This window comes from Chthoniobacterales bacterium, assembly GCA_035274845.1.
Taxonomy (GTDB): Bacteria; Verrucomicrobiota; Verrucomicrobiia; order Chthoniobacterales; family UBA10450; genus AV80.
This window is the reverse complement of sequence record DATENU010000011.1, coordinates 173,015-230,685: the sequence shown is the minus strand read 5'-3', so window position 1 is coordinate 230,685 and position 57,671 is coordinate 173,015. Positions and strand designations below refer to the sequence as shown.

Here is a 57,671-nt window from a genome sequence, read left to right as displayed (position 1 = left end):
CGCGACAAAGGCGAGCGCCAAGTTCGACTTGCTGTCGCGCGTGATCTTGGCGGCATTCATTGCTCAACTTGGTAGGGACGGCGCGCTGCGCCGTCCGCGCGGAAATATCACGCGTCTGTCTTCCGAAAACAACGGACGCCGCAGCGCGGCGTCCCTACCAGGACTTGTATTCATGCCACGCTAATACTGAATCTCCGCCTGAATCCAGGTCTCCTGGTTCGCCCGGCGGGTTTCGCATTGGCGGAACAGACAGACCCACGACGCCAGGAGCCATCCCGTCATCAATCCACGCAAGCAGACGTAGATAACCTTCCACCCGATTACTCCCACCACGCGATCGGCGATGGCCGTGCGCACAATGGCGTCGCACGTGATGAGGAAAAAATAATGGATTGCCGCGATAAGCAGGAACCAGGCGACCCGGAAAAGGTTCGTGCGAATGAATTCCTTGTGAGCGGCAAACGCGGCCTTGAGCGTCTCGTTGTGCAGAACGAGCGACACCTGCATCGAACAGAAAACGATGATGAGCGCGCACATGATGAAGCGTTCACCCGGCAAATAGTCGAGGACGTCGGGAATATTCCAAAAATAGGCGAGCAGCAGCGGCATGCGAACGATGAACGTGCCGACAATGGCGACGATCCCCGCCCATTCCAGGACGTAGCTGAACCGTCGCATGGCGAACCCGAACAATTCGATTTCGCCAAAGCTCAATCCCTTAATCCAGGCGAGGCAAACCGTGATGAGGTAAACCTGAATGTAAACGCCAAAGAGATATTCAAAAATGAAAGCCACGGCATCCACGGTCGCGGAGATTTGGAGGAGGTGGGCGGCGGGTTCCGCCTGCCCCCAGACGGGCAATCGCCAGAAAACGATCGGTTTTAAAAGCGCGGCGAAAGCGCTGACCAGCAAGATCAGGTAGATGACGTAGCCCCAAAATCCGTATCGCTTTCTCAGGGCCCGAACCAGCGCGCCGTGCAAGCCACGCCAGTTCACCACCAGGAGAATCGCGGCCAGGATGGAGAGCGGATAGGTCGTCGTCGCGTTATCGAAAATCCCCGCGACCCCTTCCAGGGCGGGCAGCGGCACCTCGCGCCAGACTTCGACAAAGGCCGGCCATTCCCAGGCACCCGGGGCCGTGACCTGACTGAAGTCCAGCTCGGCGGCAGCGTGGACGGGGGTAAAGGTGGCGAATTGGAAAACCGAATAGGCGAAGCCGAGGAGGACGAAGGTGACCCAGACGCGTTTGAACCGCAGAATGCAGCGCAGACCATCGCGAAGGGCGAGCCGGATCGGGTTGAAAAAGAGCACGATCCCGTAACCGGCAAGCAGCCCAAGCCAGGGATAAACGCGAGGGATATGCGCCCCCATGTCGTGTTACGGAGCGATGGAGTAGTGGAGTGCTGGAGTAATGGAGAAATGCATTTTCGGATTCCCCATTACTCCACTACTCCATCACTCCATTACTCCGCTTCCTCGCTACCTGATAAATCCCCAGTGCCAGTTAAAAGGCCAATAAACGAACAGTCCGCGCCCGACCAGGTTCTCCTCCGGAACCGGCCCCCACCAGCGGCTGTCGTAGCTATTGTAGCTGTTGTCGCCCATGGCGAAATAGCGGTGTTCCGGCACCGTGTAGGTCTTCGTGGGGTCCGACACATAATCACGGCCCGGCGCATAGCCGCGGTATGGAGGTTTGGCCGACATCACTCGCGCGAAGCCAAATCCTTCCGCCACCTTCCCATTCACAAAGAGAAGCGGCGGATCGATCCGGAGCGCATCGTTAGGAAGACCGGCTAGGCGCTTGATGTAGAACGAATGCTCGCCCGTTTCCGGGTCCGCTGGGATGCCAAAAATCTGGTCGGTTCGAAAAACGAACACATTCCCCCGGTGCGGTTTCATGAAATTGTAGCTGAATTTATCCACAAAAACCTGGTCGCCGGTATCGATCGCGCCGCGAGCGATGACGTCGCCCTTGTTGTAGTGGTTCCCCGGAGCCAATTTGAAATCCTGGCGCAAGGTATCGGGCGGCGCGTAAACGAGGAAATTCTGCCGCTCACACTTGATGCGCGAGAAGGTAAAGAAAAAGCCGAACTTTTGGGGGGTGATCTGCTCAATGCGATCCTCCTCGGCGGAAACGACGTTGATGTAGTTGCGGCCGAGGACAAAAAACTCCGCCACCTGGCGCAAAATGTTCGGAGCCGGCTCCGTCATGGGATGGCCGATGATGCCATTGAGCGTCGGCTGCATCGAGCCGGTCGGGATCTTGAACGGTTGCAGGAAATAGGACCGGATGCCGATGGCAACGACGATCGCCACCAGGATTACCTCCACGTTTTCGCGCCAGGCGGCATCTTTCGGCGTGGGGAGATGCTGGGTGTAAAGCGCGTGCAGGCGTTCGGATTCCTCCTTAACCAAAAGCTCGTTTTTCTTCTTCAGCGCCTGGCGGACCCGCTCGATCTGCGCCTTCATTTCGGCACTGGTGCTTTCGCTCAGCAGGTCCCTGCGATAGCGAAGCAATTTGTCCGCATGCCGAATGAGCAGCCGCCCGTGTTTGATGTAACTCTTGGTAAACACTCGCGGAAGGTAGCCGCTTCACCCGCTTTGCAAAACCGGATTGTCGGGAACTGGTGTGAGAAAATCGGCGCCAACGAGGTGTGTCAGGCGGGCGTGAGCGTCGGTCTGAAATGCCGAATCGTGCGAATTGATTCCACAACGGCCGGAGGCTGCTTCGCCTTCGCCAAACTAATCCGCACGAGAAGACTTAGGGCAGCCTCCAACAGACCAGCCGGCGCGCGCGGAGTCTCTTCTTCGACTAGCGCAATGTCCCGGGCCTTGACACGCAAACGCTTACCCAGCTCACCACGGGTGAGTCGCGCTTCTTCACGCAGAAGCGCAATTGCTTCTCCAAGCTCGAGAAGGTGACGGGCCGCCGCGTAATGCGGATCGGCACTCATATTCTGCTCATGGAATTTTTGGAGATCGTCGTTCACAGATATCCGTGGCGTTGAAAATACCGTCTCTGCCTTTGCTGAGCAATTTCCATATCCTGTCGTGGGGTCTTTTGCGATTTCTTTTGAAAGCCGTGCAACAAAATGACTTTGTTCCCCTTCGCGGTGGAGGCCAGCACTCGATAAATATTGCCACCATATTCCGCACGAATCTCCCACAGTTTTTGGTCGCTCAATTTTTGCCAGAATTTGGCCGGGACGACGGAGAGCGTTCGTAGCATTTCCAGACTGCGAACGACCTTCGCGCGCGCCGAAGGTTCCAGCTCAGTTAGAAATTCCTCGACCGGTTTTTCACCAAAGTCCGTTTCGTAGAAAATGATCTCTCGCATGGGGGGAGACACACCGTCACTGCGCCTTGAGTACCTGGATAAAGGCTTCCTGGGGGATGTTGATCTTGCCGATGCTTTTCATCCGCTTTTTGCCTTCTTTTTGTTTCTCCAGCAGCTTCCGCTTCCGGGTGATATCGCCGCCGTAGCATTTGGCCGTCACGTTTTTTCGCAACGCGGAAACGCTTTCGCGAGCAATGATTTTTCCACCGATCGCCGCCTGGATCGCAACCTGGTAGAGCTGCCGCGGGATCACTTCCTTCAACTTCGCCGCCAGCATCCGGCCGCGGCTGTCGGCCCGGTCCCGATGCACGATGGTGGAAAAAGCGTCGACCGGTTCACCGTTCACGAGCAGATCGAGCTTCACCAATTTCGCGGCGCGATAACCGGCGTGCTCGTAATCCATCGAGCCGTAGCCGCGGGTGATGCTCTTAATCTTGTCGTTGAAGTCCACCAGGATTTCGTTCAAGGGCAGCTCGCAATGGAGCATGACGCGCCGGGTGTCGAGCGATTCCGTGTGGTCCATCAGGCCGCGCTTCTCCAGAATGAGCTGAAGGATGTCGCCGATGTTTTCATTCGGGCAAAGGACGTACGCTTTGACAATCGGCTCGCGGATTTCATCGATCACGCTTGGGTCCGGCAGGTGCGCCGGGTTATCGACGAGCAACGTCTCGCCTCGAGTGGTGAGGATCTCGTAAATGACGCTCGGCGAGGTGGCGATGATGTCCATGTCGTATTCCCGCCGCAGCCGCTCCTGGATGATCTCCATGTGGAGCAGGCCGAGAAATCCACAGCGGAATCCGAACCCAAGCGCGACCGAACTCTCGGGTTGATAGACAAACGCGGAATCGTTCAGCCTCAATTTCCCGATAGCGGCCTTCAAATGCTCGAAATCGCCGGTGTTGATCGGGTAAAGGCCGCTGAATACCATCGGATGGATTTCCTGGAAGCCGGGCAGCGGCTCGCGGGCGGGGTTGCGCAAATCGGTCACGGTGTCCCCGATCTTGATGTCCGCGGTGCTCTTGATGTTCGCGATGAAATAACCGACGTCGCCCGCCTCGAGCCGCTTTTGCGGAAACATCTTCGGGGTGAAGACCCCGACTTCCTTCACTTCGTAGCGGGCGTCGTTATTGATTAACTTGATGCCCTGGTCCGCCTCGATCTTGCCGGAAAAGATGCGGACGTAGGCAACGACGCCGCGGTAAATGTCGAAGACGCAATCGAAGACGAGCCCGCGCAAAATTTCATCGGCTGGTTTCGGCGGCGGCGGGATGCGGTGGACGACGGCTTCGAGAATTTCCTCAATGCCGATCCCCATCTTCGCGCTGGCATCGATCGCTTCCTCGGCGGGAATGGCGAGGATTTCTTCGAGCTGTTTGTGGACGGCGGGGATGTCGGCGTTCGGCAAATCGATCTTGTTGATGACGGGAATGATGGTGAGCCCCTGCTTGTGGGCGAGATGCACGTTCGCCACCGTCTGGGCTTCAACCCCCTGGGCGGCATCGACGATGAGGAGCGCTCCTTCGCAGGCGGCGAGCGAGCGTGAGACTTCGTAGGCAAAATCGACGTGGCCCGGCGTGTCGAGCAGGTTGAGGCGATATTTCTGGCCTGATTTGGCCGCGTAACGCATCGCGACCGGGTGCGCCTTGATGGTGATGCCGCGTTCGCGTTCCAAATCCATCGAATCGAGCAACTGGTCCTGCTTGTCGCGCTCGTGGATCGTGCCCGTGCGATCGAGCAATCGATCGGAGAGCGTCGTCTTGCCATGATCGATATGCGCGATGATGCAGAAGTTTCGGGTCAGCTCGATCGACATAAAGCGCAGCACTATGCGGGCGCGCCCGGGGTGGGTCAATGAGCGCCGCCTCGGCGCTCACTCTTGCTCATGCTCTTACTCCGCCCCCATCTGAAATCGCCGTGCCTCCCCTCAACCCCCGCGCTTGGTTTCGCCTCGACACCCTCACCAAAACTCCTCATTCTCAGCAGGTCCGCGAAAAACGATTTGTCCCATGAAACCGACCTCTAAAATCCTGACCGTCTCGATAATCAGCATGTTGTTTCTCGTGCCCCTGCCGGTCGCCAGCGCTGCGTCCAAGGAAGCACGCGTCACCCAGATCATTCGCGACGTGAGACTTCTTCCCTCGGAAGCCGCCGCGCGTCCCGCCGCGGTAAACGACAAGGTGTCCGAAGACACCGGCGTGCGGACGGGCGGCGATTCGCGTTCCGAGCTCACCTTTCCGGATTTGACCATTACCCGCCTGGGCTCGAACACGATCTTTAGTTTCACCGGCTCCGGCCACACCGCCAAAATCGAGAGTGGCTCGATCCTCCTGCGCGTGCCGAAGGATTCAGGCGGCGGCTCCGTAAAAACGAGCGCGGTCACCGTGGCTGTCACTGGAACCACCCTCATCTTCGAATCGGCCGGCGGGACGAAGAGCAAATTGATCACCCTCGAAGGAAGCGCCCGGATGGCCCTGGTCGCGAAGCCGAAGGATTATCGGTACGTCCGAGCGGGACAAATGCTGGATGTCCCAGCCGGCGCCACCACCCTGCCAATGCCGGTGAATATCAACCTTAATGACGTGATGAAGAGTCATCCGCTCATTACCGACTTCAAGCCGTTGCCGAGCCAGCCGCTCATTATGGCCGCGGCGCAGCAACAACAGCCCGCGCCGCAGGCGCCGCCTCCGAACTATACCGGGCCGAATATCAACATCGACATTGGAGGAATTCTTGGAGGAGGAACCCATCATAATCCTCGCCCGCCATCCACGCGGCCGCCGACCCAGCCTCCGGGCACTCATCCTCCTACAACTAACACCGGTCCGACTCAACCACCCCCAACGACAGGCCGAACGCCGGGGCAAACCAAAAACCCTCCCACCACAACAACAACCAACCCGCCGACCAAATACCCCCCAAAGAGCACAACGACGACAGTCCCTCGCAATCCCAAAGGCCCCAGACCAAAGCCGTCACCAACGCCTCCGGTCGTGCGGTAGCGACCGGCTGCCGGTCGCCAGTAAAGAAATCAGGCTTACCGCGTTTCCGGTTCCGGTTTGACGGCAGACGGAGTTGAATTCGCGGCGGGACGGGACGGTGTGGGCGTCGGGACAACTCGCTTGTTCAATACCTTTTGGTATTGGGCCTTATTCTCCACCCACTGGTAAAAGGGATCTTCCACGATCGGCCCCCAGACGAGGCGTCCGCCGTAGCGCCAATTATCGAGCAGAATTCCCTGGGCAAAGGGCTGGCCCTTCGCGGTGACGACAATGACGTTGTGCTCGCTCGCCGTCTTATCGAACGATTCCGCCCAATGAAACTCGAGCGTTTCCCATTTCAGCTCGGTAAGGCGGAGGAGAAGCCGCTCCGCGAACTGGAAGCAAAGGCCTCCTTTCCTGGCCCCGGTATTGACGAGGAAGTTTTGCAGGCCCGGCGGCCAGACTACTCTCCACTCTTTTTTCAGTTCCCGGCCGGTTGTATAAGCCATCGCGGCAACTCGCTGGGCTTCCTCGGGATCGACATTCGGACCGAGAGCCGCGATGCGAGCGCGCAACACCGGATCATCGGCCGAGGTGGCGAAGGCCGGATCCTTCTTCCGCCCTTCCGCGGTGGAAACCAGGAGGGCGAGCGCCAGAAATCCGATCATTACTGGCAGACCACGGCGATTCCGGAACCGTCGGCAGGAAAACATAAGGTGCATAAGTTAGTGCGCAGCGGCAGACGTCAAGCCGCCTCGAACCTTTTCCCCCCGCTGCTCCGAGGGCGGAAATGATTTCCAAAATGCCCCGATCCCGTTACAACCTGGCCAAACATTCACCCAGGATGAAATCATTGCTCTCCCGCTGCTTCACAATCACTTCAATCATCTTGCTCGCCGCGCTGAGCGGTTGTGGCGGCCCCCGGCGCGACATCGTGGGGAAATGGCGAGTGGATGGCGAGGGCAATACCATGGTCTGGGAATTCGCCGAGGGCGGGTCGGTCCAGATGGGAAGTATTCGAGGCCGATACAGCTTCGGAGATCGCGACCGGGTAAAAATCGAAACACCGGGTGCTACCTCCGTGTATCAGCTCGAGCTATCCGGCGACCACATGACCTTGCAGGACCCGCGCGGTTCGAAGCTTCGCTTCACGCGAGCAAAGTAAGCAGCTGGCGGCCGACGCTAACTGTCGTCGCGGGGTTGTTCCCTGCTGGCGTGAACAATATGTAACCCGACGAGCCGCGCGACGAGCACCGCCAGATAGATCTGGCCCATTACCGCCTCGAGTGTGGCAAAGGTTCGGGCCGCATTCGACCGCGGTACGATGTCGCCGAAACCGACCGTGGTCAGCGTGACAAAACTGAAATAACGCATCCGAATCACGCGGGCGACGTACTCTGACACCGCCCCACTCTCCGCCGGACCGGAAAACGATCCGGGCTCGATCTGTTCCAGGATGGCGTAGCAGAAAGCCCATGCATATCCGATCAGGAAATAGACGCAAATGGCGCCGTAAATCTTGTCCGCGGTGACTGGACCACGCCGGAGAACGTCAGCGAGAATGCTGATGGAGAACAACGCCAGCAAGGTCAGGAGACAAAAGTTCGAGACCAGGATCAGCCGCTGGGCGTTCCAGACGATGATGAAACCATTGAGGGCGATGGTGGCGATGGCCAGAACCAGGGTAGAGGTGAAAAGCCGCTTTCGTTCGCTGATGACGTGCGTCCCCGCCAACAACACGGCGGCGCCCACGACATTCAAAAACAGGACGCCAAACCGGAGTGGGGCAACAAGGGGCGACACTATGAACAGCAGGAGAAGCAGGATGAGCAGACCTAAATGTCGCCACCGCTGCCGCGGAATCTTCGGGTCCATGTCAGCGGGCCTGAGAATTCTAAACTTTCGACGGAATGACAAGGATTAGCAGAGGCGGCCCGGCACGTTGACTCGTAGCCCGATCGCTTAATCTTGCCTCGTGGCGCGGGCGCAAACGAGCGCGGGACTGCTGATGTTCCGGATGCAAAATGGAGAGACGGAGGTGCTGCTCGTCCATCCGGGCGGCCCCTACTTTCGAAACAAGGATGAAGGCGCCTGGACGATTCCAAAAGGAGAGGTCGCGTCAGGCGAGGATTTGTTGGAGCGGGCGAAAATAGAGTTTGCCGAAGAGCTCGGTATTTCGGTTGAGAAAGCCGCTATCGCCACCGGCAATGGGTCTTGGATTGAGCTGGGCTATGTGAAACAGAAAGGCGGCAAAACAGTTCACGCCTGGGCGTTTGCGGGGGATTTGCCGCCCGATTTCAAACTGGCTTCGAACACCTTTGAGGTGGAATGGCCGCCGCGATCCAGCAAAACGCAGGCGTTCCCGGAAATTGACCAAGCCAGCTTTTTTTTCCTGGAGATGGCTCGAGCCAGGATCAATCCTGCCCAGACCGTTTTTCTTGATCGCTTGGTTGAGGCCCTACAATGACAAGGCCCCTGTTTCTTTTCGCACCCGGCGCTGGAGCGCCTTCCACTCACCCGTGGATGCAACGCTGGAAGGAACGGCTTTCAGTCGTCGGCGATGTCGAGACTTTCGATTACGCCTACATGCAACAAAGGCAACGGCGTCCCGATCGGCTGCCGGAATTGATCGCCACCCACCGGCAGGCTCTCGTTGCTGCCCGGCAAGGCGACACCCGGCCGGCATTCCTGATTGGCAAAAGCATGGGCGGACGGATCGGATGCCACGTCTCGCTGGAAGAGCCGGTCACGGGCCTGATTTGTTTTGGCTATCCGCTGTGCGGCGGCGGAGATCCATCCCGGTTGCGCGACAAAGTTCTGCGCCAATTACGGACGCCGATTCTTTTTGTCCAAGGCACCCGCGATCCGCTTTGTCCGTTGGAGCTTTTGGAAAACCTCAGGCTCGAAATGAAGGGCCCGAACTTTCTCCACGTCGTCGAAGGCGGAGATCATTCCCTGCTTGTATTGAAGCGCCAGCTCCAGGCGACAGACGAAACCCAGGAGGAGGTTGATCAGCGAATCCTGGCGGCGATTGCAACGTTTGTGGGGCGTTTCTGAATCCGTCTCGCATCGAGCGACGGAGCACTCGATCCACCGACTAGCTCAGCGGCAGCCAATTGCCCGGTTGCGGCACCGGTCTTCCTTCAGTCAGCGAGAGATAGGTGTATTCGTTGAGAAGGCGTTCGTAATCGGACAGGAGCTTCATGGCGTCATTCGGCTTCAACCGGTCCCCTTTGATCGCGCTGTCGACTTGCGTCTTGAGCAGGCGCATCAGCTCGACCTTGTCCCACTGGGTCATCGCGAGCACTTCGCCGATGGTGCTGCCTTCGATGACTTCCTCGATGTACCACCCCAGTTCCTCATCGGGGTCGAGAAAGACATGCGCCTCGGTCACGCGCCCAAACAGATTGTGCAGATCGCCCATGATGTCCTGGTAGGCGCCGACCATGAATACTCCGAGATAATAAATCTCGCCCGGCGCAATCCGGTGGAGCGGCAGGGTGTCTTTCACGTCCTGCAAATCGATGAACTTGGAGACCTTGCCGTCGGAATCGCAGGTGATGTCCACCAGCATGCCGTTGCGATCGGGCGGCGTGGTCAGCCGATGGATCGGCATGATCGGGAACAATTGGCCCAGCGCCCAATGATCGAGAAGGGATTGGAACACGGAAAAGTTGCAGATATATTGATCGCCGAGCGAGGTCTCGAGCTCCTTCACTTCCTCCGGCACGAAGCGCAGGCCGCGATGCATGTTGACGATCTGCTGGGCGAGCTGCCAGTAAACGCAATCGAGCTTCGCCTTCGATTCGAGGTCGAGCAGCCCAAGCGTAAACGTCTGCTGCGCTTCTTCCTTGATCTGTTGAATGTCGTGCAGGCTTTCCAGGCGATTGCCCCGTTTGAGGCGTTGCTTCACGTCGAGGATGTCCCGAACCAGTTTGTGATCCTTCTCGTTCGCCTCGACTTTGAGTTTCGGCGCGGTTTTCTCGATGGAACTGAAAGCCTCGACCACGAGGACCGAATGATGGGCCACGATCGCGCGTCCGCCTTCGCTGACGATCGCCGGATGCGGGACCTTCTCGGAATCGCACACGTCCATGACGTTCCAGATGACGTCGTTGGCGTATTCCTGGAGCGAATAATTCGCCGAGCTGTCGAAGTCGCTCCGAGACCCGTCGTAATCGACGCCGAGCCCGCCGCCGACATCGAGATAACCCAGCTCATGCCCGAGCTGGCAAAGCTTAGCGTAATACCGGGCCGCTTCGCGCACGGCGCGTTTTATCGTGGAAATATCCGGCACCTGCGAGCCGACGTGGAAATGAACGAGCTTGAAGCAATGTGCGAGGCCCGCAGCCTTCAACATTTCACTGGCCGCAACGAGACTGGTGGTATCGAGCCCAAACTTCGCGTTCTCGCCGCCGCTGGTCGTCCATTTGCCCGCGCCCTTGCTATAGAGTCGCACCCGGATGCCGATCATCGGCTCGAGGCCCACTTCCTTGGAAGCGCGAATGGTTTGCTCCAACTCCTCGAGCTTCTCGACCACGATGATGACCGACTTGCCCAGCTTGCGGCCGAGAAGGGCGATGCGAATGAAAGCGCGATCCTTGTAGCCATTGCAGATGATCAGGCTCTCATGGTCCTTGTGCATGGCGAGGGCCGCGACCAGCTCCGGCTTGCTCCCCGCTTCGAGCCCGAAGTGAAATTCCTGGCCGGCGTCGACGATCTCTTCGATCACCTCCCGCAGCTGGTTCACCTTGATCGGGAAAACGCCGCGATAATGATTCTTGTAGCCGAATTCTTCGATCGCTTTTTTAAAAGCACAGTTAACCGATTCCACCCGATGCCGGAGGAGGTCCTGGAACCGGATGACGAGGGGGAAGCCGAGTCCGCGATCACGCGCTTCGTTGACTACATCGAGAATATCGATGGAGCCGCCCTTTTCCTGGAGCGGGCGAACCTCGACGTTGCCCGCGCCGTTGACGGTGAAGTAACCGGTGCCCCAGCCGTCAACGTTATAGGTCGAAATGGCAGCGTCGACGTCCCACTCGTTCTTCATTCTTCAGTTGCGGCAGCCGCCGCAGAGCGATAATCAATCACAGCGGCGGACATGCAAGCCCGCATTCAAAAATCTCGTGGACATATTCGCTTCTGGTAGGGACGGCGCGCTGCGCCGTCCGCGGGGCCTTTCGCGAATCGTTCGGACGCCGCAGCGCGGCGTCCCTACCACGCGGGGGCCTGCTTGTGTTTCCCATCGCCGCTGTTACGGTTTGCGCGGATGAACAAAACGGTCATCGAGGTGCAAGTCCGGGCGGTTTTGCCCACGAGCGGCGGCTGCGCGGTTTTTCTCGGCAACAATGACAAGGTGTTCATCATTTACGTCGATCAAACGGTCGGCAGCGCCATCACCATGTTCATGCGCGACGTCTCCAAGGAGCGTCCCCTCACCCACGATTTGATGGGCCACCTCATGACGGCCCTGGGCGCGAAAGTGGAACGCGTCATCATCAACGACCTGAAAAACGCCACCTATTACGCGCGCATGATCATTCGCGCCGAAAACGAATTGCAGCAGAAAAAAATCATCGAGCTGGATGGCCGGCCGAGCGATTGCATCGCGATGGCGACACAGCAGAAGGCGCCGATGTATGTGAGCCAGGACGTCTGGGATGAGGTCGACGATATGAGCGACGTCCTCCGCAAGATGGAAGAGGACGGGCTCAAGCCGGACATCGAGTCGGAATCAGAATCCGAATCGAGCGAGGACGATTAGTGAGCTTTTGTAGCAGCGGCCCTGTGGGCCGCTCCAGATCGACGTCGCTTCCAAAAGCGGCCCACAGGGCCGCTGCTACAAGTTCACCCCAGCAGCTCACCGTAATGCCCCTGGGCTATTTCGAGAGAGCGGCTCAAAATCGCGGAGGGCGTATCCAGCTCCATGACTTGCTCGGCCAGCTTCTGGCACTCGGCGTAAGTTAAACTCTGCACAGCGCGTTTCACCCGCGGGACAAGCGAAGCCCCCACGCTCAACTCGTCCATGCCGAGGCCAAGAAGAAGCGGGATCAAAGCCAGGTCGCCGGCCATTTCGCCGCAAACGCCCACCCAAATATCATGCGCGTGCGCGGCGTCCGCCGTCATCTTGAGAAGCCGCAAAACAGCGGGATGGGTCGGCTCATAGAGGTGCGCCACCCGCTCGTTCACCCGATCCACCGCTAGGGCATATTGAATGAGGTCGTTTGTGCCGATGCTAAAAAAATCGATCTCGCGCGCGAGCCGGTCGGCACACATCGCCGCGCCCGGGATTTCGATCATGGCGCCCACTTCAATTTTCGGATCGAACTCCTGGCCTTCGCTTTTCAGCTCCGCCTTGCATTCTTCGAAGACGGCGAGGGCGCGGCCCAATTCTTCCAGTCCTGAAATCATGGGAAACATGATCTTCACGTTCCCCACTGCGCTCGCCCGGATGATGGCCCGCAGTTGCGCCTTGAAAATATCGACCCGTTCCAGGGAAAAGCGGATCGCGCGATGGCCCAGGAAAGGATTCATCTCGTCGCCGGAATCCAGCGCGCCGGCCACCTTGTCGCCGCCCAGATCGAACGTCCGGATGATAAGCGGATGCGGCTGCACCTGCTCGGCCACTTTCCGGTAGGTGGCGTATTGTTCCGCTTCGCTGGGAAGGGTCGTGCGGTTGAGATAGAGAAATTCCGTGCGGTAAAGGCCGATTCCTTCGGCGCCGTTGCGCGGGGCCGCTTCCACTTCGTCCGGCAGCTCAATGTTAGCCGAGAGAACAATGTGCCGGCCATCTTTGGTCGTCGATTTCGTCTCGCGCAGCCCGGTCAGTTGCTGGGCGACGAGCGATCGCTTGTGTTCCAGCTCGCCGTAATGCCAGAGCGTCTCCGGCTTTGGATCCAGAATGAGCAGCCCATTGTAACCGTCGATCAACGCCTCCCGGCCCGTCTCGAGTTTGTCGGTAGCGTCGTGCAAGCCGACCACCGCCGGAATCCCGAGCGAACGCGCCATGATCGCCGTGTGCGACGTGCGGCTGCCCAGATCGGTCGCGAGACCGATCGTGTGTTCGCGGTTCATGGTGGCGGTGTCCGAGGGCGTAATGTTGTGCGCCAAAAGGATGTGCCGATGCGTCAAACTAAGAAAATCCTTGGGCGCTTTGCCCTGGAGGTTCCGGACGACGCGGCGAGTCACATCCTGGATGTCGAGAGCGCGCTCGCGCAAATAAGGATCGTCGATCTGGCTCAGGGTGTCGGCATAATGGGTGGCCACTTGCTGGAAAACGAATTCCACATTGCAGAGGTCGGTTTGCAATTTGCGCAGCACTTCGTCGATCAAAGTGCGGTCCTCCACCACCAGCAGGTGCGCATCGAAAATGCCGGCATCCTTCGCCCCGATCGATTGGGCGATGCGCTCCTGCATCTCGAGAATCTGGGAGCGCGTCTGGATCAACGCCATTTCGAAGCGGCCGATCTCGTTCGGAATTGCGGAGGGCTCGATCCGATGACGCGCCACTTCGTCGCCATCATCGCGAACGACATAGAGTGTTCCGCGAGCGACGCCGGGAGAAACTCCCACGCCCTGGAAGCGAGTCTCTTGTTTCGCGTTATCGCCGCTCATCAAGAGAGCATATCGCGGCTGTCAATCCTCGTTGAACTTCTTCTGAATCAACTCTTCGAGCTCTTCCAGCACCTTGTCGGCATCGGGGCCTTCGCAACAAATCGTGAGCTTCGATCCCTGCCCGGCCGCCAGCATCATCAGGCCCATGATGCTTTTGCCGTTGATCTTCTCGCCTTCCTTCTCCACCCAGACTTCAGAGCGGTACCGGCTCGCGATCCGAACAAACATCGCCGCCGGCCGCGCGTGCAGACCGAGCCGATTGACGATCGTAATCTCTTTTTCGAGTTTTTGGGCCGGCCCGTGCGATCTCCGATTCAAAAGTCCCATTAGCTTTCCTTCGTCGCCATTACATTGAGCAGCTTATCGCTGAATTCCAATGCGCTGTTTCGTCCCAGACCTTTCAATTTCTGGTCCATTGCCGCAACTTCGATCAATCGTGGAATTTCCCGCCCCGGGCGGACTGGAATCGTGATGTGCGGTACCTGCAATTTTAGAATCTCGTAAAATTCCTGATCGAGTCCAATGCGATCGACTTTTTCCTCCTCCAGTTCCTCCCAGTCGCGCAGGGTCACGACCAAATCGAGCCGCTTCTCAATTCGGATACTGCCGATGCCGAAGATCGAGGCCACGTTGATGATACCGATCCCGCGGACTTCCATGTGGTAACGGGTGAGGTCCGGGGCGGTTGCCATTAACTCCCGTCCTTCGAGCGATTTCACCCGGGTAACATCATCCGCCACCAGGCTGTAGCCGCGCTCGATCAAGCCCAGGACCGCCTCGCTTTTTCCAATGCCGCTTTGCCCGCGGATGAGCACCCCCACCCCGAGAATGTCGACCATGCTGCCGAACTCCGTCACCGTCGGGGAAAAATCGACCTCCATGGCGATGGTCGCCGCGTTGATGAAACGCATCGTCACCAGAGGAGTGCGAAAAACCGCTACCTGCTGCTCTTCCGCCACCGCCAGCAAATCAGGATCGAGGTGCGCCCCACGGGAAGTAACCAGGCAGGGAATCTTCTGTCCGCACAACGCGCGGAAACGCTGGACGCGGGTTCGCGCGGTAAGGCTCTTCAGGTAGGATTGTTCGGCCGCGCCGAGAACCTGCACCCGTTTCTCCGCGAAATAATTATAGAATCCCGACAGGGCCAGGCCGGGACGATTGATGGTCGGTTCCCGGATCTTGCGATGAAAACCAACCCGCTTTCCCTCGAGTTTCAGCTGCAGCTTCTGCCCGTGGGCTTTGTAGAAACTCTCAACCGTAACGACTGGTATGTTCTTCCGTTGGTCGCTCCCGGAGGTGATCGGCTGCGTTGTCACTTTGTCGGCCATACGCGCGAAATACGTGTATCGCGTTCCGGCGGTAATTGCCACCGCTCATCGCGCGACGACCTTTAAGCCGCGCTGGAAAGGTCGGCACGGCGCGAAAGTGGCAGAGTCCTAGGCTTGCGTCCAACTTCTCTACCGCACTAGAAACGAACCCACCGTGCTTAGGACCATCTTCTTCGACGCCGCCGGCACCCTTATTCATTTGCCGAAAAGCGTGGGCTATCATTATGCCCTGGTGGGCCGCCGCGTGGGCTTGACCCTCGACGCCGTGGCTCTTGATCGCGCCTTCGTGGCGTCCTGGAAACAAATGCCGACGCGACCGGCCATCGACGGTCCGCGCGACGACGATGACAAACCGTGGTGGTGCGAGCTCGTCCGCCGGGTGATCGAACAGGTCGCTCCCGGGACAAGCGAACTGGATCGCGACGCCTTTTTTGAAGCAGCCTATTCGCATTTTGCTGAAGCCGGCGTGTGGGAGCTTTATCCCGAAGTCATCGAGGTCCTGGAATCGCTGCGACCCCGTTTTACCCTTGCCGTCATTTCCAATTTCGACGGCCGTCTCCGGATGATCCTCGAGCACCTCGGTGTTTCACAATTCTTCTCTAACATTTTTCTATCGAGCGAGCTGGGCGCGGATAAAACCGATCCCGAAATTTACCGTCGCGCTTTGAAACTTTCTGCTGCTACCCCTGGCGAAGTGCTGCACGCCGGCGACGATCCGGTTCGTGATTGGGAGGGAGCAACCGCCGCGGGTCTGCGAATCTTTCGCCTGGAGCGTCCCAAAAATTCTCTCCGCGATTTATTGGCGAGCCTGTAGCCGCTGTCTCAGACCGTCGAATTGGATTTCGCCCCCCTCCATCCGTGTCATCCGCGACATCCGCGGTTCAATTCCTCTCGTGTAACGTTTTTGAGACAGGCACGATTGGGCCTCGACACAATTTCCCTGCGTTCATAATAATTCCGTCGATTACGTCATCCAATGTTCTGGCGGGTTTTCGGCTGGTAGGTGCAACGGGGCTGGAACTTCCAAGGATCGGGGGGAAAACGGAATCTCCAATCATCCATCGCCTATGAAGCCGAAGTTAAGTCTCCTGCCCGTCGTTCTGTTCCTCGCCTTGTCCGCGTTCATCCTGCCGCGCGCGATGGCTGTCTCGCCCAACATTGTCATCAGCCAGGTTTATGGCGGGGCCGGCTGCGGCACGGCAAATTGTTCCACCTACGGGAACGATTACATCGAGCTCTTCAACCTCAGCAATTCAGCCGTCAGCGTAAACGGTTGGTCTGTCCAGTACGCCGCCGCCACCGGGACAACCTGGCAGGTAACCAATCTGCCCAACGTCTCGATTCCGGCCGGCGGTTATCTTCTCATCGCGGAGTCATTCTCGGCCAATGGCATGAACGCAATCCCGACGCCAGACGCCACTGGCACCATCTCCATGAGCGCCACCACGGCAAAGGTCGCCCTCGTGAATACCACCACCGCCTTGACCGGCGCGTGCCCGACCGGGGCGAACATCGTCGACTTCGTCGGTTATGGAGCGACCGCCAATTGCAACGAGACGGCGAACGCACCCGCACCCAGCACGACGACGGCCGATATTCGCGTGAACTTCGGCTGCATCGACACCGACAACAATTCGACCGATTTCCAGAGCTCCAGTCCGACCCCTCGGAACAGCGCAGGTTCGCTGCATCCCTGTTCCGGGGCGACGCCGACACCTACCGTATCGCCAACGCCCACTCCGACTACTACCCCTACGCCGACCCCCACAGCTACGCCGACACCTGGAGCAGTGCGCATCCATGATATTCAAGGCGCCGCGCACTTATCACCAATGGTTGGGCTAACGGTGGCGAACGTTCCTGGGATCGTCACCGCCAAACTTTCCAACGGTTTTTATTTGCAGGATCCCAACCCGGACGCGAACGACGCGACGTCCGAAGGCATCTTTGTTTTCACTTCGTCGGCTCCCACGGTCAATGTCGGTGATTCACTTTTAGTCGGAGGCACGGTCTCTGAATTCCGGAGCGGCGGCAGCGGTTCCACTAACCTCACGAACACAGAGATCGGATCACCAACCATCTCCGTCCAGTCCACCGGAAATTCTCTCCCGGCGCCGATCGTCATCGGCACCGGCGGACGCATCCCGCCTACCATGGTGATCGAAGACGACGCGAGCGGCAGCGTCGAGACCAGCGGCGTCTTCGACCCGGCCAGCGATGGAATCGATTTCTACGAAAGCCTTGAAGCGATGCGCGTCCAGATCAACAACGCCGTCGCCGCAGGTCCAACATCCTCTTTTGCCGAAATCCCGGTTCTTTCCGATGACGGAGCAAACGCCAGCATCCGCACGACTCGCGGAGGGGTCGTCGTGCGAGCAAATGACTTTAACCCGGAACGGGTGCTTCTGGACGATAGCATCCTGGCGTTACCGACCGTCCACGTTGGCGACCATTTCAGCGGCCCGATTATCGGCGTGATGGATTACACCTTTGGGAATTTTAAGCTCGACGTCACCCAATCGATCACAGCGGTTCCGGGAGGTTTGGCTCGGGAAACGACCGCCATCCCCACCGCCACTCAGCTGGCGATCGCTACCTTCAACGTCGAGAACCTCGACCCTGGCGACGGCGCGGCAAAGTTCACCGCCCTGGCAAGTCTGATCGTCAACAACCTCCGCTCTCCCGATATCATCGCGGTTGAAGAAATTCAGGATAACAACGGACCGACTAACGACTCCGTGGTCGATGCCACTACCACCTACAACACCCTCATCTCAGCGATTCAATCCGCGGGCGGCCCGACCTATGGTTTCCGGCAAATCAATCCGGTGGACGACCAGGATGGGGGCGAGCCGGGCGGTAATATTCGGGTCGGGTTCCTCTTCCGCACCGATCGCGGTCTCGCTTTCATTGACCGTCCGGGTGGGTGTTCAACCTGTGCGACGACCGTGGCGAACGGTCCATCGGGAGTTGAGCTCTCGTTTAGTCCAGGCCGCATCGATCCGACCAACACCGCCTTCAACGCCAGCCGCAAGCCGCTGGCCGGTGAGTTTAGCTTCAACGGCCAGAAGTTGTTTGTGATCGGCAATCACTTCAATTCGAAGGGCGGCGACGATCCGCTCTTCGGCCGGTTCCAGCCTCCTACTCTCAGTTCCGAGGTCCAGCGCATTCAGCAAGCGCAGGTCGTCAATAATTTCGTGGATAGCATTCTGGCGCTGAACTCGAATGCCAAAATCGTCGTCCTGGGGGATCTCAACGATTTCTCTTTTTCCAATCCGATTACGACTCTTAAAGGCGGCGTTCTCAATGACTTGATCGAAACGTTGCCGCAGAACGAGCGATATACCTACGTCTTTGAAGGTAATTCGCAGGATCTCGATCACATTCTGGTGAGCAATAGCCTGTTCTCTGGGTCGTTCGCTTACGATGTCGTTCACGTGAACGCGGAGTTCGCCGATCAGATCAGCGACCACGACCCGCAAATCGTCCGACTGACCATCCCTTTGGCTCCGACCCCGACTCCAACTCCGACGGCAACTCCATCGCCCAATCCAACAGCTACCCCTACCTCAACACCCACTGCCACCGCTACCGCAACGGCGACGCCTACCCCTACTCCGGCGTTTGTCCCAATCATTTTTCCCATCGCGGGTACCCCTCAAAGCACGATGGTTAATACTACTTTCGCCGCTCGCCTGCAGGCCGCCGCTGCCTATTCCGGCACCGGTAGCCCGCTCATCGGTACTCAAGTTACCTTCACCGCGCCGAGCTCGGGAGCGAGTGGATCCTTTGGCACTCCCTCGGAAATCCAAAACGTCTTTGTCTCCGGTTCTTCCGGCACCTTTACTCTTACCTTTAATGGTCAGACCACCAGCCCGCTTGCCTTTAATGCCACGGCGGCGGCGGTGCAGAGCGCTTTAAACGCGTTGCCCAGCATAGGTGGCGTGGGCGGCTCGGTCTCCGTGGCTACGGCGCCCGGCTCATCCTATATGGTCACATTTGGCGGATCATTGGGCGGAAGCGATTTGCCGCAGATGACCGGGAGCGGCAGTGGCGGAGCTTCCGTGGGGATCTATACTGCGGCTGATGGCGGACCAATGATTTCGTCCGAAGTGCAGACGATCACGGTCACTGGTTCTTCCGGCACATTTACCCTTACCTTCAATGGCCAGACGACCAGCCCGCTTCCCTTCAACGCTACGTTTGCGCAGATATTCAATGCGTTAGGCGGAATAGGCGTAACGGGAAGTGTGATACGGAGCGGGTCCGACTATATCGTGACGTTTGGCGGGAATTTGGCTCGAACCGATGTCTCCCAGATCACCGGTTCGGGCAGTGGCGGCACTACGGTCTCGGTTGTGACTAACACTACCGGCGGCATTGTGGTGGGCGCCGAAATCCAAACGGTAACGGTTTCCGGCGCCTCCGGTTCGTTCACCCTCACCTTCAACGGCCAGACCACTTCCTCTCTGGCCTTTAATGCCACGGCTGCGGCAGTCCAGAGTGCGCTGAATGCTTTGTCCACCATCGGTGGCGTCGGCGGCTCGGTTACCGTGACTTCCTCTGGCTCCATTTATACCGTGACTTTCGGTGGATCGTTAACCCGAACCAATGTCGCCCAGATGACGGGGGCCGGCAGCAGCGGAGCAAGCGTCGCCGTCGCCACCACCGCCGAAGGGAGTGCGGGAATTGCCATGGTCGTTGCCGATGTCAGCGGGAGTGCCATCGCACCGAGCTTTACGGCGAACAGTATTACAGGCAGTTACACCGTGGCGGCCACAGAAGTAGGTATTGCCTCTCCGGCGAACTTTCTTCTAACCAATACGCCAATCGCAACCCCAACCCCAACCGCTACCGCTACCGCGACGCCCACCGCTACCGCTACGGCGACACCGACTCCAACAGTCTCCCCAACATCGACGCCAACTCCGACGGCCACGGCGACACCCACCGCCACCGCCACCGCGACTGCAACACCGGCGCCGACGGCGACCCCAACCCCGACACCGACGACGCAGGCATTGAACCTATCGACCCGCATGCGCGTGCAGGTGGGCGACAAGGTAGGCATCGGGGGCTTTATCATTACGGGCAGCGGAGCCAAAAATGTCGTCGTGCGAGCGATCGGGCCGTCGCTGACCCAGTTCGGCATCACGGATGTGCTGGCGGATCCGGTTCTCGAGCTGCATGGCCCGCCGGGCTTCGGGCCATTTATCAACGACAATTGGAGAGACACGCAGATCCCCACGCCTGTTCTGGCTCCGACTCATGATCTCGAGTCAGCGATCAATGCAACCATTGCGCCCGGGGCCTACACCGCGGTGGTGAAGGGCAAAAACAATACCTCCGGAGTCGCGCTCGTCGAAGTTTACGACCTGACGCCGTCGAGCGGGAAACTCGGGAATATCAGCACGCGAGCATTTGTCGACACGGGTGATAACATCGTCATCGCTGGGATGGTCCTGGGCAACGGGACGCAGGTGGATCGGGTGATCGTGCGCGGAATTGGGCCGAGCCTTGCACCAGCGTTCTTCCCGGCGAATGCGGTTCTGGCCAATCCGACGTTGGAGCTCCGAGATGAAAACGGTGCGCTGATCCTGGCGAACGACGATTGGCAGGATAACGCGGCCCAGGCCGCGGAGATCACCGCGGCGGGACTGGCGCCGAGTAACAACTTGGAATCGGCGATAGCGGCATCGTTGCCGCCCGGATTCTACACGGTGTTGCTGGCTGGGTTAAACGGCGGGACTGGCATCGGCCTGGTGGAAATCTACGATCGCGGTCCGTAACGGGAATTGAACCGCGGATTACGCGGATATCGCGGATGAGAAGGTGGATCGAGCGCTCCGTCGCTCGATGACAATGAGGGGCGCTTTCCAAACCGCCCACGCTTTGTTGTAGCGACGGCGCTCTGTCGCCGTAAACACGCGCCATAACCCGCGCCGCGTCCGTACGCCGACTGAGCGGCGTCACTACACGGCGGTTTGTAAACCGCCGCTCCTTGGTTTCGGCACTGCCATGTCGCGCATTGAACCATACCCGCAACCTTGCGGCACCGGTCGAACTGGATTAGAAACGTGTCCCGGCCCGAGCGGGTTGGTAGCTCAATGGTAGAGCAGCGCCCTTTTAAGGCGTTGGTTGTGGGTTCGAGTCCCACCCAACCCAGGCGTTTACGAGGGAATCTGGCAGCAACGAAACGCATGAAAATGCACTTTTTCAGTCAACCCACGACAACGCGAACCTTGCAGCCGAGCGGCCAGCTAAACCCATGACAACCGAATCCAGCCTCCCTCCCATTCCCGCGGATGCGAGGGCAACTGGGGAAACTCTCGTCATTATTCCGACCTATAACGAGAGCGCCAATATTGCCGAATTGATTCACCAGATTTTTGAAATTGCCGGCCACCTTCATCTCCTGGTCGTGGATGACAATTCTCCCGACGGAACTGGAGAGATCGTGGAGAAGCTGAAGACCCAATATTCGAATCTCGAGCTTCTGCGCCGCCCGGGGGAACGCGGTCTCGGCCTGGCCCTGACGGCCGGCATCAAGCGGGGGCTCGATCATGGCTACCAGACGATCGGCACGATGGACGCGGACTTGAGCCACAATCCCACTTATTTGCCCAAAATGCTCTCCCTGCTGGAGGAATGCGACTTGGTAATAGGATCGAGATACGTCGAAGACGGCGGCACCGTGAACTGGGCGCTCGGCCGCATTTTCCTGAGCTGGCTGGCCAACAAATTCGCGGCCGCACTCCTCCATGTTCCTGTTCACGATCTTACTTCCAATTACCGGCTCTATCGCCGGTCGACCGTGGAATGGATTCGCACCGAGGAAGTCAAATCGACCGGTTACTCCTTCGAAGGCGAACTCCTTTATCGGGCCCACCGCCTCGGGGCGCGGATTGTGGAGTGTCCGATCATTTTTCACGACCGGACCCATGGCGTATCAAAGCTGCACCGGCGCGAGATTTATCTGGGCGCTTTCAATCTTCTCCGGCTCCGTTTTTCTTCCCGTCAGGCATCTTGAAACGCACGCTCTTCGCATACCGGGTAAGCCTGGGAGTTTTTGTCGGCGGACTAATCCTGAGCGGCCTAACGGCGTTTCCATTGCTTCAGGAACTGTCCCTCCTTTGCCGGTGGCTCGGCATTATCGATCCCACCGCATACGAGAGCCTTTCCGGCATCCGGGCCTGGATCGCTTTCGTGTTCGTCGGATTAGAAAAAACCTACGCTGCCTACCCGTTTGTCGGCTATGGCACGGACTGGCTGGCGTTTGGCCATTTCATCATCGCGTTGTTCTTCATCGGCCCGTTCCGGGATCCGGTGCGCAACGCCTGGGTCCTGCGCGTTGGAATTGTCGCCTGCATTTTGGTGATTCCTCTCGCGCTGATCTGCGGCGCGATTCGCGGAATCCCCTTCGGCTGGCAGCTTCTCGACTGCTCTTTTGGCCTCCTCGGCGTAGTCCCGCTCTGGTATTGCCTCAATCTTACCAAAAAGATCGCGAACGCTTCGTGAAGCTGAAACCGTTATTTACCCTCCTGCTCCTGCTGATTGAATCGGCGTGCCGACAACCAGAACCTGTGCCGACAGGCGACCCGGACCTGGCCGCAGACGCAACGAATCGGTTTGGCCTCGATCTCTATCGTCGCCTTGCGCCAGTCGATGAGAATTTTGGCATTTCGCCCTACTCTCTTGAGACCGCTCTCGTGATGACGTTCGCCGGCGCCGACGGAGCGACCCGGAAAGAGATGGTGGAGGTGCTCCATTTGGCCGCCGACGATGACAGGCTCCATGAGTCGTTCCACACGCTCCGGTATCAACTGCAAGAGGTGGAAAAGAACAGCGCCAAGATTGTCTCGAAAACAAAACTCCATGAAGCGGGCGAGCCCATTACCCTGACAGTTGCGAACCAACTTTTTGGGCAGAAAGGATCTGATTTTCGTGAACCCTTTCTGAATCTTCTCAAGCAGCGCCATGCTGCGCGGCCTGAAACTGTCGATTTCGCGGGTAATCCGAGCCGAGCCACGCACCGGATAAACGCCTGGATTGCGGATCGAACCCACCAACGGCTCCGCAATGTTCTCCCGCCTGAAGCCCTGAATGCCGAGACACGCCTGGTTGTCGCGAATGCGATTTACCTCAAGGCGCAATGGGACAAACCGTTTGATGCCGGCGCGACGGAGTTACTCCCGTTTCACGTTCGCGGCGGCGAAACCGCGAACGTACCCACGATGACGACCCTTCTGGATACTTGTGCTTACGTCAAACACGATGGGTTTGTCGCACTCAGTGTTCCCTACTTCGATTGGAATTTCCGATTTCTGATTCTGGTCCCGGACGATGCGAAAGGTCTGCCGGAGCTCGAGGCGAGAATAACGCCAGCAATACTTGCCGAAAAATTCGAGATTGAGACGGAGAAGGTGGAACTCTCTCTCCCGAAGTTCAAATTCGAGCCTGCGACGCTACGGTTGGGATCGACCCTGCGAGATCTCGGAATGGCGACCGCCTTCAAGCAGGGGCCCGGCGGAGCAAACTTCGACCGGATGGCGCAGCCAAACAGCGGTCTTTATCTCGGGGAGGTCTTCCACAAGATTTTCATCGCCGTGGATGAAAAGGGCACCGAAGCAGCCGGTGCTGGCGCCTCGGGAGGGTTCCTTGGTGTTCCCCCCGAGCCGGTCCAGGTGAAGATCGATCGCCCATTCTTTTACGCGATCCAACATCTCCCAACCTTTACCTGCCTGTTCATCGGTCACGTCACCGACCCTCGGTAGGAAAGTCCTCCCTCTGCCCTCGGAGCACAGAAACCAATCGGGGCATTCCAACGCGATCTATTTTGCGAGTTCCGCGATCGTTTTCTCCAAGCCGCTGACGACGAGGGCGAACCGATCGTAATCGAGTTTGTCGGCAGTGTCGGTGGCTTCGTGATAATGCGGATAACGAAACGGCGCGGTGTCCGTCACCATGATGGCCGGATAACCGCATTGCCAGAAGGCCCAGTGATCCGACCAGCCGATCCCCGGAATGGACGCAGGCAACGCCGCGCCTTCGGAGGGCAGTTTTTCAGCTTTTCGGAAAGCCGCCACCGTCGCGCGCAATAACGATCGCGACCCGGTGTCGCTGGCGAACCCGATAAAGTTGCCTTTGCTTGGATAGAAGAAACCGAGTCCAGCCGCCGGATATTTCTGCGAACCAGGGGCATCAGAGAAATACCCGATCGTTTCCAGGCTAATCATCGCCGTGATCCGATCCCCTCGCTCTTTGCAACGCTTCGCATAAACGAGACTGCCCATCTCTTCGGTTTGGAAATAGGGCGGCTCTTCATTCACGAACGCCACGAAGCGCACAGTCTTTCCAGTCGGCTTGCCCGCAAATCGGCGAGCGAGCGCCAGCAAAGCCGCCACACCGCTCCCGTTGTCGTTCGCACCCGGACAACCAAAGACCGAATCGTAATGCGCCCCGATCACGAGAATCTCCGGCGACGTTCCGCGAGTCTCCGCTTCAATGTTGTGACAGGCGCGTCCGCGCAACTCAAAGCTGACGCGGTGCGGCGTCAGTCCCGGGGCGGCTAGGGACGCTTCAATGAAATCAGCAGCGGCCAGCAGCTGCGGATATCTGTTCAAATTCCGCTCCCCGATTTCACCCGCCAGTTTCTGGACATCAGCGGCAAGCTCAGCCCGCAAAGCGATTTCGCTGTCGTTGAGAGTGGCAGCTTTAGAAAGATTGTGATCCGGCATTCTGACTCCAAAAACCCAAACCAGAAAAAAAAGAACAAGCAAGACGACCGCAATGCGCATCACGCTGCCAATCACGCGTCGGGACCTTAGCGACTCGATCACGGTTTCGCGCCAAGTCGACGTAGAATTGGATTCCTCATTGTTGCGATCTTGGCCCTCATTCCAAGGAAACGCACGCAGCGAATTCCGGTGGAAATGGCCCCGATGGGGGGGATCAAAGACTTGATTTTACGCGCTTCCCTGAGATAAATAAGGCCCCCATGACCCCATTCAACTTGCGATCGCCAGGTCGAATTCCCCACCAGCGCCTCTTCTTCACGCTGCTTTTTTTGGCCGCAGGATTGGCGTTCGCGCTGCGATGCGACGGCGCGTCGCCTGGCTTCGAAGAAACCGGACGCATGGCCGAGGCCCGCAGCAGGCACACGGCGACGTTGTTGCCCAACGGGAAAGTGCTCGTCGCCGGGGGGACAAGGGATAACCAAGCCTTGAATAGCGCGGAACTCTACGATCCCACGAATCGAACCTGGACGGCCACCGGGAGCCTCAACCAGGCACGATCGAGGCACACGGCGACATTGCTGCCTAATGGCCAGGTGCTGGTGGCAGGAGGAGTCGCCAGCTTTTTTGAGCTTGGGAGCGCGGAACTGTACGATCCGGCGAGCGGAACCTGGACACCGACCGGCAATCTAACCGGGCGCCATTCTCATACAGCGACCTTGCTGGCCAACGGCAAGGTCCTGGTTGCAGGAGGGTGGCACTTCTTTCTGGGCATGAGTGGCGGGGGGCCTATCCAATCGGCGGAACTCTACGATCCAGTGAGCGGAACCTGGGCGGCAACGGGCAGCCTCGACAAACCACGCTTCAACCACACCGCGACGTTGCTGGCCAATGGCAATGTCCTCGTGGCCGGAACTAGCGGTTGGGTGAACTACATCCCCCCCGCGAGCACGGAACTGTATCATCCCGACACCGGGACCTGGACAATAAGCGGCTCCCTACTTGCCCCTCGTAGTTATCACACAGCGACGTTGCTGCCTCATGGCCAGGTGCTGGTGGCAGGAGGAGTCCGAGAAGTCACCGGCGGCTACGTTGATCTTGGGAGCGCGGAACTGTACGATCCTGCGAGCGAGAGCTGGTCTCCGACCGGCAGCCTGGTCACCGCCCACGTTGGACACACAGCGACACTTCTCGATAACGGAAAGGTCCTAGTTGCTGGAGGCAGCGAAAGTAGCGGTGGCGCACTCGCGGAACTGTACGATCCGTCGAGCGGCGCCTGGATGACGACCGGGAGTTTGATCACTGGACGTGGCGGCCACACCGCGACGTTGCTCTCTAACGGCGACGTCCTCGTGGCAGGCGGTAGCAATGGCGACGGCTACCTTGCGAGTGCCGAGCTCTACGTGAAATCCACGCCCGCTCTGCTGAACATTTCCACACGGATGAACGTGCAGACAGGCGACAAACTCTTGATCGGAGGCTTTATCATTACAGGAACAGAGCCAAAGACAGTGATCGTTCGCGGGATGGGGCCGTCGGTGCCGGTACCCGGAACGCTCGCCAACCCGGTGATCGAAGTTCATGGCGGCTCCGGCGAGTTCCTGGCCAGCAACGACAATTGGAGAGATGCGGCGACCATGCAGCAAATTAGCGATAGCGGGCTAGCCCCTGGCAACGATTTGGAGTCCGCGCTCTGGGGTGTAATTAATCCCGGCGCTTACACGGTGATCCTTTCGGGCAAAGATGGTGGGACGGGGATCGGTTCGGTCGAAGTTTACGACCTCGATGCAGCGGCTGATTCGAGGTTGGCCAATATCAGCAGCCGGGGCGTTGTCGACACCGGCGATAACGCGATGATCGGCGGATTGATTGTGGGCGGGGGCAGCCCAACCGGAACGGCCAACGTCATCGTGCGTGCCCTCGGTCCTTCCGTTCCCGTCACCGGGGCCCTGGCCAATCCCACCCTCGAACTGCACGACGCGAATGGAACTTCCATCGCCTCCAACGACGATTGGAAAACCCGGCCTGATGGCAGCAGCCAGCAGGCAGAAATTGAAGCGACCACCCTTCCACCCTCGAACGACATGGAATCCGCCCTGGTCCGACGACTTTCGCCCGGCAGTTACACCGCGATCGTCCGCGGAAACAACGGCAGCACCGGAATAGGCCTGGTTGAGATTTACCATCTGCCCTGATCTACGCGATCTTTAGATACAGTTGACTGTCATGTTCCCATTTCCATCTGCCTTCCGTTTGGAGCGCGCTCTCCGCTCGCCCGTCTGCCTCACCCTTTTTCTGGGTGTGGGGCTGATACTCGTCGCACAACCCTGCCACGCGCGATCGGCTGGGTTTGAAACCACGGGCAACCTCGCGCAGGTCCGGAGGGCTCACACGGCAACATTGCTGTCTGATGGAAGAGTACTCGTTGCCGGCGGTGACATCGCCGACGGCTTTTCCGGCACCATCATCGACAGCGCAGAATTGTACGATCCCGCGAGCCGAAGTTGGAGTGCGACCGGAAGTCTGATCAACGGTCGCACCAGTCACACCGCAACCCTGCTCCCAGACGGCAAGGTGTTGCTCGTCGGAGGTCGCAACACCGGGGGGGATTTGGCAACCGCCGAACTCTACGATCCGGCGACCGGGACCTGGATGCCGACTGGAAGACTGAACACTCAGCGCCGGTCCCACGCCGCGACCTTGCTACCTAATGGCAAGGTCCTGGTCACAGGAGGCCTTCAAGGCGGTTCCCCCGGCGCAAATTATAGCGCGCTCTCCAGCGCTGAGCTGTACGATCCAGCGACGGGAACCTGGACCATTACCGGAAGCCTCGGAGCCGCCCGCGGCGATCACACCTCGACCTTGCTTGCCAGCGGCAAAGTGCTCGTGGTTGGAGGCCGTCCCCGCTTTTCTGGACAAGATGGCAATCCTCGGGTCACCACGGTAGAGCTCTACGATCCGGCCACCGGGAACTGGTCTTCGACCGGCAGTCTCAACTTCGGCCGCTCAGGTCACACCGCCACGCTCATGCCCAATGGCGAGGTGCTGGCCGCCGCAGGTTTCAACGATGGCGACGAGCTTTCTAGCGCGGAGATTTACAATCCTACGACGGGAACATGGAGAACAACCGCCAATCTTGCCAGATCGCGCGGTGGCCACACCGCGACACTCCTGCCGAGCAAGAAGGTACTCATTGCTGGAGGCTTCTTTGATCACCAAAGCGGCTCTGTGGGGACAGCCGAATTATTCGACCCCACCACCGAGACTTGGATGCCGACGGGCGGCCTCGTCACCACACGCGAAGAGCATACGGCGACTTTACTGCCAGACGGCACGGTGCTCATCGCGGGAGGGAGCACACGTGCCAGCACGGAGCTTTATGTGAACGCCGTTCCGACGCTTCTGAACCTCTCAACCCGGATGCATGTTCAGACCGAAAATTATGTTCTGATCGCAGGTTTTATTATCGCTGGAACTGCGCAAAAGACGGTGATTGTTCGCGGGATGGGGCCGTCGGTGCCGGTGCCAGGAGCGCTCGCCGACCCGGTGATCGAAGTTCACGGTCCGTCAGGCGAATTACTCGGCACCAATGACAATTGGAAAGACGCCGCCACCAGGCAGCAGATCAGCGATAGTGGACTCGCCCCTGGCAATGATTTGGAATCCGCGCTCTGGGGAACCATCAACCCCGGGGCCTATACGGTAGTCCTTTCCGGCAAGAACGGCGAGACCGGCGTCGGTTCGGTCGAGATTTATGACCTCGACGAGCCTGCCGATTCGAGGCTGGCGAATATCAGCACGCGCGGCTATGTCGAGAATGACGACAACGTGATGATCGCCGGGGTGATCGTCGGCGGAGGGAGTTCGCTCGGCTCCGCGAACGTCCTCGTGCGCGCCCTTGGTCCATCAATCCCGATGAACTACACCCTGGCGGATCCGACCCTGGAGCTGTACGACGCGAATGGAAATGTGATCGCTTTCAATGACGACTGGAAGTGGCGGCCTGATGGCAGCTATCAGCAAGAAGAGATCTCCGCGACCCGCCTTACCCCATATAATGAAATGGAATCGGCCCTCGTCCGGAGACTTCCACCCGCCAACTACACCGCTATTGTCCGGGGAAAGAATAATACCGCCGGGCTGAGTTTGGTTGAGGTTTACAACCTGCAATAGATGATCGTTCGGAACAGCTAACCGATCTTCTTTCGAAACCTCAAAGCGCAGACGCAGAAGAGGAACACCGCCATGCCGGAGAGGATGGCGAGGGAATGCCAGTATTCGAAGAACATCGCGCCGCGGAGAATGATGGCGCGAGTGAGCGAGATGAAATAGGTGGTCGGCAGGATCGAGCCGAGCGCGTAGAAGATCCAGGGCATCGTTTCGCGGGGAAAGATGAAGCCGGAGAAGAAGACACTCGGCAACACGAACATCATCGACATCTGAAGCGCCTGCATCTGGTTCTCGGCTTTGGTGCCGACGAACAGGCCGATGCTGAGCAGAGCGAAACAGTAAACGAACGTCGCGAAGAGCAGGGCGACGACATTGCCCGCGATCGGCACGGCAAAAAGAAAACGCATGATCGAGAAGAGCAAAATCGCCATGAGCATGCCGATGCAGAGATAGGGCACGAGTTTGCCCAGCATCAGGCCCCAGCGGCTCAATGGACTAACGAGCAGTTGCTCGAGGGTGCCACGCTCGCGCTCCCGCACCACGGCCATGGCGGTGGCAAACGTAGTCCCGATTTGCAAAACGATGCCGATCACGCCCGGCACGAAAAAGTTCGGGCTCCGCATCGTCGGGTTGTAGAGCATCTGGGGGCGAATCTCGACCGGCACCGTGCGCCGGCCAGTGTCACGCATCATCATTTCGACGGACTGAGTGAGGGCAATGCCCAGCGCTGTGTTTAGCGCTTGCAGGGCCGTCGTCGAGTTCGAGCCGTCGATCAACAATTGCACCTGCGCCGGGTGTCCACTCCGCAAGTCGCGAGTGAAGTGCGGCGGAATCTGCATGCCGACGGTGGCGCGGCCCTTCCGGATTTCGCTCGCCATCTCCTCGACGTTCTGGACTTCGCCGACGATGCGGAAAGTTTCCGTGTTCACAAAACGATCGAGAAACTGCCGGCTCTCGACGGTGCGGTCCTCATTCAGGATCGCCATCGGCATGTGTTTCACGTCGTTATCGAGCGCGTAACCGAAGGCGATCATCTCGACTAGCGGCGGAAAAAGCATGAAGAAGAGCGTCATCGGGTCGCGCAGGACCGTGATGAACTCCTTGAACAGGATCGCGTTCAGTCCGCGGAAAGGGGCGCGCTTCATGGCATCTTCACCGTCTCTTCTGTAGCCGCTTCGCTGTGCGAAGCGTCAGAATGAGCATGGCCGCAAAATCAGCGTCGCCCACCCGCCTTCGCACCGCTTCGGCGTGGCAGGCAGGGCGACGGCTACAGAAGAGCCTGTTCACGCCGCTTTCTCCTGATGGTTTTCGCCGGCGTGCTTCGCGGTGAGGGTCACGAAAACATCCTCGAGCGACGGCCCGATCTCATGGATTTCGGAACTCGCGATCCCGACGCTCCGCAACTTGTCGTCGATCTCCTGGCGCCGAACAGTTTCGTCCACGAGCAGGTGCATCGATTGGCCGAAGACGGTGGCATTCAGGACGCCTTTCACCCCCCGCATGGCGCGCAAAGCGACGGTTACGTGATCGCAGGTCACATCCAGACGACGCGTGCCCGGCGGACTGACTTCCGGCAGCTTTTTCAAGTCGTCCGGCTCGCCGCAGACGATCAGCCTTGAGTTGTAAATGTAACCGACGTGCGAGCAGCGCTCGGCCTCATCCATGTAGTGGGTGGTAACGAAGAGCGTCATTCCCTGACCCGCGAATTCGAAGAGCAGGTCCCACAGTTCGCGCCGCGCCACCGGATCGATCCCGGCCGTGGGTTCATCAAGGAAGAGGACCGTGGGGTGATGCATGAGCGCGCAGGCCATGGCAAGGCGCTGGCGCCAGCCGCCGGAAAGAAGAGCGGCCCGCCGGCCGAGATACGGTTCAAGATGCGTGATCGCGATCAGGTCATCCCGCCGCCGCTTCAATTCGCGGTCGGGGAGGCTATAGAGCTTGCCGGAAAAGATGAGATTTTCGTTCACGGTCAGCTCATCGTAGAGCGAGAACTTTTGCGACATGTAGCCGATCATTTCCTTGGTCGCCTCCCCTTCGCGGAGAATGTCGTGTCCCCCAATGCGCGCGGTGCCTTCCGTTGGCTCCAGGATGCCGCAGAGCATCCGAATGACGGTGGATTTACCCGAGCCGTTTGGGCCGAGAAAGCCGAAGATCGAGCCGCGGGCAACAGAGAAACTGACGTGGTCGACCGCGGTGAAATTCCCGAAGCGCTTGGTCAGCCCCTCGCATTCGATCATCCCGTCGTTCATTTCACATCCGGGAAAAAAATGTCGGCGGACATGCCGGCGCGCAGTTTATCCTCTTTGTTGTCCAATCGGATTTTCACGCCGAAGACTTGCTTGATGCGATCTTCGACGGTCTGGACGTTGCGCGGGGTGAATTCAGCCTTGCGATTGATCTGCTCGACCGTGCCGGAAAAATCGCGGCCCGGATACGAATCGACGCGCACTTGAACCGAGTCGCCAAGCTTGATCAAGCCAAGCCACGGTTCCGGCACATAAACGCGAACCCAGAGATACTGCGGCAAAATGAGCGTGGCGACTTCGCGATTCTCCGGAAGAACGTCGCCCACTTTTACGCTGAGGATTTCCAGGACCGACTCCGTCGGCGCGACGATTTTCATTTCCTGGATTTGGGCGTCCATGTCGGCCAGCTGAGCCTGCGCCTGCTCGACCCGGGCCCGAGCGGCGGCAAGACTTTTTTCCTGGGCTTTGGCGGCGCTGACGGCGCGTTCGGCTTCGCTTGGCGAAACGGTATTGCGCTTCAAAAGGTCCTGCTGTCGCTGGGCGTCGGCCTTGAGGAATTCCAACTGCGCCGCCTGCGCCTCCACGTCGTGCTGCGCGGTGTTGATCTGGGCCGCCGCGAGGGAGCGCCGCGCCTGCATTTCGGACGCTTCAAGTTGGACGATGACGGCCCCGGCTTTCAGGGTATCGCCTTCCCAGGCGTAAATCTTTTCTACCCGGCCGGCGGAACGGGAAGCGACGTGGACTTCATCCACTTCGATCGTTCCGGAAACCGCGTTGCTCTGGCGGCGGCAACCGGCCAGGAGAGCGACTGCGCAAACGGCAATGGCGAAGAGAAAACGCATTTTGAAGTTGCGCGATATTATGCGCAGGAAACACTAAAAAGGGAAATGGCTGGTTACTCGAAAACGCCACTCGCTCAAAAGCTTGGGATCAAGGCGGGAACGAAGGTCGCCGCGCTCAATGCTCCGGCCGGCTATCGCAAGCTGCTCGCTCCGTTGCCGGCGGGAGTTTCGTTTGTCGACAAAGCGACTGCGGGTGCGGGATTCGTTCATCTCTTCGCGACCGAGCGCCGCGTTTTGGAAAACGAACTCACGCGGCTCCGCGGAGTGCTCGATGACGCCGGTGTTCTCTGGGTTTCCTGGCCGAAGAAAGCGTCCGGCGTGGCCAGCGACATTACCGAGGACATCATTCGGGAAGTCTGTCTCCCGCTCGGATTCGTGGACATCAAAGTTTGCGCGGTCGATGACACCTGGTCCGGACTGAAGCTGATGATCCGGCGGGAGAACCGGAAAGCGTAGCCACGACGCTGGCTCGCCGTGCCGCTTCCCACTGCGCGCCCCGACACAGCGAGGCGCCTCCAGCGAACGCGGACTGGCGTGAGCTTTCGCGATGGCGCAGCGTTCCGCCGCCCCTTCGGGGCTACGTTCTCTTAACAATCGGTCTCTCCGGAGGTTCGCTTCGCTCCCCTCCGGCTGTAATCCGGCGCCCGTTCTGGGCTTCTCTGCAATTCGGCAGCGCCTTAGCCTAATCCGGCGGCCGTTCCGGGCTTTCCGCTGACTCTGCAGTGCCGTAGGCACGAAGTATTGATCCGGTGCCCGTTACGGGCTTCTATGCCATGCGGCAGCGCCGTAGCCTAATCTGGCGCCTGTTCCGGGCTTTCCCGTGGCGCTGCAAGTGCCATAGGCACGAAGGATTAAAGCCCGGAGTGAGCGGAGCGAACTCCGGGAAAGCATGACAGCATCCCAAGCCCCAGCGGGGCGAAGGACGCGCCTTGCGCCAGCGTAGCTATAGCCGCAGGATCGCCCAGGTAGACAACAAGCGCGATTACGTGAAAATCCAATCATGAGCACGCGCCTTTTCGATCACATTGATCTTCGAGTGAAAAACCGGGAGGCGGCCCAGCGTTTTTATTCGCAAATCCTGCCGGCGATTGGTTTCCGCGTGGACAAGAGCGGCTCCCAATGGGGCTTGTTCGAAGGAGAAGGCGAAATCGCGGTCGACTTCTTTGGGTTCACCGAGGAGGCCGACCATCGACCGAACGGAAACAGGATCGCGTTCTGGGCGCCAAGTCGCGAGGCCGTGGACAAGGCGGCGGAGGCGGTTCGCCGGGCCGGGGCCAGGAATATAGAAGGACCGGAGCTTTGCGTCGAATACAGTCCCGGTTACTACGCGGTTTTCTTCGAAGACCCCGATGGCAACAAGCTCGAGGTCTGCCATCGTGCGAGCGCCACGGTCGCCGAGTAAGCCCGACCGGCCCGGTTCCCCAAGCCCTGGCGCGCGATTGAGAAAAACTAGCGGGCCGGCGTAACCCCAAACGCGGCGAGAGCGCGCGTCGTCTTTTCCATCGGCAGGCCGACAACGTTGCTGTAGGAACCCTCGATCCGCTCGATGATTTCAGTGCCAAATCCCTGCGCCGCGTAGGCGCCGGCCTTGTCGAGCGGATCGATTTTCGCCAAGTATTTTCGAATGGCGGCCTCGTCGAGATTGCGAAAATGCACCCGGGACATTTCGTGAAAGCATTGTGATTTGGCCCGGGCCGCATGGTTGATTTGCACCGCCGTCCAAACTTCGTGGGCCCGCCCACTCAAGCGCTGCAAAATCCTGACCGCGTCATCGACATCGGCCGGTTTGCCGAGAACCGTATGGTCGATCGTGACCAGGGTGTCGGCGGCCAGGACTACGGCGTCGGGTGAGATCTCGGACGTGCGCGCCGCTTTGCGGCTGGCGTTCCACATTGTCACTTCACGAATCGTCAGCCAATCGTGCGCGACTTCCTCTCCCGGCGGCGAAATGATTTCAAACTGATAACCGGCCTCGCTCAGAAGTTGTTTCCGGCGCGGCGACCCGGAGGCGAGAACAAAACGCGGCCGCACGCGATTACGGCTTGGTTGGAGGAGCGGGAGCGGGTTTCTCGGACAATTCGTTCGGAATCTTTACTTCCTGAAAATCCTTCGGCGGCAGAAACTCGGCGTCCGCCAGGGGATCGGTTTTCACCGACACCACCGTGCTCACGATATTTTCTTCGCCAACCGTGACCTCCGTGCGGATGGGAAGGCCGGGCAGATCACGATAGTCGGTCATTCCCTTGGCGAGATCGTTCCAGGCTGCCGGAATGTTGGCCTGCAATTGCTTCATGATCGAAGCCGAATTTGGATAGGTCGGGGCGATCCAATACCGTGCTTTGAATCCTTTCGCTTCGGCCGTGTATTCGTCGGCTTCGTAGCCGTTGATGGTCATCTTTTTCCCAGTAGCCACAAGTTTCGGTTTCTCGGCCTTGGTGCCTCCGTATTTTGCGGCCATTTCAGCAATCGCCTTCGCTTTGTCGCCTGAGATGCGGACGATTCTCTTCTGGTCGTTTAGCAACGTTATGGTATCGCCCGTCCGGCCGTCCACGATCATGGTGATTTGGGGCGTCGCATCCATCCGGATCTTGTCACCCTTGAGCTTGAGCGTGATCTCGTTCGTTTGCGGCTTCCCTTTCACCTCTTTTCCCTCCACCTTTTGGACGATCGTGAAATCGCCGCGCGCCGAAAGAGTGAGCGCGGCGAGGAGGGCGACAGAAACGACTAAAGCTTTCATGCCAACAACTTAGGTCCCGGAGCGCCGCCAAAGCAAATGCATCCTCGGGCTCGCGCTGGCGCTGAGTGGAAGGATGGAGCGGGTGAAGGGAATCGAACCCTCGTCAGTAGCTTGGAAGGCTACAGCTTTACCATTAAGCTACACCCGCGCGCGATTAGGCCAGTCCGGCGCGGACTAAGCTGACGCGCCTCCGCGCTGCTGCCAAGTCCTTTCTGCCCCAGAGATCAGTGTCCGCCGTAGCGTGGTGCGAAGGCGAATCGACCCTTCAAGTGAGCTCCGCCTTGCCCAACCGTCAGATGCTTAAAGCCGGGGAGAATTGATCTTGTTCGCCGTCCGCCGATGATTTCGACGCCAGGTGGCGTGAAGAGCTCGCACGACCAGAGACATCAAAAGAGCAGCGGCATACCACCAGGTTGATGATTCCGGCACGGGGGCTGAAATGCCTTCGGCGTCAGGGGCAACATAACTCGGAGCGTTGCTCTCCGCGAAGAAGCCGGATGTTGTTGAGGTTACCGCGAGAGAATTGCTGGCCGCGCCAAAACTGGAGAATCTGTTAAACCCTTTTAGCCGATGGCTTGCCTCAGAAAACAAGAGGGGTTCCGAAGACGCCTGATCGCCGGCCATCTCATCAGTCTGCGTCTGCCCTGATTCACCTCGGCCCGTCGCGACGGTCTGGACGGCAGCGATAGCCCGGGCCGCAACGCTCGCCGGTGAGGAATCAAAAGGAACGGCCCGAGCGGAATACACAGCTACGTCGTCACTGGTGGCGGCGACCGTCCGGATTGGGTCGGCGCTGCTGACCGAACCGGTGTAGGCGAGAAAGAGAGAGCCTCCCAGGCCCGCGACAGCGAAAATAAGAATTGCCGGCAAAGGTAGCCGGGGAACGGCGATTCGCGCGGCGCGGTAATGTTTGGGAGCGGCGGGCATATCGGGCTTTCCGAATCGTACAGAGGTCTTGCTCTGCCGACGTGGACGCCCTTAAGAGCACGATTTGTTCCGCCACCCGGAATGCTCGGGGCAAAAATTGGGGGCAGCCGGGGTCCTTAAATTTCGCGGTAGCTCCCACCGGCTTGGAGGCAGGCCGGCGCTATGGCGGAAGACTACTGGTCCGGCGCGATCACATCACGATGACGCCAGGCATAGCGCAGCCCCGAATAGAGGGTAAGTATCACGGTGATCCACACTAAAACAGGACCGCCCCGATCCCACGCCGAGCGCAACCAGCCACTGTTAGCATCGCCGTAGTGCAACTCCGCCGCGGAGAGCAACCCGAGAAAGAAAATCACGGTAATGATTTGCCAGGAGGTCTTGTGTTTCCCAAGCCGCTCGGCCGGCAACACCTGTCCTCGAGCGCTCGCCATTAGCCGGAGTCCAGTAATGAGGAATTCGCGCCCCACGACGGTCGTTGCCGCCCAGGCTGGGATCGCCCCCTTAATTGGCACCAGAGAAATGAACGCGGCCGCCATCATGATCTTGTCCACGAGCGGATCCATCAGCTTGCCGAAGTTGGTTACGATGCGATAACGGCGGGCGATCTCGCCGTCGACAAAATCCGTAACGCCCGCGATGAGAAAAATGATGAACGCGGTGGTGCGCGCGTACTCCCATTCGCAGTTTAACATGGCAACGAAGAGCACCGTCAAAACGAGGCGGCTGACGGTGAGACGGTTAGCCCAGTTCATGCGTGGATCGGCGAGATCTCTTCCTTGAACACCGGGCGTTTCCAGATCGGCACCACGCGTTTCAGTTCGTCCATGATCCATTGGCTGGCGCCAAAGGCCGCGCCGCGATGTCCGCTGGTCACGCGAACCACTACCGACGGTTCGCCCGCCGCGACGAACCCGACACGGTGCCGAAGCACAACCTCACGCAAGCCGAATTTCGCGGCGGCATTTTTCGCCACCCTCCGCATTTGGTGCTCCGCCATCTCGCGATGCGCTTCGTAATCGATTCCGGCTATTTCCCGGTCCCCTTCCCTGGAGCGCACCGCGCCCCAGAAAACCACTACGGCGCCGGCGCCGGGATCGTCTTCCCGCTCGGGTAAATCGAGAGCGGACTCGGTGAGTGAAACTTCGCAAACGGAAATTGCCATGCGCTATTGGAACCGGATAGAGTTTGTGCCATTGCCACCCCCCGGCGTGATCAAGGAGATACTAAAATGAGCACGAATCAATGCGATATCGGACTGATCGGCCTCGCAGTCATGGGCGAAAACCTCGTTCTCAACATGGAATCGAAGGGGTTTACGGTTTCGGTTTTCAATCGGACGCTGGAAGTGACCGAAAAGTTTGCGGCGGGCAAAGCGAAGGGGAAAAACATTCATCCGTCGCGCACCATGGAAGAATTCGTGGGAGCGCTCAAGCGTCCGCGCAAGGCGATGATCATGGTAAAAGCCGGCGGACCGGTGGACGCCGTCATTAATCAGCTCGTTCCCCTTCTCGAAAAAGGCGACGTAATTATCGACGGCGGAAACTCTCTTTTCACCGACACGCAACGGCGGAGCAAGGATTTGGAAGGGCGCGGAATTCATTTTGTCGGCTGCGGCGTCTCCGGCGGCGAGGAGGGCGCGCTGAAAGGGCCGTCGCTCATGCCGGGGGGCCCGCGCGAATCCTGGGAAATCATTGCGCCGATTTTCCGCAAGATCGCCGCGCAAGTGGACGGCGAACCGTGCTGCCGCTACATGGGCCCGGACGGCGCTGGCCATTACGTGAAAATGGTGCACAACGGCATCGAGTATGGCGACATGCAGTTGATCTGCGAGGCTTACGCAATCCTGAAAGACGTTCTGGGCCTGGGCGCGGATGAGCTGGCCGAGATTTTCACGGAATGGAACAAGGGTGACCTCGACAGCTATCTCATCGAGATCACGTCCCAGATTTTTCGGAAGATCGATCCGGAAACGGGCAAGCCGCTCGTCGACGTGATCCTCGACAAGGCCGGGCAAAAAGGGACCGGCCTGTGGACGCTGCAATCCGCTCTCAGTCAATCGGTGGTCATCTCCACGATTAACGCCGCCGTCGAAGCCCGGGTGATTTCGTCGCGAAAAGACGACCGGGTGACCTCCTCGAAAATCTTGCCGCAACCGAAAGTACCGAAGTTCACCGGGGACAGGAACCAACTAGTAACGGCGGTGCGCGATGCCCTTTACGCGTCGAAAATCGTTTCCTACGCCCAGGGAATGGAACTGCTCGGCGCCGCCAGCCTGGGTTCGCATTGGGACCTGAACTTCGGCGACATCGCCACCATCTGGCGAGGCGGATGCATCATTCGCGCGAAATTCCTTAACCGGATCAAGGAAGCGTACGAACGCGACCCGAAGCTGCACAATTTGCTCCTCGACCAATATTTTACAGGCATCATCCAGCGGACGCAGGACAACTGGCGGGTGGCCGTGGCGACCGCAGTCACGCACGGCGTCGCCGTCCCGGCCTTCAGCGCATCGCTGGGATATTTCGACAGCTATCGCTCGGCGCGTTTGCCCTCGAACCTGCTCCAGGCCCAGCGCGACTTTTTCGGAGCTCATACCTACGAACGGACCGACAGACCGGGCGTCTTTCACACCGAGTGGATCGAATCCGATAAACAGCCGACGGAGAAAGCCGCCGCGCCGAAGGAACCGGCCAAACGGCACGCGGGCGAATAGTTGGTAGGGACATCGCGTTGCGATGTCCGCGGACGGCGCAGCCCGCCGTCCCTACCTGAAATCGTGCGATTCGCTGCCGATCAGCTGCTCGTGGGCGAGCGGCCGGATCGTTTGGGCTTTGATCAGAACGACGTCGTCGGTGTTCTGCACCGTTCCCTCGATGACGAGAAATGGCTCCTCCGTAATCAGGAGCCGCATTCGCTCAAATAGATCGGGCGTCACGATCGAATTGGAAACGCCCGTCTCGTCTTCGAGGCTGATGAAAACAAATCCTTTCGCTGTCCCCGGCCGTTGCCGGCAAATTACATTGCCGGCGATCTGGATTGTCGCTCCGTGCCGCGCCGAACGCAGATCGCTCGCGCGCCAAATTTCGGGTATTTGCGCGCGCAGGAATTTCATCGGATGCGGGCCGGTGGTGAGGTTCATCGTGGTGTAATCGGCTTTCACGCGCTCCGGCATCGACATGGGAAGAAGCGGCGAGCTGTAGCCGGGATCGGTAATCCCGGCTTTCTGGCTGCGACGCGTTCCCCGGCCGGGATCACGGATCCCGGCTGCAAAAAGCGGCTCCGGCGGTTGCTCCTCGACTCGCCACATCGCGGCGCGGCGATGCTCGGCAAAACAATTCAAGGCGCCCAGCTCCGCGATGGTGCGCAGCTCTTCCTTCGTCAGCTCCACCCGGCGTTTGAAATCATCCAGTGAAGCAAACGCGGCTCGTTTCCGCTCTGCCACCAGCGCTTCGCCGTGCTCTTTCCGCATTCCGTTCACGACACAAAATCCCAGCCGCACGGTGTCATCTGAAACCACCGTGCAAACCCAGCTCGATTCGCGCACGCAAACCGGCAGCATCTTCACCCCGTGCCGTTGCGCGTCTTTCACGATCGTCGCCGGCGTGTAGAACCCCATCGGCTGATTGTTCAGCAGGCTCGCATAAAACTCCGGGGCGCGATGCGCTTTCAAATACGCGCTTCCGTAAGCCAGGATCGCGAAACTGATCGCGTGCGATTCCGGAAATCCGTAAAGCGCAAACGAGGTGATCGATTGCAGGATCTTCTCGGTCACATCCGGCTCGACATTGTTCCGCTCCATCGCCTTTCGCAGTTTCACGCTCACTTTGTTCATCCGTTCTTCCGAACGATGAAAGCTCAGGGCGCGCCGCAGTTCTTCCGCTTCGTCGCCGGAAAAATCGGCCATGATCATCGCGATCTTGAGCATCTGTTCCTGGAAAAGCGGCACACCGAGAGTCCGGGCGAGCACAGGCTCGAGCCGCGGATCGAAGTAGGTGACGTTCTCCCGGCCGGCGCGCCGGTTGAGATACGGATGGACCATGTCGCCCTGGATCGGGCCCGGCCGGATAATCGCCACTTCGATGACAACGTCGTAAAAGCATTTCGGCTTCATCCGCGGCAACGTCGCCATCTGGGCGCGGCTCTCGATTTGGAAAATGCCGATCGTGTCGGCTTCCTGCATCATTTTATAAGTCGGCTCGTCATCGGTTGGGATATGGGCGAGATCGATCGGACGGCCGCGCTCGCGACACAGCTCGAATGCGTCCTGCATCACCGACATCATCCCGAGCCCGAGCAAGTCCACCTTCACGATCCCGAGATCTTCGCAGTCGTCCTTGTCCCATTGAGCCACGACGCGGCCGGGCATGGACGCGTTTTCGAGCGGCACGAACGAGCTCAGTTTTCCCTGGCAAATGATCATGCCGCCCGAGTGCTGGCCGAGGTGCCGCGGCAATCCGTAGATCGCCTGGTAAAGCGAGACGAACGCCGGCATCCGCGGATGCGCTTTGGGCAACCCGGCCTGCTCGATCTGGGCGACGAGATCGAGGGTGTGCGGAAAATCGCCGTGTCCGAACAGGTGCGAAAAACGGTCGAGGACGTTCGGGGAAAAGTTGAGCGCCTTGCCAATCTCGCGGGCGGCGCTGCGGCCGCGATAAGTGATGACGTTCGCCGTCATGGCTGCGCCCTGTTTCCCGTATCGCCGATACACTTCCTGGATCACGCTCTCGCGCCGATCGCCGCTGGGCAGATCGAGATCGATGTCGGGCCAGCCCTTCCGGCTTTCGCTCAGGAAACGTTCGAAGACGAGATTGTTGCTGACCGGATCGACCGGCGTAATTCCGAGGCAATAACAGACGGCGCTGTTCGCCGCGCTCCCGCGACCCTGCACCATGACGTTGTGTTCCCGGCAAAAATTGATGATGTCCCAGACGATCAGGAAATAGCCGGAAAACCCGAGCCGGGTAATGAGGCTGAGCTCTTCTTCCAGCTTCCGTTTCACCGCGGTGCTGATGGAAGTATAACGCTGTTGTGCGCCGAAAAGGGTGATGGTGCGGAGGAACGAATTCATGTCGTGGCCCTCGGGAACGGGAAACGACGGGAATTCGTAGCCGATGTTTTCGAGGGAAAATTCGAGGCGGTCCGCGAGATGCGCGGTGTTCTCGATGGCGTCGAGCCGATCGGCGAAGAGGGCGCGCATTTGGGCATCGCTCTTGAGATGGCGTTCGGCATTTTCGGCGAGGAGCTTCCCAGCGGCGTCGAGATGGGTGTGCTCCCGGATGCAGGTAAAAACGTCCAGAACCTGGCGGCCGGAGGGGCGCGCGTACTGGACGCCGTTGGTCGCGATGACCGGCAGGCGCAATTGTTCCGCCAAATCGCAGAGTTGCTGATTAATCCGCTCTTCGCCTCGCAGGAAATGGCGCTGGATTTCGACGTAAACATTTTCGCGCCCAAAAGCGTGGATCAGAAGTTTTGTTCGGTCCCGAGTAGGGTGGGCGTCTCGCCCGCCGGTTGTGGCATCTTGCCGCAACGATCTTGGAGAAGTTCGCGAACGCGAGACGCGTTCGCCAGCGGGCAAGATGCCCACCCTACCCGAGAGAGCTACCATCCCGTCCGCAAACTCGGGAAGCTCATTCCACTGCACGGCGCATTCGCCTTTCTCGGTGCTCCTGAGATGGGCCTCGGTGAGCAGCTCACACAGGTTCTCGTAACCGCGCCGATTTTTTACCAGCACGGGCAGGAGCCAGCCGTCCGCCATCGTCAATTCCGCGCCGACAATCGGGCGGAGACCGTGCTCGCGCGCGGCCACGGCAAAGCGCTGCGCGCCGTAAACGCCGTTGCGATCGAGTAACGCCATCGCCGGCATCTCCAGGCCGGCGGCGGTTTCAGCTAATTGTTCCGGAAATGAGCCGCCACGAAGAAAACTGAAGGCACTGCACGCGTGAAGTTCGACGTAAGGCACACGCGCGCTCCGTTAATCATAAATCCCATCGAGCGCCCATTGGCCGCCATTGGAATGGAATTGGCAGAGCGCGCCGTTTTCGAGGGCCACGTCCCACTCGGCCCGGTTCCAGGCATCTTTGTCCCACCAATTTCCCGAGCGAAGGTAAGGCCCTTTTTCACCGCGCACCGCTCCCTGAACCATCGCGCTGCGCAAATGAGCGGGCCGCCTTTTCGCGAGCAACACCGAGGCCGGCAGCGGCGGACGAAAACGGCGCAAAGCAGACGCGGGCAACGGCGGAAAAGCATCAGCCTTTTTTTCCGGGAGCTGCCAGGCGAACGGCTCCATCCGAAAGGCATCGGGCCGATGAGTTTCCAGGAGCACCGGCTTGCCGACGCGATCGGAGCCAAGCAGACCAGTCAGGCGCGCGAGCGTTTCGGTGAGGCGCCCCGAATCGCGCAAAGCAGTCTCAAACAGGTGGAATTGTTCGAACGACGGTTTGGTCGTGTTCGCGTTGAGCGCGACGGCAATGATCGGCGCCTGCGAGGTGAAATTTTCCAGGTGCGTATGCAGCATCCGGAAAAGCGTTTCGACGTTGTTGGTCGGCTCGGGGATCTTAAAGTGGTGAGCGTAATTGCTCTTGTCGCTAAAGCTGATCTCCAGCTGAAGCTCGCTCGCCACGAGATGCAGCGCGTTTAGCCGCACCGAGAATTGCTGAAGAAACCGGCGGAGAATGAAGAGGAGTGGCTCGCTCGTCTCGATTTCATTTTCGAATTCGAATGCTTCCGCGAAAGACTCCGGGGCAGTGACGAGCTTGAGCAAACGTGTCGTCTTCCCGCGGGCGCGCTCCCAAAGCTCGAGCCCGATCGCACCGAGGCGTGCTCCGACCGCCTCTTTTTCCAAAGCTGCAAATTGACCCAGCGTATCAATTCCCCATCGATGCAAGAGATCCAGGATACGGGTCACTTCGGCCTGCCGCTCTTTGGCCGCCCTGGATTTAGAAATCTCACCCATCTCTGGGGACCTTATCTATTCTGGGCCAACAGCCGGGCTTTCGTTTCAGGGGGAAGCGATGAATGAGTAACCCAGGCTGTGGCGCTACTGGCGTCGATTCGCAGCCAAGTGGTAGCGATCGATTCGACTTGCCGATCGCGCATGCTTTGATCGCCAATCGATTCAGCCCATTGGGCGGCAGCCTCGGGATTGGACGAAACAATTCTCCGCGTGAAAGAGGATACGGCGACGTCCCGCGATTCACTCTGGGGCAAGGTGCCGAGCCAGACAGCAGCGTTGTAAGGATCGCTTTCCGCCCAACGATTCATCAAGCTTTCAAAAGCCTGGAGGCGGGTTTTGCCTTCAGGGAAAGTAGCGACCCAGCTGCTGACCGATTGCGGATCGCTTTCGGCCCATTGCCAGGCGATGGCCGCGGTGGCGTTCGCCTGAGCATCGTTTGTCGATAAGCGCGACAATAATTTCGCCGCTTCGCGCGGATCTGATTCCGCGATAACGGCGATGACGCCCGGCAAGACCGTATCGCGCAGAGCGGGGTCGGTTAAGTTGCCGAGCCAGGTGAGCGCACCTTGGGAATCATTCCGGGCCCATTGGCGGGAAATATTTTCAAGCAACCCTTTGCGTCCGTCCGCCTCACTCGTTTGGAGCACGAAATCGGCGGCGCCTCGCGGATCAACTTCGCTCCATTGGGAAGTAATACTGGCCAGGGCATTTTGGCGCGCTGTTCCTTCGGGAAGTTTTTGCACCCAGCGAACGGCGCTTTCGACATCGCTGCTCGCCAATTGCAACGCGATCGCCATGGTCGCTTCGTCCTGGGCTTTCCCGGGCGGTAATTGGACAACGTATTCGGCCGCGGCCGTGGGCTCCGATTGCACCCAACCCGCCAGGACCGCCCGCAAAGCATTTTGTTGCGCATTACCGGGAGGCAATTCCTGGGTCCAGGCCAGGGCTGCGCGTGCATCCGTCAGAGCCCACTGTCGGGCCACATTGTTAATGGATTGATCACGCGCCTGCCCCGGCGGCAAGGTGGCAAGAACTTCAGCGGCTTTTTGTGGATCTTTGTTAGCCCAACCCGCTAAAATGGTTTGGAGCGCGTTATTGCGGCCCTGTCCCGCCGGCAAGGTGTTGGCCCAGGCGAAGGCTGCTTCCGGATCCTGGTTCGCCCAAGTCGAACCAACCACTTGAATTGCTGTATCGCGATTGCTTCCCGCCGGGAGTTGCTGGGTGCGCTCCGCGGCTACCGCTGGATCGGTCGTCGCCCATCGGCTGAAAAGAGGCCAATAAAGATTTTGGCGATTGCGACTGGCCGGCAGGCTTTGCAAAAAAATGAGCGCGGACTGCGGATCTCGATCGGCCAAGGCCGAAACAATCGTTTGCATTGCCTGCTCTTTCGCGGGACCCGCCGGGAGCTGCTGGACCCAGGCTGTGGCTCCCGTTGGATCGTGTTCCGCCCAACCACTGACTGCGCTGGTAATGGCCCAGTTTCGCGCGCTTCCCGGAGGAAGAGTTTGGGCATAAGCCATCGCCGCCTGCGGCTCTAATTCAGCCCATCGCCCAAGCAAAAGCGAAATGAGCATGCTCTTTTCCTGCGGTTTCGGCAAAGTTTCGACGTAGGCCAGCACTTCCCGGACGTTTTTTGCATCCACCATTTCAGCGAGCTTGCTGAAAGTGGCATAAGTATGCCGGCTCCCAGAATGGGCCAGGGCCGTTTTGATTTTGGCAATGAGAGCGTTGCTGGAAACATCGGAAACGGCGGAGTCGTCTCGCGAGCTTTGCGAAATGTCCGAATCGTCCCGGGCGATAGTTACCGCAGGAGGCGGGCTTGGAAGAGACGCCGGGGCGGATTTCGTTTCGACGGCAATTTCCCGCACCGGCCCGGAAGGATGCTCCGAAAACCGAAAGACAAAAGCAAGGACCAGCAACAGCAGGGCTATCCCGAGAGCGATTTTCGTCTTTAACGGAAGCATTGAGTTATTTCTCCACGGAACAAGATATGTTCAGATGAGTATAAAGAAGCTTCGCTTGCCGCCAAGCACAAATTTTGTCCGACCCGAAAATGAGCGATGCGCCGCCGCAGTGACGCAGCGGCGCATCGTCAAAAGAACAACGTTTCCCCTCGATTAGGGCCGGAACGTCTGCTGAAGCACTACCTGACCGCCTTGCACGACGGTGATCTGCGCCGTGTCGAACGAAACATCCGTCAAGCTCGTTGACCAGTTGGAGTTCGGACAGCCTGCTTCGGACGCGCTGGGCGCCGGTGGCGGCGCCGTAGTCAGGCACGCGCTGAGATTTCCATTCTTAATCTGCGTAGAAGGGAAGGTCTGCTGGGCGCTGGGCGCGACGGGCGTCTTGTTTTGACCGGGAGCTGTGTTGCCTCCCTGGTTGGTGCAGAGGGTCGTTGCCGAACCGGTCGTCTTTACGGTGATGGTGACGTCCCCGTTGCCGAGGCCCGCCAGACTGAAACACGTTTTAAGGGTCGTTCCCTGATCCGAGAAGGTCGGCGAACCGCCCTTGAAGTGAACACTGGCCGCGTAAAGGAGCGGCGCTGCGATGGCTCCGACCACCAGAGCCAGAAGGATGGATTTAGTTTTTTTGTGCATGATTTGGATTCTGTCGTGGATTGCCGTTTCTCCCCTTATGAGAGAGTGGGAGCGCATCGTGTAAATTATGATATTTGTAGTCAAGCTTGAATTTTAGCCGGTAACTCCTTCCGCCGGAACCGCTAACCAAAGCACTTTCACCGGGGCATTCCGGTAGCGCCTGCAAAAAGCCCCCTCGCTGGGACCAGATCACGATTCGAAGATCCAGCGCGCGATTTCGGTCTGGCGTTCTTTCGCCTTCGATCTCGCAGTCGCGCTCATGACCTCGCTCATCGCCCCTGCGACAATAGTCGCGCTCGCATTTCCGGCGATAACGACGAGTGGCTCAGCCAGGCCGCGGCGCTCCCCGGGTCACTGCGGAGCCAGCCCACCACGATCGATTCCAACTGCGACTCGCGCAGGTTTTGGTTTCCGATCGTTTCGACCCAGCCCAAGGCAGTTTGGGGATCGGTGGAAAAAATCCGGCGGGAATAAGCCGCCACTGCCGTATCGCGGGAAGCGCCGCCTGGCAACGTCCCCAGCCATGCGCCCGCCGCCGCGGGAGCGCTTTCCGACCAGCGATTGATCAGGCTCTCAACAGCTTGCTGCCTGATTTTACCTTCCGGCAGGGAGACGGCCCATTGACTGGCTGCCTGCGGATCGCTGCTGGCCCATTGCCCGACAAGGCCTGCGGTCGCGTCGGTTTGCGCTTCGGATGTGGAGAGACGCGACAATAATGTCGCGGCTTGGTGCGGATCGGATTCTGCGACCGCGGCGATAAGGGCGGGAAAAACCAGATCGCGCACGGCGGCGTCCGGCAGATTTCCAGCCCAGGCGAGAGCTGCCTGGGGATCGCTGCGGCTCCAGACCCGGGAAACATTTTCGAGCAGCGTTTTTCGGGCATCCAGATCGCTCGCTTGCAGGGCAAAATTTGCCGCGGCCCGGGGATCCCCTTCGCTCCATTGGGCAATGATATTGACCAGGGCGGATTGCCGTTGCGGACCAGAAGGAAGTTTCTGGGCCCAGGTCATGGCGCTCTGGACATCGCTTTTGGCGAGCTGGAACGCGACCGCCATGGTTGCTTCTTCCTGCGCCTTGCCCGGCGGCAACGCCGAGATGTATTGCGCGGCTGCGGTCGGATCGGATTGGACCCAGCTCACGAGGACCGATCGCAACGCGTTGCTCTGGCTATCGCCTGCCGGCAAGGCCTGGGCCCAATTCAACGCCGCGCGCGCATCTGTCTGCGCCCATTGCCGCGCGACATTGTTAATCGATTGATCGCGCAGTGGCCCGGGTGCCAGGGCCAGAATGACTTGCGCCGCTTTTTCCGGCTCTTTCACGGCCCAGTTCGCCAAAACACTTTGCTGGACGTTGGTCCGCCCCTGCCCCGCAGGCAAAGTATTCGCCCAGGCTAAGGCTGCCTCGGGATCCTGATTCGCCCAGGTCGAACCGACTACCTGCCACGCCGTCTCCCGGTTCGATCCAGGCGGCAATTGCGACGCGCGTTCCGCCGCGGCGACTGGATCGCTGGCTGTCCATTTACTAAAGACAGGCCAGTAAAGATTTTGTCGATTCCGGCCCGGGGGCAGGTTTTCCAAAAACGTAAGCGCGGCCTGCGGATCTTTTTCTCCCAGACTGGCAACGACGGTTTGCAACGCCTGGTCACGCATCGGTCCGGGCGGCAATTGCTGGACCCACGCTATCGCCGCGGCCGAATCATGTTCGGCCCAGCCGCTCACCACACTGGTCAGGGCCCAATTTCGCGCGGTGCCCGCGGGAAGCGCCTCCGCGTAAGCGATGGCAGCCCGGGAATCGAGCTCCGCCCAACGCGCGACAAAGAGCGAAATGAGCATGCTTTTCTCCTGCGGGTTCGGGAGGGTCTGCACAAAGGCGAGGACTTGCCCCAAATTGGAGAGGTCCACTTTTTCCGCCAGCTTGCTGAAGGTAGCGTAAGTATGACGGCTGCTTGAACGCCCGAGCGCGGCCTTGATTTTGGCGATAATATTTTCCGCCGAATCCGCGGTTTCGGCAGAAGCTGCATCTGATTCTTCAACAACTCTCTTGCGCGGAGAAACAGCGGGAGGATTTATCGGGTTAATGGCCGAGGAATCCAGGGAGCTGCGTGGGTTGTTGCGGGGCGAAATATCTTGGCTGGGCGAAGAAGTATAGCGGCCAATGACTACACCAATCAGCAGCGAGGTGATCGCGAGGATAATCGGGAGAGCGAAGCGCTGCATGGGATCAACCTAAAGAGATCAGGCCTCCAGAAAACACCGGCTTTCCGCGCCGCTGCCAGGACCGCAGCTTATTCTCAAAAGCAATTTGGCGTCGCGATCCAAGCACTAATGGCTCCCGGCGCCCACCGTTCGAACAAACGATGGGCGTCGCCGCTTGCTTGTCTTCCTCGACCGTCGTTTACGTTCCCGCAGGCCCTTATTCCGAAAGAGGCAAAACGGGTTTAGTAGTTCTCGACCAAATACTCGGTCACAGCCGAATCGGTGGAACCCGCTTTATAGGCGATTGCTTTGATGTCCAACCGTCCACCGGGGGGCACCACAAAATTTGGCCCTACCCAGGTACTAGTGGTGCCGGTGGGAGTGCTGCCGTTGTGCGTGGGATCTGCCGGCATGTACGTTGTGCTCGACGTAACGAAGATAGTTGCTCCGCTGGTGGCCGTGCTCAGACTCACATAGATGTTATGAATACAACAATTCCCAGTCTCGTGAAACTCCACCTCAGCACACTGATCTGCGAGGACGGAGGAACTTGGGAATGCGACCATCACGAGGAGAGCCAGGAGGATGCCAATTGAGCTGGGGACGAAGCCGATTAAGCCGCGTGAACTGAGGGATGCCTTGTTCATTGGGGTTCTTTCTATTTTGAGGGTTTGTGTTTTGGGGGGCGCGTTTGGGGGGTTGTGACCTGCATCGTGATCACTTTTTTATATGTAGGCAATAAAAATAAAGTTCGAACGCTGTAGGAGAATTCCTACCACGATCAAACGCGCCCTAACTATCGGGGTTCAGATCACTTTCACCGGACATTCCGGCAGAGCGCTTAAGAACGCACGCCCATAAGGACGGGTCACGATTCGATTGTCGAGGATCACCACAATCCCCTGATCGCTTCTCGTCCGGATGAGGCGACCAACCCCCTGCCGCAACTTCAGGATCGCTTCCGGCAGCGAATATTCCGTGAAAGCATCTCCGCCGCGCGCTTCCACGAACTCCAATTTGGCTTCGATCAACGGATGGTCTGGAACCGCAAACGGCAGCCGCGTGATGATGACGTTGGAGAGCGCGTCCCCGGGCACATCGACGCCCATCCAAAAACTGTCGGTCCCAAAAAGGACGCTGCGGGGCTTCGTTTTGAATTCTTCCAGGAGCTTGCCACGCGGCGCCCCCTGCCCTTGCACGAGCAGGTTCAGATCGTTCTCCGCAAAGAACTCCTCCATCTCTCCTGCCAGCTGCAGCATGACCCGGTAGCTCGTGAAAAGGACAAAAGCACGTCCTGCCGTTTCCAGGACGAAATGCCCGACCCACTGGGCCAGGGCCTTCCCGTAATCGGCATCGCGTGGATCCGGCATTTTGCGGACGACGAACAGCTTCATCTGCTCGGGAAAATCGAAAGGGCTCCCGAGCTGCAACGGCTCCACCTCCGCTGCGCCGATCCGCTCGCGGAAATACGCCAGGTCCGGCCGGCCGACCGCGAGAGTGGCGCTGGTCATCACGCAGGAGCAATCGTCCCGGAAAATCATTCGCTGTAACACGGGCGCGAGATCGATGGGCGCCGCGTTGAGGGTGAGGAACTGGGCGGCCTTTCCGGTGCGTTCCACCCAATAGACATACCCTTCGGCGCCCTGCTCCAGGAAAGTGACGATCCCGACCCGCGCATCGTGAATTCGGCGCCCCAATTCCTGCAACTCCGCCTTCAGAAATTCGTCCTCAGTCCGCTTCACCACTTCAGCAACCCGGGCCTGGAGGGCGATCAAGCGCCCGGAGATTGTGTCCGGGGCGAAATCGGCGGTGCGAATGCGAAACTCGCGGCCTTTCCGGAAATCGCAGCGTTCGTCGATCGCGCGGAAAAAAGCGTCGATCTCGTCGACGAGCGTGGCTGCCAGGGTCACGCCGGCGGCGTCTCGCGTAACGGTGAAAAGTCCCTTCTTGGTCCGGGCGTTGTAAAGGCGCTGAACCGTGGCCCGTAAACCATATTGCGATACACCAATGCCGATATGCCGTGACGCGGTTTGTTCCACCGTATGGGCCTCATCGAAAATGATGAAATCATTCGGGAAGAGGTACCCGCTCTCGCGCTGAAGTTGTTCTTCCGGACTCCCAAGGAGCATGAAAAGCAAAGTGTGATTGATGACGATGAGGTCGGCGGCCAGCAACCGCTTACGAGCCTGCTGAAAGAAACAATTCGTATTCTGCCCGCAGGTCTTGGCGGTGCAGACATGGGCCTCGCTGCAAACCTGGATCCAGACCTTCGGATCCGGTTCGATGGCCAGATCGCTTAACGTTCCATCCTTCGTCGTTCGCGCCCAATCTGCGATCCGGGCCAGCTCGGCGCTCTCCGAGGTGGTAAACAGCTCGCCGGCCTGTTGCAGCGCTCGCTCCAACCGGCGGGGACAAAGATAATTCTGCCGGCCCTTCATGAGCGCCGCCTCGAATTCGATTGGCAGGACCTTCTTCAGGATCGGGATGTCCTTGTGCAGAAGCTGTTCCTGAAGGTTGATCGTGTGGGTGGAAATAACCGCCTTCTTTTTCTGCTGAATCGCATAAAGGATCGAAGGGGCGAGATACGCGATCGACTTGCCTACCCCGGTCCCAGCCTCGACCACCAGATGGCGTTCCTCCTCCAGAGCGCGGGCTACCGCCACCGCCATCTCCTGCTGTTCGGGCCGGTACTCGAAGTTCCGGGCCCGCGACAACAAGCCGTTGGGCGAAAACAGGGAGCGCACCTCTTCGATGAAGTCACCCTCGAGGGAATCTCGTAATGCGATCACGTTTAGGAATTGCGACACCGAACGGGTTCGCGTGCTCGCGATCTAATGTCGGAGTTGCCGATTTGCAATTTGCGATTTGTGTATGAGCCGGTCGAATGGTTCCGCGGAAATGGTAACTTAGAGCGCAAAATCGAAATCCAAAATTCGCAAATTCTCCATGAGACTCCTCGATCGCTACGTCCTGAGTTATTTTCTCCAGGCGTATTTGTACTGCATCGCGGGGTTCATCTCGATCTGGTTCATTTTCGATATCAGCGACAACATCTCGACGTTTTTGGATCAGCGCATCTCCAAGGTTTTGATTCTGAAATACTATCTCGCCCAGGTGCCCCAAATCCTCGTTATCTTGCTCCCGGTCGCCCTGCTCCTGGCGTTGCTCTTTAGCCTTGGCCGGATGTCGCGCTCGAACGAGATCGTTTCCATGCTCACCGCCGGGGTTAGTCTGCCGCGAATCATCTCTCCTCTTTTGATCGCCGCCGGCCTGACCAGCGGGGCCAGCCTGCTCCTGAATTACTCGCTCGCGCCTCACGCCGAGTATGCCCACAAAAAGCTGGACGATCCGCTGTCGTATCGGCGGCAGTTGGGGCTTGTCGCGCAGGTTTTTCGCAACCGGACCGACAATCGCACCTGGTTTATCCAGCAATTTTTTCCGGGCGAAAATGACTTCACCACGGTGCATGTGATCCAACAGGACGCCCAGGATAACATCGTCAGGAATTACATCGCCACGAGCGCCACTTATCATCCCGAATCCAAAGCGTGGGAATTCAACAAGTTGAAGATAGTCAGCTACGATCAGGCGGGCAATATCACCGAGATCATCCCCTACACCGAGTCGCTCATGATCAACGATTGGAGCGAAACGCCGTTTCGCCTGAGCAGCGCCAACATGCGCGCGGAATTCCTGAGCGTGCCGGAATTGCACGATTACTTGCAATTCAACTCGGATTTTCCGGCCACTCTGCTCGCGCCGTTCGCGACCCATCTGGAGCATCGGCTGGCGCTGCCCTGGAACTGTCTGGTGGTGGCACTGATCGCCGCGCCGCTCGGCATCGGATATTCGCGCCGCGGCATTCTCTCGAGTGTAGCGGCCGCTGTCCTTCTGGCCTTCGCCATGAATTTTGTGACGCATCTTTCCCTGGCTCTCGGCGAGGGAGCCCGCATCAATCCATGGGCCGCGGCCTGGGCGCCGAACCTGATCTTTGGCCTGCTCGGGTTGGTTCTCATTTATTACCGGGCCACAAATCGGGAGCCGCCCCGGCTCAGCTTCCTGCGAGAAGGGCGGGTCGTCCTCGCGCGATGAATCCTTCGCTGGCAAATGACTGGCCGATAAAACATCGCGCGGACGTCTGCGCGAAAACGCAGCGCCCGTTTGAACCGGGCGAGAAATTCTACACGCTCCTGTTTCGCGAAGGGGACGGGTTCCGCCGGGAAGATCTCAGCGAAGAAGGCTGGGCGCAGCGCAATGAAAACATCCAGCCATTTTCGTTCTGGAAGAGCCGCTACGAAGCGCCTCCGGCGGAACCGCCGGAGGCGCTTCCGAAGGAGAATGCAGAAGAGCTCTTGCGCCGGCTCCTCGCGCAGAAGGACGCGGCTAACGCCAACACCTGTTTCGTCCTCGCGGTGATGCTCGAGCGAAAACGGGTGCTCAAGCAAATCAAGACCGGCGAAACCGAAACCCGGCCGGCGCTGATCTACGAACATGCGAAGAGCGGCGATGTTTTCATCGTTCCCGACGTTCACTTACGTCTCGATGAACTCGAACACGTCCAGCAGGAAGTTTCGCAGTTGCTAAAGAACGCAACGTAGCGCGGACGGGAACGCGTGGTCAGGCAGAGGAACTGGCTCCGGGGAGAGGATAACGTGACTCACTCCCGAGGCAGGCTTCCACCGAAGCGGACCAGACGAATTTCCTAGCGTCAAGGTCGGACACTTCTCGCGCCAGGATGCTGATGCCCCACCCAGACCGGCTCCAAGGGCAAGTGCATCAAGTCCTCCCGCTGGCGATCAGGATGCATTCTGGCGGGCGTATCGAAATGACATCGAATCACTTCAAACCCTAGCGGCGGAGAAAAAAGAACCCGAAGGGCCTGATCGGTGTAGCGCCAGAAATCCCAGGGCCTCTCGTGCAACGGGAACGCGAAGTGGGTGGAATGGAACGTCAACCCGCCCGCCTTGCCGCGGAACGCGCTGGGGCCCTTGGCGGCAATATCGTCACGCGAATGCCACGAGGTCACGGGCACGACGTTACGGTCATAAATGAATTCCAAGCCGTCCGGTGGCCCTGCTTCGGCCGAGACCCAGCCTCGTACTCCAAGGTCCTGCTGGTCTTGCCAGAAATCGGATATGTTCACCGCCATCTCACCGTTCGGCCCGGGAAGGACGATTAGCATGATTTGTCAGGCTGTTTCTCCGGGTTAAAACTCTCAAGACAATTCGCGCCAAACAGCCGGCAGGCAGATTGCCCTGGATCCGCCTGCGTCATCGCCGTTTTCATGTGATGTTCCCTTTCGAATGCACTCGCCGCTACCCTGGTTCTCCGGTTTCCCGCTCTATCTCGCGCCCATGGCAGGAGTGTCGGATAAGATTTTCCGGCAGCTTTGCAAGGAACGCGGCGCGGATGTGCTCGTGACGGAATTTGTCTCGGCGGAAGGCGTTTTTCGCCGCAACGAACGGACCCGCGAGTATCTCGACTTTGACGAGTGCGAGCGCCCCGTCGGCGTTCAGCTTTTTGGCGGGAACGCCGCGCATATGGCCGAGGCCGCGAAGCACGTGGTCGATTGGGTCCGCCCTGATTTCATCGATCTGAATTTCGGTTGCCCGGTCAACAAGGTGGTTGCGAAGAATGGCGGCTCGGCGCTGTTGAAGGATTGCCCAACCCTCACCGCGGTCGCGGAAGCGGTCGTGCGCGCAGTGGCGCCCGTTCCGGTCACCGCGAAGATCCGAATCGGGTGGGATGCCGATTCAATTAACGCGCCGCGCGTCGGGAAGATTCTCGAGGAGACCGGAATCCAGGCGGTGGCCGTGCACGGCCGCACCCGCGCCCAGGGTTATTCTGGCGAAGCCGACTGGAAAGTGATCGGCGAAGTCGTGCAAGCTGTCTCCATTCCCGTAATCGGCAATGGCGACCTGACGAGTGGCGCCGATGTCATCCGACGCCGGGCCCAGACAAACATCGCCGGTGCCATGATTGGCCGCGCCGCCATGAGCGCTCCCTGGATTTTCAGCCAGGTGAAACATTATTTCGCGACCGGCGGACATCTGCCGTCGCCCAACCTCGAAGAAAAATGGGAACTGATTCAGCGACATTGCCAGCTGGCCGTCGAAGAATGGGGCCGCGAAGACCAGGCGATCCGCTCGATGCGCGCCCGGCTCATGGCCTATTCGAAAGCGTTCCCCCACGCCAAACTCCTCCGCGAAAAATTCCAGCACGTCTCTTCCCTCGCCGAGATCGACGAGATAGCGTCGAACCACATGGAGCTCCAAGGAGCGGCGGTTTGAAACCGCCGAAAGCGGGTGTCTAGGTGGCCGGACGGGATTCCTCTTTAACCGCCAGTAGGCAGCCGGGAGTATCGGTCAGCCAAACGGGGTCAGTCCTTCTTTCTTGGATTTCGTTTTACTTGACCAAACGCGTTCGACACGTCCCCCGAAGAAACGTCAAAACTGAAGAGATTCTTTACCTGGCCGAGGTTGGCGACGGCGAAGTCGTCGGCGGGCGCCGCGCTGCCGGTCCAAGGATAGGCGTTGGCGAGACCAGCGGCAATCAGCCGGTCGTAAAACGGCTTTGCCACGTTCTTCAACTGGCCGAGATTGAGCGGAGCAAAATCGTTGGTCTGTGGTGACGGAGTCGCCCAGCTCGTAACCAAATTATGCAGCTCGTCGCCGGCACCGCCGGGAAGCTTGTCGTCCATCTCGGCAACGGCGGCTTTGGCAATATTTTTGAGCTGACCCTGGTTTGCCGGTGCGTAATCATCCGCCGACGTGTTCGGCACGGTAACTCCGCGTTCTGCCCACCAGGCCGGCGCGGCAGCAAACGCAAGAAATGGAAGCAACCCGCATAAAAGAAGTGCAAGCAAAACGCGGAGTCGAGTAACTCCGTTGCAGTTATCGGGCGCGGCCGGTTTCATGAAAAGGAAAGGAGCGCGTCGCAGCGATTACGGAGTCGGGCCTTGCGTGAATTCGCCCATCGACAAATCGCCGAGAGGAGCGAGGTGCGTCGGCCAGGTTCCCGGAGGACCCTGGGTGCCTTGCGGCCCGGTCTCGCCGGGCTGTCCCTGATCTCCTTGCGGGCCCTTCAGGTTGCCAACAAGACCGTAAAAATGTCCGCCGCCGAATTGGACGCTAAGCACATAGTAGTCGCCGGTCTGCGGGTTGAAAAAGAAATCCCCCACGTTGCCTTCCGTGACCGGATACTGGGGAACTTCATATCCAAGACGCCAAACGGTCCCATCGACGCCGTTGGCTCCGGTTGGCCCCACCAGATCAAAGGGATCGCCCCAAAAAGTAGCTTTCGGCCCGTATAACTGCCGAGCCAGCAGGTCAATGTAAAAGTCGTCGTCTTCGCCCAGCGAGGTGTCAGGCGGGCCATACCCATGCAGGATTGTGCGACCAGCCGGACCAGCATCACCCGGGAGTCCCTGCGGTCCGGTCACCCCGGGTATTCCTGGATCGCCGGCTGGCCCGACGGGGCCCTGCGGGCCGGTCGCGCCCGCGGGTCCTTGTGGGCCGGTCACCCCAATCGGACCCTGCGGCCCCAGGGGACCTTCGGCTCCAGCGGCGCCAGGGGCTCCGTTCGGCACGAAGATGATGGAAACCTCCTGCAGATCGGTCCAAGTGCCGCTGCCACCGACCCGCGCGATCGGGACAGTAAACCAGTTGCCGGTGGTAGTGATCGCGCCCGTGATCGCGAACTCCTGAGATCGGCCGAGGAGAAGATCGCGAATATATAGTACGCCCGAGGCGCCATCATCCCAGCGATCGATTTCAGTGGTTTGGATCGAACCCCAATTGTCCGAGCGCGAAATATACATCTCGGTAGCGGACCCGAGACTCGAATTGTTAAAACGAACTTCGCCGTCGGACAGGGGCGGGACCGAAGTCGTGTTGGTCGAATAACCCCACGCAATAGCAGAACTCCGCCCTTGCGGTCCCTGCGGTCCGGTCGCACCCGGTGATCCAGCGGGGCCCTGGACCCCTTGCGAACCGGCAGGACCTTGAGGACCCGCCGGGCCGGTCGCACCGGCCGGACCCGTTGCACCGGTAGGACCTTGTGATCCCTGCGGTCCTTGAGGACCTTGGAAACCCTGTGGCCCTTGCGGTCCAGCAGGCCCAGCCAAAACAATTTCGAGCCTGGGCTCGTGGCTCGTCTGGGTGGATTCCTTGCTGTCAAAATAGAGATCCATGTCGGAACTGCCATCACTGGGTTCGATCACAAATCCCTCGTTGACGAGCGTGCCCGCGAGCCAGCCCCGGACCCAGTCGGTCACGTCAATGCTGACGAACTGGCCGATGGCATCGATGGACAAGTTTTCGTACCTCGGGGAACCGAAACTGACGCGATCGCTCCCGGTCAGAGTTGATTCGTCCCATGCGCTTGTTACGGGAGTGAGTGTGATCCTCCCGGTGGTGGACGAGGAGCTATTTACCCAGAGGTTGAGCCGAGCCTGGGTAACGTCAGTCGCGGTCGTGCCGGGCGGCAGCGTGGCAATGCTAAATTTTAGAAAGGCGCGCATCGAGGCGGATTGCCCGATGATAATGATCCCGGTTATGCCATTCTCATTGTAGTAAACCCTCAGGTCGCCACTCGTCCCATAATTAATCTGATCGGTCGAGCTGACGTAGGCGTCCTGCAATAATAGTCCGTCGATCGCGGTCGCTTTCTGAGTTGCGAAGCAGGCGGCCAGGATAATGAGCGGAACGACGAACGGGCGAAAGAAAGATGGGGCTGTGCTCATAGAGGATGTGGTTAGCTCGTTCTCAAAGAGACGATTGAGGGCGGATCATGCGGGCAGACCTGTGCTCCGTCTAGTCATGTAAAACCGTGATTTTTTTCGATTTTGCCGAACGCTTGTGGTTTCCGGCGCTCGCTGGGAAGCAATTCGATTCAAACCTCCGCTTGTATGTTGAGGACTTCGGACGGATCGTGGAAAACCATGAGCGCAATTTTGCGCCGACCCCCAGTCGTCAAACCTTTCAGCAACCACCCGCGCGTGGCTGTGGCGGACGATCACGCCTTCATGCGCGATTTGATCTCCCGCGAATTGACTCGCGGCGACAAGCACTACGACGTCGTCGCCGCAGTGGGCACCGCGGCAGACGCGGTCAAGGTCTGTCGCCGTTTCGAGCCCAATCTTCTCGTTCTCGATGTTAACTTGCCGGACCGCAGCGGAGTCGCCGCCGTCCCAGATATTCGTCGGGCGTCACCCGCGACCCGAATTTTGCTTTGCACCGCGTTCCCGAAGGAAAATTGGTTCGGCGAGGCCAACGACTGTGGCGCGGACGGTTTCGTCGAAAAAACAGATAGCTGGGACGATTTTCTTCTGGCGGTGGATCGGGTTAGCCGCGGCCAGCGCTACTTCTGCTCCGGGGGCGGGCCACGGCGGCGCGATGCGGGTGTCAACGTCCGGCTAACTCCGCGCGAACGCCAGATCCTGAAGCTGATTGCGGGAGGCCTGACCACTAAGGAAATCGCAGGACGACTTTTTATCAGTGTTCCGACTGTGGAAACGCACCGGGCTAACCTGATGACGAAGACCGGCGCCCGCAATGTCGCGAGGCTAGTCCGCTTCGCGATGAATGCCGGACTTTCCTAAGCAAAGGGGACACAGGCGCCACTTGCCGTCTATCCACGGGGAACTAAAATCTCCTCGTGTCTGAAGCCGCTTCCACCGCCGCGCCGATCAATTACAAGATCGGGAACGAGCGCCTCATCAAAGTGACCGAGAACGCTTCTCGGAAACTGAATTCGCTCCTGGAAAAGCAGGGTCGCGCGACGGGAGCGCTGCGGGTGGCGGTGATCGGCGGCGGCTGCTCGGGGTTGCAATACAAGATGGACCTGGTGGATGGCCCGGCGAACCGGGACATCATGGTTGAATCGGCCAATGTGCGGGTGGTGGTCGATCCGAAGAGCGCGCTCTTCGTGAGCGGGTCGCTTCTCGATTACAGCGACGATCTGCAGAAGGGCGGGTTCAAGGTGACGAACCCCAACGCGGTAGCCCAC

The 57,671-nt window shown here is 59.1% G+C and carries 51 protein-coding genes and 2 tRNA genes (2 of these 53 running past the window's edge); 21 read left to right on the top strand and 32 right to left on the bottom strand.

Annotation, left to right across the window (positions count from 1 at the left end; translation table 11 throughout):
* The 6 genes from VJU77_07615 to lepA all read right to left on the bottom strand — a co-directional run.
* Positions 1-60, bottom strand: partial view of a squalene/phytoene synthase family protein gene (locus VJU77_07615; protein HKP03221.1) — the start only. 777 nt of this gene lie to the left of the window's left edge; 60 of the gene's 837 nt are visible here — the first part of the coding sequence; the start codon lies at positions 58-60; the stop codon falls past the left edge of the window.
* Positions 61-180: 120 nt separating this feature from the next.
* Positions 181-1,371, bottom strand: a complete 1,191-nt coding sequence (locus tag VJU77_07610; GenBank protein ID HKP03220.1) for a hypothetical protein — start codon at positions 1,369-1,371, stop codon at positions 181-183.
* A 108-nt stretch (positions 1,372-1,479) separates the two neighbouring features.
* Positions 1,480-2,574 (bottom strand): signal peptidase I, encoded by a 1,095-nt coding sequence (gene lepB, locus VJU77_07605; protein ID HKP03219.1) that lies wholly within the window; start codon positions 2,572-2,574, stop codon positions 1,480-1,482.
* A gap of 83 nt (positions 2,575-2,657) precedes the next feature.
* Positions 2,658-2,990: a hypothetical protein gene (locus tag VJU77_07600; GenBank protein HKP03218.1), complete on the bottom strand. Its 333-nt coding sequence runs from the start codon at positions 2,988-2,990 to the stop codon at positions 2,658-2,660.
* Positions 2,987-3,337 carry a type II toxin-antitoxin system RelE/ParE family toxin gene (locus VJU77_07595; GenBank protein ID HKP03217.1) on the bottom strand — a complete coding sequence of 117 codons (351 nt, stop codon included), beginning with the start codon at positions 3,335-3,337 and terminating at the stop codon, positions 2,987-2,989. Before VJU77_07595 ends, VJU77_07600 begins: the two co-directional genes overlap by 4 nt.
* Positions 3,338-3,353: 16 nt before the next feature.
* Positions 3,354-5,162 (bottom strand): translation elongation factor 4, encoded by a 1,809-nt coding sequence (lepA, locus tag VJU77_07590; GenBank protein HKP03216.1) that lies wholly within the window; start codon positions 5,160-5,162, stop codon positions 3,354-3,356.
* Positions 5,163-5,343: 181 nt separating this feature from the next.
* Between lepA and VJU77_07585 the strand changes: the two genes are divergently transcribed.
* Positions 5,344-6,336 carry a FecR family protein gene (locus VJU77_07585; GenBank protein HKP03215.1) on the top strand — a complete coding sequence of 331 codons (993 nt, stop codon included), beginning with the start codon at positions 5,344-5,346 and terminating at the stop codon, positions 6,334-6,336.
* 35 nt (positions 6,337-6,371) lie between these two features.
* Here the strand turns inward: VJU77_07585 and VJU77_07580 are convergent, their stop codons facing one another.
* Positions 6,372-6,983 (bottom strand): hypothetical protein, encoded by a 612-nt coding sequence (locus tag VJU77_07580; protein HKP03214.1) that lies wholly within the window; start codon positions 6,981-6,983, stop codon positions 6,372-6,374.
* Positions 6,984-7,159: 176 nt separating this feature from the next.
* On the opposite strand from VJU77_07580, the gene VJU77_07575 reads away from it, so the two are divergent.
* Positions 7,160-7,480 (top strand): hypothetical protein, encoded by a 321-nt coding sequence (locus tag VJU77_07575; protein ID HKP03213.1) that lies wholly within the window; start codon positions 7,160-7,162, stop codon positions 7,478-7,480.
* A gap of 17 nt (positions 7,481-7,497) precedes the next feature.
* On the opposite strand, the gene VJU77_07570 is transcribed toward VJU77_07575, so the two are convergent.
* Positions 7,498-8,190 carry an ion channel gene (locus VJU77_07570; GenBank protein ID HKP03212.1) on the bottom strand — a complete coding sequence of 231 codons (693 nt, stop codon included), beginning with the start codon at positions 8,188-8,190 and terminating at the stop codon, positions 7,498-7,500.
* 100 nt (positions 8,191-8,290) lie between these two features.
* Between VJU77_07570 and VJU77_07565 the strand changes: the two genes are divergently transcribed.
* Both VJU77_07565 and VJU77_07560 read left to right on the top strand, forming a co-directional pair.
* The gene (locus tag VJU77_07565; protein HKP03211.1) at positions 8,291-8,782 is read left to right on the top strand and encodes an NUDIX domain-containing protein; all 492 of its coding nucleotides are present in this window, start codon (positions 8,291-8,293) and stop codon (positions 8,780-8,782) included.
* Entirely contained in the window at positions 8,779-9,372 is a 594-nt protein-coding gene (locus tag VJU77_07560; GenBank protein HKP03210.1) for an alpha/beta family hydrolase, read from the top strand. Before VJU77_07565 ends, VJU77_07560 begins: the two co-directional genes overlap by 4 nt.
* Before the next feature lie 40 nt (positions 9,373-9,412).
* On the opposite strand, the gene speA is transcribed toward VJU77_07560, so the two are convergent.
* Complete coding sequence (speA, locus tag VJU77_07555) at positions 9,413-11,368, bottom strand: biosynthetic arginine decarboxylase (GenBank protein ID HKP03209.1); 1,956 nt, start codon at positions 11,366-11,368, stop codon at positions 9,413-9,415.
* A 219-nt stretch (positions 11,369-11,587) separates the two neighbouring features.
* Here speA and VJU77_07550 point away from each other — a divergent pair, with 219 nt between their 5' ends.
* Positions 11,588-12,082 (top strand): bifunctional nuclease family protein, encoded by a 495-nt coding sequence (locus tag VJU77_07550; protein ID HKP03208.1) that lies wholly within the window; start codon positions 11,588-11,590, stop codon positions 12,080-12,082.
* 83 nt (positions 12,083-12,165) lie between these two features.
* Here the strand turns inward: VJU77_07550 and ptsP are convergent, their stop codons facing one another.
* From ptsP to hprK, 3 genes are read right to left on the bottom strand one after another with little or no spacing between them, the layout of a single operon-like run.
* Positions 12,166-13,932 carry a phosphoenolpyruvate--protein phosphotransferase gene (gene ptsP / locus VJU77_07545; protein HKP03207.1) on the bottom strand — a complete coding sequence of 589 codons (1,767 nt, stop codon included), beginning with the start codon at positions 13,930-13,932 and terminating at the stop codon, positions 12,166-12,168.
* A gap of 21 nt (positions 13,933-13,953) precedes the next feature.
* A complete protein-coding gene (locus VJU77_07540) occupies positions 13,954-14,259 on the bottom strand; it encodes an HPr family phosphocarrier protein (protein ID HKP03206.1) in 306 nt (101 codons plus the stop codon).
* Positions 14,259-15,260, bottom strand: a complete 1,002-nt coding sequence (hprK, locus tag VJU77_07535) for an HPr(Ser) kinase/phosphatase (protein ID HKP03205.1) — start codon at positions 15,258-15,260, stop codon at positions 14,259-14,261. Before hprK ends, VJU77_07540 begins: the two co-directional genes overlap by 1 nt.
* 154 nt (positions 15,261-15,414) lie before the next feature.
* Between hprK and VJU77_07530 the strand changes: the two genes are divergently transcribed.
* The 6 genes from VJU77_07530 to VJU77_07505 all read left to right on the top strand — a co-directional run bounded on the left by VJU77_07530 (position 15,415) and on the right by VJU77_07505 (position 24,034).
* The gene (locus VJU77_07530; protein HKP03204.1) at positions 15,415-16,074 is read left to right on the top strand and encodes an HAD-IA family hydrolase; all 660 of its coding nucleotides are present in this window, start codon (positions 15,415-15,417) and stop codon (positions 16,072-16,074) included.
* A 253-nt stretch (positions 16,075-16,327) separates the two neighbouring features.
* Entirely contained in the window at positions 16,328-21,049 is a 4,722-nt protein-coding gene (locus tag VJU77_07525) for a lamin tail domain-containing protein (protein ID HKP03203.1), read from the top strand.
* Positions 21,050-21,353: 304 nt separating this feature from the next.
* Positions 21,354-21,425 (top strand) — tRNA-Lys (locus tag VJU77_07520).
* 103 nt (positions 21,426-21,528) lie between these two features.
* A complete protein-coding gene (locus tag VJU77_07515) occupies positions 21,529-22,290 on the top strand; it encodes a polyprenol monophosphomannose synthase (protein HKP03202.1) in 762 nt (253 codons plus the stop codon).
* Positions 22,287-22,778 (top strand): hypothetical protein, encoded by a 492-nt coding sequence (locus VJU77_07510; GenBank protein ID HKP03201.1) that lies wholly within the window; start codon positions 22,287-22,289, stop codon positions 22,776-22,778. Before VJU77_07515 ends, VJU77_07510 begins: the two co-directional genes overlap by 4 nt.
* The gene (locus VJU77_07505; protein ID HKP03200.1) at positions 22,775-24,034 is read left to right on the top strand and encodes a serpin family protein; all 1,260 of its coding nucleotides are present in this window, start codon (positions 22,775-22,777) and stop codon (positions 24,032-24,034) included. Before VJU77_07510 ends, VJU77_07505 begins: the two co-directional genes overlap by 4 nt.
* A gap of 57 nt (positions 24,035-24,091) precedes the next feature.
* Here VJU77_07505 and VJU77_07500 read toward each other — a convergent pair whose 3' ends face one another.
* Positions 24,092-25,057, bottom strand: a complete 966-nt coding sequence (locus VJU77_07500; protein HKP03199.1) for a M28 family peptidase — start codon at positions 25,055-25,057, stop codon at positions 24,092-24,094.
* Positions 25,058-25,257: 200 nt separating this feature from the next.
* On the opposite strand from VJU77_07500, the gene VJU77_07495 reads away from it, so the two are divergent.
* A complete protein-coding gene (locus tag VJU77_07495) occupies positions 25,258-27,189 on the top strand; it encodes a kelch repeat-containing protein (protein ID HKP03198.1) in 1,932 nt (643 codons plus the stop codon).
* Between the two features lie 31 nt (positions 27,190-27,220).
* Positions 27,221-29,167 (top strand): kelch repeat-containing protein, encoded by a 1,947-nt coding sequence (locus VJU77_07490; protein HKP03197.1) that lies wholly within the window; start codon positions 27,221-27,223, stop codon positions 29,165-29,167.
* A gap of 17 nt (positions 29,168-29,184) precedes the next feature.
* Here VJU77_07490 and VJU77_07485 read toward each other — a convergent pair whose 3' ends face one another.
* From VJU77_07485 to VJU77_07475, 3 genes are all read right to left on the bottom strand, one after another.
* Positions 29,185-30,309 carry an ABC transporter permease gene (locus tag VJU77_07485; protein HKP03196.1) on the bottom strand — a complete coding sequence of 375 codons (1,125 nt, stop codon included), beginning with the start codon at positions 30,307-30,309 and terminating at the stop codon, positions 29,185-29,187.
* 138 nt (positions 30,310-30,447) lie between these two features.
* Positions 30,448-31,413, bottom strand: a complete 966-nt coding sequence (locus VJU77_07480; protein ID HKP03195.1) for an ABC transporter ATP-binding protein — start codon at positions 31,411-31,413, stop codon at positions 30,448-30,450.
* Complete coding sequence (locus tag VJU77_07475) at positions 31,410-32,252, bottom strand: efflux RND transporter periplasmic adaptor subunit (GenBank protein ID HKP03194.1); 843 nt, start codon at positions 32,250-32,252, stop codon at positions 31,410-31,412. Before VJU77_07475 ends, VJU77_07480 begins: the two co-directional genes overlap by 4 nt.
* Before the next feature lie 45 nt (positions 32,253-32,297).
* On the opposite strand from VJU77_07475, the gene VJU77_07470 reads away from it, so the two are divergent.
* A complete protein-coding gene (locus VJU77_07470; GenBank protein HKP03193.1) occupies positions 32,298-32,708 on the top strand; it encodes a DUF3052 domain-containing protein in 411 nt (136 codons plus the stop codon).
* 544 nt (positions 32,709-33,252) lie between these two features.
* Positions 33,253-33,654 (top strand): VOC family protein, encoded by a 402-nt coding sequence (locus VJU77_07465; protein ID HKP03192.1) that lies wholly within the window; start codon positions 33,253-33,255, stop codon positions 33,652-33,654.
* Positions 33,655-33,701: 47 nt separating this feature from the next.
* Here the strand turns inward: VJU77_07465 and VJU77_07460 are convergent, their stop codons facing one another.
* From VJU77_07460 to VJU77_07435, 6 genes are all read right to left on the bottom strand, one after another.
* Entirely contained in the window at positions 33,702-34,283 is a 582-nt protein-coding gene (locus VJU77_07460) for a Maf family protein (protein ID HKP03191.1), read from the bottom strand.
* 4 nt (positions 34,284-34,287) lie between these two features.
* On the bottom strand, positions 34,288-34,989 hold the full coding sequence (locus tag VJU77_07455; GenBank protein HKP03190.1) for a DUF4412 domain-containing protein: 702 nt from the start codon (positions 34,987-34,989) through the stop codon (positions 34,288-34,290).
* Positions 34,990-35,063: 74 nt separating this feature from the next.
* Positions 35,064-35,137 (bottom strand) — tRNA-Gly (locus VJU77_07450).
* A gap of 152 nt (positions 35,138-35,289) precedes the next feature.
* Positions 35,290-35,916 carry a hypothetical protein gene (locus tag VJU77_07445; protein HKP03189.1) on the bottom strand — a complete coding sequence of 209 codons (627 nt, stop codon included), beginning with the start codon at positions 35,914-35,916 and terminating at the stop codon, positions 35,290-35,292.
* A gap of 173 nt (positions 35,917-36,089) precedes the next feature.
* Positions 36,090-36,671, bottom strand: a complete 582-nt coding sequence (pgsA, locus tag VJU77_07440) for a CDP-diacylglycerol--glycerol-3-phosphate 3-phosphatidyltransferase (GenBank protein ID HKP03188.1) — start codon at positions 36,669-36,671, stop codon at positions 36,090-36,092.
* Complete coding sequence (locus VJU77_07435) at positions 36,668-37,081, bottom strand: molybdenum cofactor biosynthesis protein MoaE (protein HKP03187.1); 414 nt, start codon at positions 37,079-37,081, stop codon at positions 36,668-36,670. The genes pgsA and VJU77_07435 overlap by 4 nt, the downstream gene beginning before the upstream one ends.
* A 66-nt stretch (positions 37,082-37,147) precedes the next feature.
* Between VJU77_07435 and gndA the strand changes: the two genes are divergently transcribed.
* Entirely contained in the window at positions 37,148-38,632 is a 1,485-nt protein-coding gene (gene gndA / locus VJU77_07430) for an NADP-dependent phosphogluconate dehydrogenase (GenBank protein HKP03186.1), read from the top strand.
* A 51-nt stretch (positions 38,633-38,683) separates the two neighbouring features.
* Here gndA and VJU77_07425 read toward each other — a convergent pair whose 3' ends face one another.
* From VJU77_07425 to VJU77_07395, 7 genes are all read right to left on the bottom strand, one after another.
* Positions 38,684-41,878 (bottom strand): error-prone DNA polymerase, encoded by a 3,195-nt coding sequence (locus tag VJU77_07425; protein ID HKP03185.1) that lies wholly within the window; start codon positions 41,876-41,878, stop codon positions 38,684-38,686.
* Between the two features lie 12 nt (positions 41,879-41,890).
* Positions 41,891-42,871: a hypothetical protein gene (locus tag VJU77_07420; protein HKP03184.1), complete on the bottom strand. Its 981-nt coding sequence runs from the start codon at positions 42,869-42,871 to the stop codon at positions 41,891-41,893.
* Between the two features lie 11 nt (positions 42,872-42,882).
* Positions 42,883-44,835, bottom strand: a complete 1,953-nt coding sequence (locus tag VJU77_07415; GenBank protein ID HKP03183.1) for a hypothetical protein — start codon at positions 44,833-44,835, stop codon at positions 42,883-42,885.
* Between the two features lie 153 nt (positions 44,836-44,988).
* On the bottom strand, positions 44,989-45,468 hold the full coding sequence (locus VJU77_07410; protein HKP03182.1) for a hypothetical protein: 480 nt from the start codon (positions 45,466-45,468) through the stop codon (positions 44,989-44,991).
* Positions 45,469-45,737: 269 nt separating this feature from the next.
* Positions 45,738-47,684 carry a hypothetical protein gene (locus tag VJU77_07405; GenBank protein HKP03181.1) on the bottom strand — a complete coding sequence of 649 codons (1,947 nt, stop codon included), beginning with the start codon at positions 47,682-47,684 and terminating at the stop codon, positions 45,738-45,740.
* A 221-nt stretch (positions 47,685-47,905) separates the two neighbouring features.
* Positions 47,906-48,310, bottom strand: a complete 405-nt coding sequence (locus VJU77_07400) for a hypothetical protein (GenBank protein ID HKP03180.1) — start codon at positions 48,308-48,310, stop codon at positions 47,906-47,908.
* Between the two features lie 159 nt (positions 48,311-48,469).
* Positions 48,470-50,452: a helicase C-terminal domain-containing protein gene (locus VJU77_07395; GenBank protein ID HKP03179.1), complete on the bottom strand. Its 1,983-nt coding sequence runs from the start codon at positions 50,450-50,452 to the stop codon at positions 48,470-48,472.
* 157 nt (positions 50,453-50,609) lie between these two features.
* On the opposite strand from VJU77_07395, the gene VJU77_07390 reads away from it, so the two are divergent.
* Together VJU77_07390 and VJU77_07385 are read left to right on the top strand one after the other, a co-directional pair.
* The gene (locus VJU77_07390; GenBank protein ID HKP03178.1) at positions 50,610-51,755 is read left to right on the top strand and encodes an LptF/LptG family permease; all 1,146 of its coding nucleotides are present in this window, start codon (positions 50,610-50,612) and stop codon (positions 51,753-51,755) included.
* Positions 51,752-52,261: a hypothetical protein gene (locus tag VJU77_07385; protein HKP03177.1), complete on the top strand. Its 510-nt coding sequence runs from the start codon at positions 51,752-51,754 to the stop codon at positions 52,259-52,261. Before VJU77_07390 ends, VJU77_07385 begins: the two co-directional genes overlap by 4 nt.
* A 110-nt stretch (positions 52,262-52,371) precedes the next feature.
* Here the strand turns inward: VJU77_07385 and VJU77_07380 are convergent, their stop codons facing one another.
* Positions 52,372-52,845, bottom strand: a complete 474-nt coding sequence (locus VJU77_07380; protein ID HKP03176.1) for a hypothetical protein — start codon at positions 52,843-52,845, stop codon at positions 52,372-52,374.
* Between the two features lie 121 nt (positions 52,846-52,966).
* On the opposite strand from VJU77_07380, the gene dusB reads away from it, so the two are divergent.
* Entirely contained in the window at positions 52,967-53,953 is a 987-nt protein-coding gene (gene dusB / locus VJU77_07375) for a tRNA dihydrouridine synthase DusB (GenBank protein ID HKP03175.1), read from the top strand.
* A gap of 89 nt (positions 53,954-54,042) precedes the next feature.
* Here dusB and VJU77_07370 read toward each other — a convergent pair whose 3' ends face one another.
* Both VJU77_07370 and VJU77_07365 read right to left on the bottom strand, forming a co-directional pair.
* Entirely contained in the window at positions 54,043-54,579 is a 537-nt protein-coding gene (locus VJU77_07370; GenBank protein HKP03174.1) for a hypothetical protein, read from the bottom strand.
* Positions 54,580-54,606: 27 nt separating this feature from the next.
* On the bottom strand, positions 54,607-56,406 hold the full coding sequence (locus VJU77_07365; protein ID HKP03173.1) for a DNRLRE domain-containing protein: 1,800 nt from the start codon (positions 56,404-56,406) through the stop codon (positions 54,607-54,609).
* A gap of 198 nt (positions 56,407-56,604) precedes the next feature.
* On the opposite strand from VJU77_07365, the gene VJU77_07360 reads away from it, so the two are divergent.
* Entirely contained in the window at positions 56,605-57,264 is a 660-nt protein-coding gene (locus VJU77_07360; protein HKP03172.1) for a response regulator transcription factor, read from the top strand.
* A gap of 56 nt (positions 57,265-57,320) precedes the next feature.
* A protein-coding gene (locus VJU77_07355; protein ID HKP03171.1) for an iron-sulfur cluster assembly accessory protein crosses the window boundary here: on the top strand, positions 57,321-57,671 show its 5' portion. The gene runs 30 nt beyond the window's last position; only the first 351 of its 381 coding nucleotides appear in the window; it begins with the start codon at positions 57,321-57,323; its stop codon lies beyond the right edge, outside the window.

What these genes read in the sequence shown, in the direction of transcription:
- VJU77_07610 (HKP03220.1), bottom strand. Translation starts at nt 1,371, where the DNA reads ATGGGGGCGCATATCCCTCGCGTTTATCCCTGGCTTGGGCTGCTTGCC.
- VJU77_07595 (HKP03217.1), bottom strand. Translation starts at nt 3,337, where the DNA reads ATGCGAGAGATCATTTTCTACGAAACGGACTTTGGTGAAAAACCGGTC.
- VJU77_07585 (HKP03215.1), top strand. Translation starts at nt 5,344, where the DNA reads ATGAAACCGACCTCTAAAATCCTGACCGTCTCGATAATCAGCATGTTG.
- VJU77_07580 (HKP03214.1), bottom strand. Translation starts at nt 6,983, where the DNA reads ATGATCGGATTTCTGGCGCTCGCCCTCCTGGTTTCCACCGCGGAAGGG.
- VJU77_07575 (HKP03213.1), top strand. Translation starts at nt 7,160, where the DNA reads ATGAAATCATTGCTCTCCCGCTGCTTCACAATCACTTCAATCATCTTG.
- VJU77_07570 (HKP03212.1), bottom strand. Translation starts at nt 8,190, where the DNA reads ATGGACCCGAAGATTCCGCGGCAGCGGTGGCGACATTTAGGTCTGCTC.
- VJU77_07560 (HKP03210.1), top strand. Translation starts at nt 8,779, where the DNA reads ATGACAAGGCCCCTGTTTCTTTTCGCACCCGGCGCTGGAGCGCCTTCC.
- speA (HKP03209.1), bottom strand. Translation starts at nt 11,368, where the DNA reads ATGAAGAACGAGTGGGACGTCGACGCTGCCATTTCGACCTATAACGTT.
- VJU77_07550 (HKP03208.1), top strand. Translation starts at nt 11,588, where the DNA reads ATGAACAAAACGGTCATCGAGGTGCAAGTCCGGGCGGTTTTGCCCACG.
- ptsP (HKP03207.1), bottom strand. Translation starts at nt 13,932, where the DNA reads ATGAGCGGCGATAACGCGAAACAAGAGACTCGCTTCCAGGGCGTGGGA.
- VJU77_07540 (HKP03206.1), bottom strand. Translation starts at nt 14,259, where the DNA reads ATGGGACTTTTGAATCGGAGATCGCACGGGCCGGCCCAAAAACTCGAA.
- hprK (HKP03205.1), bottom strand. Translation starts at nt 15,260, where the DNA reads ATGGCCGACAAAGTGACAACGCAGCCGATCACCTCCGGGAGCGACCAA.
- VJU77_07525 (HKP03203.1), top strand. Translation starts at nt 16,328, where the DNA reads ATGAAGCCGAAGTTAAGTCTCCTGCCCGTCGTTCTGTTCCTCGCCTTG.
- VJU77_07515 (HKP03202.1), top strand. Translation starts at nt 21,529, where the DNA reads ATGACAACCGAATCCAGCCTCCCTCCCATTCCCGCGGATGCGAGGGCA.
- VJU77_07500 (HKP03199.1), bottom strand. Translation starts at nt 25,057, where the DNA reads ATGCGCATTGCGGTCGTCTTGCTTGTTCTTTTTTTTCTGGTTTGGGTT.
- VJU77_07495 (HKP03198.1), top strand. Translation starts at nt 25,258, where the DNA reads ATGACCCCATTCAACTTGCGATCGCCAGGTCGAATTCCCCACCAGCGC.
- VJU77_07490 (HKP03197.1), top strand. Translation starts at nt 27,221, where the DNA reads ATGTTCCCATTTCCATCTGCCTTCCGTTTGGAGCGCGCTCTCCGCTCG.
- VJU77_07485 (HKP03196.1), bottom strand. Translation starts at nt 30,309, where the DNA reads ATGAAGCGCGCCCCTTTCCGCGGACTGAACGCGATCCTGTTCAAGGAG.
- VJU77_07480 (HKP03195.1), bottom strand. Translation starts at nt 31,413, where the DNA reads ATGAACGACGGGATGATCGAATGCGAGGGGCTGACCAAGCGCTTCGGG.
- VJU77_07475 (HKP03194.1), bottom strand. Translation starts at nt 32,252, where the DNA reads ATGCGTTTTCTCTTCGCCATTGCCGTTTGCGCAGTCGCTCTCCTGGCC.
- VJU77_07470 (HKP03193.1), top strand. Translation starts at nt 32,298, where the DNA reads ATGGCTGGTTACTCGAAAACGCCACTCGCTCAAAAGCTTGGGATCAAG.
- VJU77_07465 (HKP03192.1), top strand. Translation starts at nt 33,253, where the DNA reads ATGAGCACGCGCCTTTTCGATCACATTGATCTTCGAGTGAAAAACCGG.
- VJU77_07455 (HKP03190.1), bottom strand. Translation starts at nt 34,989, where the DNA reads ATGAAAGCTTTAGTCGTTTCTGTCGCCCTCCTCGCCGCGCTCACTCTT.
- VJU77_07445 (HKP03189.1), bottom strand. Translation starts at nt 35,916, where the DNA reads ATGCCCGCCGCTCCCAAACATTACCGCGCCGCGCGAATCGCCGTTCCC.
- pgsA (HKP03188.1), bottom strand. Translation starts at nt 36,671, where the DNA reads ATGAACTGGGCTAACCGTCTCACCGTCAGCCGCCTCGTTTTGACGGTG.
- VJU77_07435 (HKP03187.1), bottom strand. Translation starts at nt 37,081, where the DNA reads ATGGCAATTTCCGTTTGCGAAGTTTCACTCACCGAGTCCGCTCTCGAT.
- gndA (HKP03186.1), top strand. Translation starts at nt 37,148, where the DNA reads ATGAGCACGAATCAATGCGATATCGGACTGATCGGCCTCGCAGTCATG.
- VJU77_07420 (HKP03184.1), bottom strand. Translation starts at nt 42,871, where the DNA reads ATGGGTGAGATTTCTAAATCCAGGGCGGCCAAAGAGCGGCAGGCCGAA.
- VJU77_07415 (HKP03183.1), bottom strand. Translation starts at nt 44,835, where the DNA reads ATGCTTCCGTTAAAGACGAAAATCGCTCTCGGGATAGCCCTGCTGTTG.
- VJU77_07410 (HKP03182.1), bottom strand. Translation starts at nt 45,468, where the DNA reads ATGCACAAAAAAACTAAATCCATCCTTCTGGCTCTGGTGGTCGGAGCC.
- VJU77_07405 (HKP03181.1), bottom strand. Translation starts at nt 47,684, where the DNA reads ATGCAGCGCTTCGCTCTCCCGATTATCCTCGCGATCACCTCGCTGCTG.
- VJU77_07400 (HKP03180.1), bottom strand. Translation starts at nt 48,310, where the DNA reads ATGAACAAGGCATCCCTCAGTTCACGCGGCTTAATCGGCTTCGTCCCC.
- VJU77_07390 (HKP03178.1), top strand. Translation starts at nt 50,610, where the DNA reads ATGAGACTCCTCGATCGCTACGTCCTGAGTTATTTTCTCCAGGCGTAT.
- VJU77_07385 (HKP03177.1), top strand. Translation starts at nt 51,752, where the DNA reads ATGAATCCTTCGCTGGCAAATGACTGGCCGATAAAACATCGCGCGGAC.
- VJU77_07380 (HKP03176.1), bottom strand. Translation starts at nt 52,845, where the DNA reads ATGCTAATCGTCCTTCCCGGGCCGAACGGTGAGATGGCGGTGAACATA.
- dusB (HKP03175.1), top strand. Translation starts at nt 52,967, where the DNA reads ATGCACTCGCCGCTACCCTGGTTCTCCGGTTTCCCGCTCTATCTCGCG.
- VJU77_07370 (HKP03174.1), bottom strand. Translation starts at nt 54,579, where the DNA reads ATGAAACCGGCCGCGCCCGATAACTGCAACGGAGTTACTCGACTCCGC.
- VJU77_07365 (HKP03173.1), bottom strand. Translation starts at nt 56,406, where the DNA reads ATGAGCACAGCCCCATCTTTCTTTCGCCCGTTCGTCGTTCCGCTCATT.
- VJU77_07360 (HKP03172.1), top strand. Translation starts at nt 56,605, where the DNA reads ATGAGCGCAATTTTGCGCCGACCCCCAGTCGTCAAACCTTTCAGCAAC.